Below are 57,671 nucleotides of genomic sequence, written 5' to 3' on the forward strand. Positions count from 1 at the left end.
ATTTTCAGGATCTCGCGGCCGAAGTTCACCGCCAGGCGATCCATGAACGCCTCGGTCCGCTTGCCGCCGGCCAGGCCCAGGCGATCCGCGTCGGCCAGCGCCGCTTCAACCAGCGGCCGATAGGCCGGTTGCTGCGCCGCCTTCAGCAGCAGCGACGGGTTGGTGGTGGCGTCCTGGGGGCGGAACTGCCGCATCGCTTCGATGTCGCCGGTGTCGGCGACGACGGTGGTCACGCGCTTGAGCGAGTCGAGCAAAGACATGCAGATAAGGATACCCGAGGAGTGGGGCTTGGTCCCAAGCCACGACCGGTGCATATATGCTGGAGCATTCATGCAGGTCTTGGTCATCGACGTCGGCGGCAGCCACGTCAAACTCATGCACACCGGCAGCACCGAGACGCGCAAGTTCGACTCGGGCGATGGGTTCACGCCGCGGCAGGTCGTGGACGGCGCGTTGCCGCTGATTGCCGACTGGGCGTTCGACGCCATCACCATCGGCGTCCCCAGCCCCGTCATCCGCGGCGCCGTCGTCGCAGAGCCCTGGAACCTCGGCCAGGGTTGGGTCGGATTCGACTGGGCGGCCGCGTTCGGCGTGCCGGTCAAGGTGATGAACGACGCCGCGATGCAGGCCCTGGGCAGCGACGAGGGCGGGCGCATGCTCTTCCTCGGGCTGGGCTCCGGGCTCGGTACCGCGCTGGTGGATGAAGGGACGGTCGTCGCGCTGGAACTGGCCCACCTGCCGTTCAAGGACCAGACGTTCGAGGACCTGCTCGGCAAGCGAGGGCTGGACGCGCTGGGTGAAGAGCGTTGGCGGGCCGCCGTGCTCGAGGGCGCGGAGCTGCTGCGCGCCGCCGTGGCCGCCGAGTACGTCGTGCTCGGGGGCGGCAACGCCCGGCTGTTCACCGAGCTGCCGCCGCGCATCCATCGCGGCCACAACGACAAGGCGTTCGAGGGCGGCTTCCGCGCGTGGGACCAGCCTGAGCCGGCGTCCGAGGCGCCGGCACCGGGCCTGCGCGCCCTCGCCGTGTTCGCGCCGCGCCAGCACCTGCGCGACCTGTTCGCGACCGACCCCGGCCGCGCCGAGCGCTTCTCCCTCCACGTCGGCGAGCACCTCCACGTCGACTTCTCGAAGAACCTCATCACCGACGACTCGATGGCGGCGCTGGTCGAACTGGCGCGCAAGACCGGCGTCGAGGCGCTGCGCGACCGGATGTTCGCCGGCGACGCCGTCAACACCACCGAGAACCGCGCGGTCCTGCACGTCGCGCTGCGCAACCGCTCCTCGCGCCCGATGTTCGTGGATGGCCACGACGTGATGCCGGACGTGCGCGCCGCACTGGAGCACATCCGCCGCTTCACCGAGGCCGTGCGCGGCGGCGCGTGGCTCGGCTACTCCGGCTTGCGCATCACCGACGTCGTCAACATCGGCATTGGCGGGTCGGACCTCGGGCCGGCGATGGTGACCCAGGCCCTGGCGCCCTACGCCCGCGAAGGCCCGCGGGTGCACTTCGTCTCGAACGTGGACGGCACGCACCTCTCGGAAACCCTGCGGCGCCTGCACCCGGCGACGACGCTCTTCACCGTGGCGTCGAAGACGTTCACCACGCAGGAGACCATGACCAACGCGCGATCGGCGCGCGCCTGGTGCCTGGCCCGCGCCCAGGACGAAGCCGCCATCGCCCGGCACTTCGTGGCCATCTCGACCAACGCGGCCGAAGTCGGCAAGTTCGGCATCGCCGCCGAGAACATGTTCGTGTTCTGGAACTGGGTGGGCGGCCGCTACTCGCTGTGGTCGTCGATCGGCCTCCCGATCGCGCTCGCGACCGGCTACGGCCACTTCGAGCAGGTGCTGGACGGCGCTCACGAGATGGACGAGCACTTCCGGACCACCCCGATCGAGCGCAACGTGCCGATGGTGCTCGGCCTGTTGGGCGTCTGGTACGCAAGCGTGCTCGGCGCCGAGAGCCACGCGGTGTTGCCGTACGAGCAGTACTTGAGCCGGCTCCCGGCATTCCTGCAGCAGCTCGACATGGAGAGCAACGGCAAGCGCGTCGACCGCGACGGCCACCCCGTCACCACCCCCACGGCGCCCATCGTCTGGGGCGAGCCGGGCACCAACGGGCAGCACGCGTTCTTCCAGTTGTTGCACCAGGGCACGCGCCTGGTGCCGTGCGACTTCCTCGCCGGCATCCAGTCGCATGACCAGACCGGCGATCATCACCGGCTGCTGCTCGCCAACTGCCTGGCCCAGACCGAGGCGTTGATGCGGGGCAAGACCGAAGGGGAAGTGCGCGACGAGCTCGTCGCGCAGGGGTTGTCGGGCGCGGCGCTCGAGCGGCTGCTGCCGCACAAGGTGTTCCCGGGCAACCGCCCGTCAACGACGATTCTCTATCGCAAGCTGGGCCCGCGCGCCATCGGCATGCTGCTGGCGATGTACGAACACAAGGTGTTCACGATGGGCGCGATCTGGAACATCAACTCGTTCGACCAGTGGGGCGTCGAGCTCGGGAAGCAGCTGGCCACCACGGTGGCCGCCGATCTCGTGTCGCCGGCCACCGCCGCCGGCCACGACAGCTCGACCAACCGGCTGATCAACCTGGCGAAGCAGTACCTCGCCTAGCCGAGCGGGGGCCGCCCGCCCGCCCTCGGCCAGGCCGGGTGCGCGGAACGCGCGGCGAAGCTGATATGATGCTGTGTCGCGCGCCCATAGCTCAACTGGATAGAGCGTTGGCCTCCGAAGCCAAAGGTTGCAGGTTCAAGTCCTACTGGGCGCACCAGCCTTCGCTCACCTCACGGAACTAGGTAGCACAGTGCCAAGTATTGGCATCGTGCTGCCTTGGCACTTGGTGCCTAGTCGTGAAGCACGATGCTCAACAGCGACCTGTTGACCTTGATGGTGCCGTTGTATTCGATGAACCCCAGCTTGCGGAACTTGTTCATGAAGAAGTTCACGCGCGACCGCGTCGTGCCCACCATTTCCGCGAGCGTCTCCTGCGACAGCCTCGGCAATACCCGAATCGGGGCGTCGTCGTTGCCGTAGCGCGCCAGCAACAGCAGTGTCCGGGCCAGGCGCTTCTCGCTCGAGTTGAACAGCTGATCGACCAGGTCTTCCTCGATGCGGATGTTGCGTCCCAGCATGTGCGCGATGAACCGATCCGAAAACGCCGCCTGCTCGTGCAGCGTCCGCATCATCTCGCGCTTCGGGATGCGAACCAGCGTCGTGGCCACGACCGCGGTGGCGCTGCCCATCCTCAAGGGCTGAGCCGCCAGGCAGCCCTCACCGAAGAAGTCTCCGGGGCCGAGCATGGCGACCACCGCTTCTTTGCCCACCGTTGACAGCACCGACAGCTTGACGCCGCCGTCCTGAATGTAGAAGACGTCGCTGGCACTGGCCCCCTGGGCAAACACCACCGAACCGCGCGCGGCCCGCATGACCCGCCGGGGGAGCCCGTTGGCCTCGAGATACTGCTCCAGTTTGAACGGCGCGGTCTTGGTCGCTGGGTGCTTCGGTGGCATAAAGCTGATCTCTGCACAATCGATGCCGCCGATCGTGCCCACACGGCTACGGCAGAGATGGCCGCGAGCCCGCGGCGGCAATCGCCGGAATGACCGACCGCTCCACGAGGTCGTAAATCGCGCCAAGGTGGTCGCGGCGCTCACGGCTCACATCCGACCGTGACGTCGTCACGACCACCAGCTGCATGTCGGGGATGATGAAGACGAACTGCCCGCCGTAGCCCCACGCGTAGTAGGCCTCGTGCCCGGCGAGCTCGCGAATCCAGAAGCCGTAGCCGTACTCGCGGTCGCTCCCCCAGCGTGAACGGCCACGCGGCACCCGCGTCTCCGCGATCCAGCTCTTCGGCAGAAGTTGTCGATCGCCGATCCGGCCGTCGTTCAGGTAAAGCTCCCCGAAGCGCACCATCTGCCGCGACGTCATCAGCATCTCGTTGCCGCCGAAGAACACGCCCTGCGGGTCCTGCGTCCAACGCGCCAGCGAAAACCCCAGCGGCCTGGCCAGCGCTTCCTGCGCGAACTGCCACGTGCTGGTCTTCGTGGCCTTGGTCAGGATCGCCGACAGCAAGTGCGAGCTGCCGGTGCTGTACTCCACGCGCGTGCCGGGTGGCTCCGCCAGCGGGCGCGACAGCACGTAGCGCACCCAGTTCGGGCTCTGCACCCACGCGCCGTAGTCGCGTCCGCTCGTGGACGGCAGGCCCGACCTCATCGTCAGCAGATCCTCGATGGTGATGGCGCGCTTCAGCGCGTCGCGATCTTTCGTCAGTTCCGGAAAGTAGTCGGCGATCGGCTGCCGGACGTTCTTGATCAGCCCGCGCGACACCGCCATGCCGACCAGCGCCGAGATCACGCTCTTGGACGCCGACTTGATGTTCACCGGCTGCGCCGCCCGCGCGCCGCCGAAGTAGCGCTCGAGCACGAGCTCGCCGCGATGACTGACCAGCAGGCTGCGCAACCGCGGCAGCCCGGCCGCCGCCTTGGCCGCCGGTTCAAGATCAATCCCGGCTGCCGGTCCGAGCGCAATGTAGTGTCCGCCTTCAGGCGGACCCAGGGCATTCGCCGGACGCCACAGCAACACGACAATCGCCACCAGCGACACTGCGCACCGGGTCATATAGGAGGCCGATTGAATATCACATTTCAGCTAAGATCCCGATGATTCGTGGAGCGTGGCTTATGGATGTATTGAAGAAGTTATCTGTGTTATCTGTGTCATCTGCGGCCCTGGTGATGATCTCTGCGTCATCTGCGGCAGCACAGGTCACGCGCACGGACTACGAGCGCGCGCAGGCGCTGCAGACCCAATACGAAGCACTGGCCGTCCACGTCCCCGAGCCGGCCACGTGGATTGGCACCACCCATCGTTTCTACTATCGACGTTCCCTCACCGACGGCTACGAGTTCGTCACCGTGGATGCCGACATCAGACAGAAGCAGCCGTCGTTCGACCACGCCCGCCTGGCGGAGTCGCTGTCGAAGGCGGCGTCGAAGGCCTACACCGCGCACAAGCTGCCCTTCCAGTCGTTCACCTTCAACGACGCGCTGAGCGCCATCGACATGACCATCGACGGCGCCCGCTGGACGTGCGTGCTCGCCGACTATGCCTGCCGCACGCCGGAGCTGCCGCCGCCCGGTGAGATTCGCCGCGGCATCAATGGTCCGGTGCGCGGCGACATTTCGGCGGCCACGCCGCGGCCGCGCCTGTCGCCCGATGGCAAGTGGATGGCGTTCATCGACAACTACAACCTCGCCATCCGCCCGTTCGGCGGCGACCCTTCGACAAGCTCAGGGTCGTCCCGAGCAAGGTCGAGGGGCGACAAGCGCACGGCGCTCAGCACCGACGGCTCGGAGGGCAACTATTACGACGGCGCCTCGATCGTGTGGTCGCCCGACTCCAGCAAGCTCGCCGCCTACCGCGTGCGGCCCGGCTATCGGCGCCTCGTCCATTACGTGTCGTCGTCTCCGGAAGACCAGTTGCAGCCGGAGCACTGGGCTGTCCAGTACGCCAAGCCCGGTGATCAGCTCGACCTCGAGCATCCAGTGCTGTTCGAGGTGCGGAGCCAGAAGCAGGTGATCGTCGATTCGCGGTTGTTCCCGAATCCGTTCGACATGTCGGACCTGGTGTGGCGCAAAGACAGCCGCGGGTTCACCTTCGAATACAACCAGCGCGGGCACCAGGTCTATCGCGTGATCGAGGTCGATGCGCAAACCGGCGCCGCCCGCGCCGTGATTGCCGAGGAGCCGAAGACCTTCTTCTACTACAACCGCTCCGCCGCGACGCTGCAGGCCGGCAAGCGCTTCCGCTACGATCTGAACGACGGCAAGGAAGTGGTGTGGATGTCGGAGCGCGACGGCTGGAACCATCTCTACCTGGTCGACGGCGCCACCGGCGCGGTGAACACCCAAATCACGAAGGGCGCGTGGCCGGTGCGGCACGTGCTAAAGGTGGATGAAGAGAAGCGCCAGCTCTGGTTCAGCGCCGGCGGCATGACGGCCGGCCAGGATCCCTACTTCCAGCACTACTACCGCATCAACCTCGATGGCACCGGCCTCACGCCCCTCACCGCCACCGACGCCAATCACGTCGTCGAGTTCTCGTCGGACATGACGATGTTCGTGGATCACTACTCGCGAGTGGACATGGCGAGCGTATTGGAACTGCGACGTTCGGAGGGAGGGGGCTTCAGCCCCCTCCCCATCGAAATCGAAAGGGGCGACATCAGCGGGTTGACCAAGGCCGGCTGGCGCGCGCCGGAGGTGTCCGTGGCCAAGGGCCGCGACGGCGCCACCGACATCTGGGGATTGGTGTGGAAGCCGACGCGGTTCGATCCGTCGAAGAAGTATCCGGTGATCGAGTACATCTACGCCGGCCCGCACGGCACGCACACGCCGAAGACGTTTTCGGCGTTCACGCCCATGCAGGCGCAGGCCGAGCTCGGCTTCATCGTCGTGCAGATGGACGGCATGGGCACGTCGAACCGGTCGAAGGCGTTCCAGGACGTGGCGTGGCAGAACATCAAGGACGCGGGGTTCCCCGATCGCATCCTCTGGCACCGGGCCTACGCGGCGAAGAATCCGTGGTACGACATCACGCGCGTCGGCATCTACGGCGGCTCCGCGGGCGGCCAGAACGCGATGGGCGCGTTGCTGTTCCATCCCGACTTCTACAAGGTGGCGGTGTCGTACGCGGGCTGCCATGACAACCGCATGGACAAGATCTGGTGGAACGAGCAGTGGATGGGATGGCCGATCGGCCCGCAGTACTCCGCCTCGTCAAACGTCGATCACGCGTGGCGGCTGCAGGGCAAGCTCCTGCTGATCGTCGGCGAGCTCGATACCAACGTCGATCCCTCGTCCACCCTGCAGGTGGTGAGCGCGCTGCTCAAGGCCAACAAGAATTTCGACTACCTGATGGTTCCGGGCGCCGAACACAACGCCGGCCGCGGTGGTGAGTACGCCGACTACGGCGAGCGCAAGCGCTTCGACTTCTTCGTCCGCCACCTGCTCGGCCAGAACCCACCCGAATGGAGCGCGGCGTCCTCAAAGTAGCATCCGGCATTAATGTGGCGTCCGGCTTTAGCCGGACCGCGCAATGTGGTGTCCGGCTTTAGCCGGACCATGGGCTCGGCGCTCGCGCGAAGCGGCATGTCCCGGCGTTCGCTCTCCTTCGCCGGTCAAATCTCCCTCCGGCGCATTAAGCGCAGAGCGAAGCATGTAGTGCCAGGCTGCGCCTGCGTAGCCTCCGGTCGATTTGTCTGCCAGTAACCCGCGTCGGCTCAGTCGAACGCTCACGCCGGGACATGCCACTCCGCACGAGCGCGCGGTCGCCCCTCCTCCCGCCGGGTTGCGCTTGCGTGGAAGCTGACGGCAAGCGGCCGCCGCGTTCAGCGGATCGGTTCGGCGGTGTAAATCAGTCCGGAGTGGTTGCTGATGTACGCAAACCCGCACGGGTCGGTCGTGTCCTTGATCGCGAACCAATAGCCGTCCGGCGTCACGTCAAGCGTCAGCTTCCACCCCGGCAGGATGTCGGCATCCGGGCTGAACGAGACGCGCTTCGAGAACTCGTTCGGATTCGCGCGCATGCTTGCGGCCCAGGGCGAGTCTGCGAGCTGCGCATGACTGAAGAAGACCCTCGCTCGAGAGTTCGGTTGGTTGAACTGGAGGTTATTGATGGTCCGCGTCGCCGTGAGCGCCTCACGCCGGCGCACCGTCTGCTCCGCGGCTTCGTTTGGGCCGTGAAGGCATTGTTGCGCATAGGCCGACGCCGAAATCGACAACGAGATGATCGTGAATGCAATTGCCAATCTTCGCATCGCTGCCCCCATTCCGCCCTATTCCGGTTCGTGTGCCGGCTCATGCTCCGCCCTGGTCCTCGAAGCTATCGAATCGCGTCGGCGTAACGTACCGCGCCTGAGCTGCGGCGGCAAGATGCCCCAACGGCGCCGGGTTGCTCAACGCCGCCAGCTCCAGGCGCCGGTTAGGCGCCAGCTACTTATTTAACTCGGCCTCGACACGCGCGACTATTGAAGCACAAGCATCGTCATCGCTTGGCGACTGCCAGTAGGCCGGTGGGCCCTTGCCCCCACCGAGAGTCCTTTGAATCTTCGTTTGAGTCCAGTCAGTCGGGATCGGGTAACGCCCAGCCGACGTCATGAACAGAGATAGCCGTTTGAGTACGTCCCTCTCCGCAGGAGTGCATTTGCACGCTAGTTTGTCAGCGAGTTGAACCAGATTGTGGCTGCCGACGCCAAGAATCTTTTGCAGGATGCCAGACAACGCGAGCCGGTTACCACGCTTCACCCAAAGACCCTTAAGCAGGCACTCGACGGCATAGCCTCTCAGCATTATCTCTGCAGGGTGAGTGAGTGCATCATCCGGAACGGGGTCGTCAATGTTGAGAGGCACGGCGCTAGCAATGTCGCGAGCGCGGCGAAGCACTCCGGCTGCGGCAAACAGTGAATGAGCAGATGCGGTCCAAGTTTCGACCGAATTGCCCGCCCAGTCATACATGGCGATCTGCTTCAATCGGCTGAGCATTTGGTTCGTCGCTGAACGCTCCGGTTCAGCGGCGGCGCTAGGCGCCGTCCGCTGCAACCGGTGGTCATGCGGTGCTCGCGTGAGCCTTCGCCATGAACGCCGCTAGGAAATCCCTGTGCTTCGTGGTGTCGCTTTTGGCCAGACGGATCCTATAGCGTCCCCATCGAGAATCGTAGTCCATGACGTCGAGACCAGAACCATCCAACTGCGCCTGCGTCTCATCCGAGCGGTCGAGCCGAACCTCGACAAGCAGCCAGTCCTTCTTAGGGCGAAAAATGACGAAGTTGTTCGGGTGACCGCCCTTGGCAAGACCTATGTAGAACTTGTTGTACTTGAGTTCCAGGTCGCGATCGAACGCCCGAACCACCTCGAGCAATTCGTCGGCCATCGCCAAAGTCTGCTTACTCGCCCGCGCTTCCCAGTAGGAACGGTCGGCCGTCGCCTGAACCTCTTCGTCCTCATCGACAAGTCCCAGGCGCATTTCGTCCAGCACCTTGGAGCAGACCAACGAGACGGAATCGCCAAGGCGAAACGCATTCAACTGAATCGCCACCAGTGGGATAGACCCATTGAAGAGACTGATGACATTCAAGAAGCGGCTCGTGATGTCCTCCGCGACGATTACAGCTGTATGGTCGTACTGTGGGTAGCGTTTGCGCTCGATATCCCAGTACTCAATCGTGCGAATGATGTGTGCCTCGTCGCTTTTGCCAAGCTGGATCTCTACCTCGTACCTCTTAGTCGTCTCAGAATCCTGAAACAGTAAATCGAGACGCCCGGCCCGCGGCTGAGGCCGCTCCTTGTCCTTGAGAACGATGTCCCCAAGGCCGAGAAGTGAGGGGTCCTCACCAATGCGGGCCTGAAGCCATCGCTCGTCGAGTTCCGGGTGGTCTTTCAGCCACAAGCGCTCGGGCTTTGCGTATTTCAGAGACGTCATTGATCTCCTTGACTCGCGTCCGCATAACGACTACGAATGAGTCGCGCGCACCTGGAGCCCGCGCGCGCCGGCTCCATTCGTTTGGTTAGGCTTCTGCAAGCCGGATCGGTGACTCATCCGACCTGCCTGAGCCAGTCGCGAACAATTGAGTCGATGCGCTCAATTTCGATCGACGGCAGAACGTTCGTGTGCATGATGATATTCCTCGACATCTCCAGGTCGGTGAAGCGGGCGTTGATCCACGCCTGGTCAGGAAACAGGTCAGAGAAGTCGTCCCAGTTCGCAATGATCATCTGCGACAGCTGCCCGAACGTGGTATACCCGATGTCCGCTTCCGATCTTTGGGCGTGGTACTTCGCCTTCGCTTCCTTGTCCCGCAATTTCGCGACGGCCTCGCGGATCTTTGCCGGAACTTTGAGATTCCACCAGTCCGCGCCGTGATGCTCAGCAAGGCGCTGAATGATCAGCTCGCGCACGGCGTTCTCAAGGCAAAAGAACGAGACGTACACATGCTGCATCTGAAGCGCCTTGTGCCGAATTGGCGGACTGAAGTCCGCGACCTTCACTTCGGCGAGTGCTTGACCGCTCGATGGGCCACGCACGGATATTCCCGACTGCTCCAAACGAGTCAATGAGTCATCGAGGAGCATCGTCTTAAATACACCGTTCTGCAGATCTGTGAGCCATGCCACGATCAGTCTCCCAAATGCTCTTTAAGGCTCTTGAAGATGGCGTTGTAAACGGCGATTTCGGTCGTGGCTGGCAGGTGAATCTGGATGTTGTAGCTGAAGGCGATGGGCCGCGCGGCTTTGTCGCCGGGTTCGTGGGAACTCTTCTCGGGCTTCTTTTCCTCGTGTTTCTTGTCGTCTCGCTTTTCGGTCTCAGGCTTATGCACCGATGCCTTCGCCTGCTCGGTCTCGGTCGTGAAGTCGGCGTTCTCGCAGAGCATCTCGAACGTCGTGGTAATCAAGTCAACGTATCGTTGCTCACGGCCCGTGACGCGGCTGACGAGCCCCTTGACAGCCTCGCGGTCCTGAGTGTGGGCGTCGGTGTGAAGTGCAAGCAGATCGGCATAGACTTCTCTGATCCCCTCTGCGAGCACCCGCTTGGCGTGGGTCTTCTGGCGGTATGCACGATAGCGGTCCGTGGGCTGCCCGTTCGGATCGAGGAACCCGAGGCGCTTCAGCAGCGTCGGAAAGGCACGGTCATTCGAACTCGTGAACCCGAGCTTCTTCAGGAACTCGAATGTCACCCTTTCGGGAACCGCAGCCGTCTGCAACTTTGAAAGAAGCTCTGGAAACCTTTTGGGCGACATCAAGTACGGCAGGTCTGTAGCCATATGCTCGAACTCTACTCCAGAAGCCAACCGTATCTATGCCGCGAGCCCGTCAGCCTAATATCGCCACTCCTTAGCCGCCAGACGCGCAGCTAAGGAGTCGGTCCGAAATCGGCCCAGACTCGCTCGTGAGTTGCAGATCGTGCGGGCGGTATCACTCGCCTGTAGCTCCGCGCTCGAACGCCCCTCGCTGCGCGCCCGGAAAGGTAACCGCTTCATCGGGTCCGGCCTTAGCGCCCCGTCAGACCCGCCTCCACGGCGCGACGACCGCCGCCGCTGCAGACCTGTCCGCCAGAGCCTTGGGGAGGTGGAAGCGCGTGCGCAACCGGGCAGGGAACTACCAAAGGCTTCTGTATTTAGTAGACGGGCATCCCCGGAAAATATTCTCAACTGCGATGGACTGCGCGTGAAGCGGCGCGACGGGCGCACATCCTCGGGCTAGATGCGCCTACCACATTGGCACCATCTCGCTGAAGCCGGACGCACCGCGACGCGCCGCTTGCCGTCAGCTGGAGCGCGAGCGCAACCCGGCGGGAGGAGGGGCGACCGCGATTTATGAGAACAGGGGCATCAACAGCGCCCCGACGGTCAGGTCTTTGGCAGACAACCTCGCAGCGAGCGTTGGGGCGTCAGGCAGACCGAGCTGCGAGTTGACAGCCGTGTGGAGCGAGCGCGGAAGCTGATGGCAAGCGGCGCGTGCGGCACATGGTCCGGCTGACCGCCTTCGCCAAGGCTTCCACCTTCGCCGAGGCTACGGTGGACACGTCGGCGCGTCGAGAAGCCGGACGCCACATTGACCCATCACCCGTCAGGCCGGCCGCCCATAAAGGGCGGCCCTACATTTAGGAAACCGAATGGGTTTGCCTCCACCGGTACGCGGCACCAACCCCTTTGGCACCCAAGGCACCTCAGGCACCCTAAGCACCCTCGACGAGGGCCAAGTAAAGTAGACCGGTGCCCCGTCGCTCCGCCGCCTTCATCTTGGCCCTGTGCCTCGCCTCCTGCTCGCCCAGGCCCACCACACCGCAAGACATCGTCTCGGTGACGCGGCAGGCCGGGTCGTGGCAGGGGCACGGCACCGCCACCGTCGGCGACATCCCGAGCGAGACCGGGCGCTTCCACATCCGCTGGGAAACCACCAACGAGGCCCCGGCCGGCACCGGCACCTTCAAGCTGACCATGCGCAGCGCCATTAGCGGCCGACCCCTGCAATTGGTCGCTGATCACAAGGGCGTGGGCACCGGTACCGCCGATTACGACGAAGGCCCCAGGACCTACGATTTCCTCGTCGAATCGGACAATGTGGACTGGAGTTTCCAGGTGGACGAGACGACCGGCGCCTATTCGTCCCCGATGCCGTCCCAATCGCCCGGGAGACGATAATTTTGAGTATTCTTGTCGGGTGTCTCACACCCCTTTTTCCCGTCTTGTCTTAGTCCTGTCTACCCTGGCCGCGGCAGCCGCCTGCCGTACGGCCTCTACCGGTTCCGCGCCCACCACCCAGATTCTGCAGCCCGGCGCGCCGGGGCAGGAAACGCGCACCATCAGCACCGCCCAGGCCACCGACCTGTCGAAGGTCCGGTTCACGCCCGCCGACAGCAGGTTCATGCAGGGCATGATCGGCCACCATGCGCAGGCGGTGGAGATGGTCGCGCTGATTCCGTCGCGCACCCAGAACCAGTACATGAAGATGCTCGGTCAGCGCATCGATATCTCGCAGGCTGACGAGATGAACATGATGCGCAAGTGGCTCGAGGTCCGCGGCCAGGCCATTCCCGGCCCGCACTCGCACCACGAACCCGGCGGCATGATGCCGGGCATGCTGACCCCGGAAGAAATGACCGCCCTGGGCAACGCCAAGGGCGTCGAGTTCGACCGCCTCTTCCTGCTCGGCATGATCAAGCACCACATGGGCGCCATCACCATGGTGGACGAGCTGTTCAAGACGCCGGGCGCCGGCCAGGACGGCGAGATCTTCGCGTTCGCCTCGGATGTGGATTCCGACCAGCGCATGGAAATTGACCGGATGGGCGCAATGCTCAAGGAGCTGCAGAAATGAAATCGGTTGCCACGCAAGTCCTCGCGCTCTCCGCGGTCGTCTGCTCACTCGTCGCCGCTGGAAACGCCCAGCAGAAGCCGATGGATCCGAACGATCCGCGCACCGGCTTGAAGCCCGGGCTCCGCGACGCCGGTGTCGCGGCCCGCGGCATGGAGCTGGTCGCGACGCGCCCGCGGCCCGACGGCTTCTACGACCCGAAGAACCCCGCGGGTGAAGCGATGCCGCCCGAGCGGCCAGCCGGCGCCCCGGCACCGGCGCCGCCGCCGGCCCCGCCGGCCGCCGCGCCCGGCGCCCCTGCCGCGCCGCGCCCGCCCCAGGGCCCCGGCGCGCTCGACTTCGCCAACTCCGACATCGCCTTCAGCGGCCAGCGCATGGTGATCGGCAACTTCCACGGCTTCAACGCCTACGACATCGAGAGCGTGAAGAGCCCGCGGCTGCTGGCCTCCGTGGTCTGCCCCGGCGGGCAGGGCGACGTCTCGATTTACGGCAACCTGCTGTTCATGTCGGTCGAGCAGACCCGCGGCCGCATCGACTGTGGCGTGCAGGGCGTGGCGGAGCCGGTGAGCAAGGAACGCTTCCGCGGCGTCCGCATCTTCGACATCACCGACATCAGCAAGCCGAGGCAGGTCGCCGCGGTGCAGACCTGCCGTGGCTCGCACACCCACACGCTGGTGCCGAAAGACAAGCAGACGCTGTATGTCTACGGCTCCGGCACCGGCGGCGTGCGCTCGGGTGAGGAGCTGCAGGACTGCTCCGGCGGCGATCCCAAGGACAACCCCAACACGGCGCTCTTCAGCATCGACGTGATCGAAGTGCCGCTCGGCGCCCCCGAGAAGTCGCGCGTCGTCAACCGCCCGCGCATTTTCGCGGACGAGAAGAGCGGCGCCATCGCCGGCTTGTTCGCGGGCGGCGACCACGGCCCCGGCACGCAGCGCACCAGCACCACCAACCAGTGCCACGACATCACGGTGTTCCCGGAAGTGGGCCTGGCCGCCGGCGCCTGCTCGGGCAACGGCATCCTGCTCGACATCTCGGATCCGGCCAACCCGAAGCGGCTCGATTCCGCCAGCGACAAGAACTTCGCCTACTGGCACTCGGCCACCTTCAACAACGACGGCACCAAGGTCATCTTCACCGATGAATGGGGCGGCGGCACGCGGCCCCGTTGCCGCGCCACCGACCTCCCCAACTGGGGCGCCAACGCCATTTTCGACATCGCCGACAGGAAGCTGAAGTTCGCCGGCTACTACAAGATGCCGGCGGCGCAGACCGAGACGGAAAACTGCGTCGCGCACAACGGCTCGCTGATCCCGGTGCCCGGCCGCGACATCATGGTGCAGGGCTGGTACCAGGGCGGCGTCTCGGTGTTCGACTTCACCGATTCGGCCAACCCGGTGGAGATTGCCTACTTCGACCGCGGCCCGCTCGACGCCAAGAACCTGATCGTCGGCGGTTACTGGTCCACCTACTGGTACAACGGCAGCCTCTACGGCTCCGAAATCGCGCGCGGCATGGACATCTTCAAGCTGCTGCCGACCCAGTCCCTCTCGCAGAACGAGATCGACGCCGCCGTGCAATGGCGCGCGACCGAGTTCAACGCGCAGAACCAGCCGCTGGTGAAGTTCGAACCCACCTCGGTGGTGGCCCGCGCGTATCTCGATCAACTGAACCGCTCGAAGAGCATCTCGGCGGAACGCGCCAAGGCCGTGAGTGATGGTCTCGCCAAGGTGGACGAACTGCGCACCGGCAAGGAACGCTCCGCCGCCGCCGCGCTCGACGGCCTGGATGCCGTGGCCGCCCAGGTCGCCGCGGATGCCAAGGCCGCCAAGGGCCGCGACGCCATTCGTTTGCAAGCCTTGTCCGACACGTTGAAGGGCCGCGCAGCGCGGCTTCGGTAATGTAGCCTCCGCCTTCAGGCGGAGCTTTCGAGGTTGATATGAGAACAGTGAAATTGGTTGTGGCCGGGGCAATCGTCATCTCGTCCATCGCCGCCGGGCAGGCGCAACAGCCGGCCGCACCAGCGCAGCCACCCGCCGCGGCACCCGCCCGGCCACCGCAGCAGCCGGAGCCGGTGCCGCCCGCCGACCTGCCGCGGCCGTCGACCACTGATCCGCGCGCCAACTTGAAGCCAGGCGCCGTCGGCTCAAAGGCCGCCGAGGCCGCGTGGAACATGGAGCTGACGGCGAACCTGCCGAAGCCCGAAGGCTTCTACGACGCGACGCAGCCGCTCGGCACGCCGCCGGCCGCGCCGCCGGCCGCCGGCGCACCGCGGACGCCGCCCAACCCCAACGCGCTCGGGTTCACCAACTCGGACCTCGCGTTCAGCGGCAACCACGTCGTGGTCGGCAACTACCACGGCTTCAACACCTACAACATCGAGCGCGCCAACAAGCCGCAACTGATCGCCTCGGTGGTCTGCCCAGGCGGCCAGGGCGACGTGTCGATCTGGGGCAACCTGCTGTTCATGTCGGTGGAACAGACGCGCGGCCGCCTCGACTGCGGCCTGCAGGGCGTGACCGAAACGGTGAGCAAGGAACGCTTCCGCGGCGTCCGCATCTTCGACATCACCGACCTGCAGAAGCCGAAGCAGGTCGCGGCCGTGCAGACGTGCCGCGGCTCGCACACGCACACGCTGGTTCCCGATCCGAAAGACAAGGGCCACATCTTCTTGTACGCGTCGGGCACGGGCGGCGTGCGCTCGGGTGAGGAACTCGAGGGCTGCTCCGGCAAGGATGCGAAAGAGGATCAGAACACGTCGCTGTTCAGCATCGACGTGATCGAAGTGCCGATCGCGACGCCCGAGAAGTCGCGCATCGTCAACCAGCCGCGCCTGTTCGCCAGCGACAACAACATCGCCGGCCTGTGGGCGGGTGGCGATCACGGCCCCAACACGCAGCGCACCAGCACCACCAACCAGTGCCACGACATCACCGTGTATTCGGAGATCGGCCTCGCGGCCGGCGCCTGCTCGGGCAACGGCATCCTGATGGACATCAAGGACCCGCGCAACCCGAAGCGACTCGACTTCGTCGCCGACAAGGGCTTCGCCTACTGGCACTCGGCGACGTTCAACAACGACGGCACCAAGGTGGTGTTCACCGACGAGTGGGGCGGCGGCGGCCGTCCGCGCTGCCGCGCGGTCGATCCCCTGACCTGGGGCGCCGACGCCATCTACGACATCGTCGACAACAAGCTGGTGTTCAAGGGCTACTACAAGATGCCGGCGGCGCAGACCGAACAGGAAAACTGCGTGGCCCACAACGGCTCGCTGATCCCCGTCCCCGGCCGCGACATCATGGTGCAGTCGTGGTACCAGGGCGGCGTCTCGGTGTTCGACTTCACCGACTCTGAGAAGGCCAAGGAGATTGCCTACTTCGACCGCGGTCCGATCAACGGCGCCGGCATGGTGTCGGGCGGCTACTGGTCGTCGTACTGGTACAACGGCAACATCTACGGCTCCGAGATCGCGCGCGGCATCGACGTGTTCCGCCTGAAGCCCAGCGAGCACCTGTCGCAGAACGAGATCGACGCGGCCATGCAGTTCCGTCTGCAGGAGTTCAACTCGCAGAACCAGCCCAAGGTGGCGTGGCCGGCCTCGTCTGCGGTCGCCAGGGCCTACCTGGATCAGTTGAACCGCAACAAGGGCATCTCGGCCGAGCGTTCGAGTGCCGTGCTGAGCGGCCTGTCGAAGGTTGACCAGTTGCGCACGGGTAAAGAGGGCAACGCCAAGGCGTCGCTCGAGGCGCTCGATGCGGTGGCGGCACAGGTCGAAGGGGACGCGAAGACGGCCACCGGCCGCGACGCAATGCGTCTGAAGGCCCTCGCCGAAACCCTCAAGGGCCGCGCCGCGGCTCTCCGCTAAGACCGGGCCTGGCACGGTTACATCGAACTCGAAGCAGTTCTTGCGATGTTCGCAGAAACTGCCACGAAATCGATGTAACCGTGCCAGGCCCCATTACCTAGCGCGGCGAAGCGACGAAGACGCGGTTGAGCACCGCCGCCAGCCGCACCCCTCCCAACGCCAGCCGTTCATCCACCACCGGAATCTGTTTCCGGTAGTACTCCTCGTCGATGTTGGTGTCGGGCTTGACCAGCGCCGCCTTGCCGAGCGCCCACGATTGCTCCGCCCACTGCGCCGGCGTGCCCGGCGCCTGCACCGCCCACCGGTTCTGCGCGATCAGCTTCTCGAGCACCGCCCCGTAGGCGCCGTCGTCCAGCGCGCGGCGGGCGATCAGGCGGCTGTCCCAGACCGAATGCAGGTTGCACGGGAGCGGCGGCCTCGCCGGGGCGGTGCCGAGCGGAGCCGCGGGACCGCAGTTGGACTCGCCGAACACGCGGACGTGCACGTCGTTGCCGCCGCGGCCGACCCCGAGCGCGTGAAACGGCTGGTGCAGGTCACCGATGAAGTGCACCAGGAACTTCAGCGCGGTGGCGCGGTCGGCGCGATCGAGCGACAGGTCAGCGGTGCGCTGTTCGAAATAGGCAATGCGATCGACGACGCAGTCGCGCCACTTGTCGGCACGGGCGCCCGCCGCCGTGCCGGGCTGCCGCGGGCAATCGCGATCGCGGTCGTAGCCGGCGGCGTCTGGCGGGATGTTCAGGTAGTGCCAGTACGACGTCTGCACGTGATCGGTCGTTTGGAAATCGGCCCAACTGGAGACGTCGGCCAGACTCTGGCCGTCGAGCAGCCACGCCACGTTCTGCTTCGCCACCGGCGTCAGGTGGTTGGCCGCCACGAGGCCAACGAGGCGGTGCCCCTGCCCGCCCCACCCGCTGACGATCGTGGCCGAGCCCGCCATTGCCGTCGCCACCAACACGCCGAGGATTCTGTTTCGCATGATGCGCTCTGATTATACGGGCGGCGGTTGTGACAAGAGTGTGGCGGGCGGCGCGACACTTTCGCGCCGCCTGTCCTGTAACAGCGACGCGCGCTGACCCCTTCGCGCGACGGTCGCATTACGCTCCTCTGGGCAGATGAGATGGCACCGGCCTTGCTTCACAAGGAGGTGCCTGCCTTCGGAGGAATCAAGTGTCCTGGACCAAACGACTCATTCAAGTGGCGTGCGTGATCGCGGTGGGCGTGTTGCTGCTGCCGTCGACCGCGCACGCCCAGCGTGGACGCGGTGGACGCGGCGGCGGTGACCGCGGCCAGGGGCCACGGACCGTGGTGGTGGCGCCATACTACGCGCCCTTCTATGCGCCCTACTACAACCCGTTCTTCTGGGACTCATACGGGTGGGGATACCCCGGCCAGTACCCTCCGGGCTTCTGGGGCCACGGGTTCAGGGGCGAGAGCGCGGCGCGCATCCAGGTGACGCCGCGGCACACCGAGGTCTACGTTGACGGCTACCGCGCCGGCATCGTCGACGACTTCGACGGGTTCGCGCAGCGGCTGCGCCTGATGCCCGGCGAGCACGTGATCGATCTCTATCTCGACGGTTACCGGCCGGTCACGCAGTCCATCCTGTTCCAGCCGGGCGACACTTATCGCCTTCGCCTCGAGATGGAACCGCTGCCGGCGGGCGAACTCGCGCCGCCACGCCCGGCGCCGCGGGCCACGCCGCCTGCGCCGCAGATCATGTACGACGCGTTCGGGCGGCCCGTATCCATGCCGGCACCGGCCCCGGCGGCCCAGGGCGCTGGCGTACTCGCCATCCGCGTGCAACCGTCGGATGCCATCGTTCTCGTGGACGGTGAACCGTGGCAAGGCTCGGGCGCCGATCGGCTGGAGATTCAGGTGACCGCAGGACCGCATCGCATCGAGATCCGCAAGGACGGCTACCTGCCTTTCTCGACCACCGTGCAGGCCATCGGCGGCCAGGCCACGCCGATCAACGTGAGCCTGACGAAGGGAGCGGACTAATGGTGCCGATCTTGCAATGTACCGCGCCATGACACGTTCTTGTTCAAAGGGGATTCTTGTGAAACATGTGATGCGGGTAGCGATCGCGCTGCTGATTCTGGGCGGCGCGGCGAAGCCGGCGTCGGCCGACTGGCTGCTGACGCCCTATGTCGGCGTGGTCTTCGGTGGTTCGGCCAACACCTTCAACGTCAACAACCTGGCCGACGAGTTCGAGCAGCGGATCAGCTTCGGCGCCAGCGCCACCTGGATGGGCGCCGGCAAGCTGGGCCTCGAGGTGGACTACCACCTCGCGCCGAACTTCTACCAGATCACCGGCGGCGCGGAGAACGTCGATCTGCTCAACCTCGACTCGAGCGTGCAGACATTGATGGGCAACGTCGTACTGGGCGCGCCAATCGGCGGCACGTCCGGTCCCGGCGTGCGCCCCTACGCGGTCGCAGGCATCGGACTGATGCGCGCGAGCCTCGGCGGAGCCAACAACCTGTTCGACAACCTGAGCAACAACGAATTGGGCGTCAACGTCGGCGGCGGCGTGCACATGTTCTTCAGCGACAACGTCGGCCTGCGCGCCGACGCCCGCTACTTCCGTGGTCTTCAGAAGGGGGACGACGGGGGGCAGGACCTCGACCTTGAAGACTTCGACTTCTGGCGCGCCACGCTGGGCATCACCTTCCGCTTCGGCCGGTAACACTCCTACCGATGACCCAGGGATTGGACGCCCCTGGGCCATCGCCTCGGTTTGCTGGTCGAGTCTGACGCTTGCCACTTCTGGGTAATCTTCCGCAGCGGCCGACGGGACGCTAAGGCGCAGATGGGCTTTCTGCGCCACATTCCCGCTCTAGAGCTGTCGCCCTCACGGCACCCTTATTGCTGCGATCGTTGCCATGAGGCGCCTCCTGCTTCTGCTGGTATGGACGAGCTTGTTTGCCGCCCCCGCGCCCAGCCTCGCCCAGACTCGAGCTCCCGACCTGGCCCAGCTGTCCATCGAAGACCTGATGCGGATCGAGGTCACGTCCGCGGGGCGCAAGAGACAACCCCTCACCGACGTCGCGGCGGCGGCCTTCGTCATCACCCACGACGACATCCGCCGCTCAGGGATGACCTCCATCCCCGACCTGCTCCGGATGGCTCCTGGCGTGGACGTGGCGCAGATCGACTCGAGCAAGTGGGCCGTGACGGTCCGCGGCTTCAACGGCCTGTACGCGAACAAGCTGCTCGTCCTCGTGGACGGCCGCAGCGTCTACAACCGCCTCTTCTCCGGCGCGATCTGGGACGCCAATGACCTCATGCTCGACGACGTCGATCGCATCGAGGTGATTCGCGGTCCCGGCGCCGCGATGTGGGGCGCCAACGCCATGAACGGCGTGATCAACATCGTCACCAAGTCCGCGGCCGACACGCAGGGCGGGCTCGTGCGCGTGGACGCCGGGCGCTCGGGACAACAGGGCGGGATCCGCTACGGCGGCACCCGTGGTGAGGCGCGTTACCGCGTTTACGCGCAGTGGACCGAACGCGAGCAATCGCTGATCGCCCCAGGCACGCGAGCCGACGATGCGTCCCGAAGCCTGACGACGGGATTTCGCACGGACTGGGGCCACAAGGCCGAGACGTTCTCCTTCGACGGCCGCTTTACGGCTGGCCGCGCGCGCGGGCTCTGGACCAACTTCGACTCGCTGACCGCTGCCAACCAGCCCTTTGCGGCCGATCCCTCAGACTCGCATGGCGGTCATCTGCTGGGCCGCTGGACGCACACGCGCGCCGGCGGACAGTCGCTGAAGGTGCAGTCGTTCGTCGATCTCTCGCATCGCCACGAGCCCGTCGGGGAACACGAACGGAGAGCCTTCGACATCGACACGCAGTACCGCGCGACCTATCGGGCACGCCACGACATCGTCGTCGGCGCCGGTTACCGGTTCGTTGACGAGAAGCTGACGGGACGGGTCGGCGTTTCGCTGGTTCCCCCGGAGAACCGTTCGTCTCTCGTGACCGGCTTCATCCAGGACGAGATCGCATTCTTCGGCAAGCGCCTCGCCATCACACTGGGCAGCCAGATCCAGTACGACTCCGACATCGGAACGGGCGTCCAGCCGACCGCTCGGGCCATGTGGAAGGGGCTTCCCAACCAGCGCCTCTGGGTCGCCACGTCGCGTTCGTTGCGAACGCCGGCGCTGACCAGCCGGGGCATCCGCCTGGAATATCCGCCGATCGCAGGCCCTGGCGGGCTGCCACTGTTCATCACCTTGCTGGGAGACCCGGCGGCCAAGACCGAACGGTTTGTCGATGCAGAAGCGGGATATCGCCTCGAGATCGGGACCACCGGGTCGATCGACGTGACGGGATTCGTGGGCCACTACAGCGACCTGGCGACGCGGGAAGTGCAGGCGTCCGTCGTCCAGTTCGTCCCGTCGCCGCGCATCCTGGTCACCACGCGGCTCGCCAACGAGCTCGCGGCGACGACGCGCGGGCTCGAGGTGGTGGGGGTCTGGGCACCGGTGCCGTCGTGGCGCCTCGACGGTAGCTACACCCTGTTCGACCTCACTCCACACCTGAGCGCCACGAGCCGCGACCCCGTCGCGAAGTTTGAAGACGGAAGGGCGCCTCGGCAGCAGTGGCGGGTGCGATCGTCGTTCTCGCCGGCCGCGCACGCGACGGTCAACATCGCCGTCTCCCACGTGGGTCCGCTCGAGCTGCTCCTCGTCGAGGCCTACACGCGGGCCGACATCAACATGGAGGTGCGGTTCACCGACCGCCTGTCGGTCATGGCGATCGGCCAGAACCTGTTCAAGGCGGCGCACTTCGAGTTTGGCGGCGCCGACGCGTTGGTGAAGGCCACGCAGGTTCCGCGCAGCGCCGGCGTTCGGCTGCGATGGACATTCTGATGATGCCGTCCCGTGCGCCGCATGGTCGCTGGTGGCTCCGCGCGGCGGGCCTCGCGATGGCGTGCGCGCTCATGGTGTGGCCGGGCAGCCTGGCGGCCGCCCCGCAAGGCGTGGCGCCGGATGTCCTCGTGAAGGCGGCGTTCATCTTCAACTTCGCGAAGTTCACCGAGTGGCCGACGCTGCCACCCACGGCGTCCATCATCACCTGCGTGGTAGGTGACGACGAGATGGCCGCCGCGCTGGTCGCGACGATTCGGGGGCAGCAGATCAGCGGGCGCGCCGTCGAAGTGTTGCAGCCGGCTGACCCGGCGACGTGGCCGGCCTGTAACCTGCTGTTCGTCGCCGACCGGGAAACCCGCCAGGCCGCTGGCGGACTCACCACGGTCAAGACCCGGCCGGTCCTGACCGTCAGCGACAGCAAAGACTTCGCCCGGTCAAGCGGCATCATCGAGCTCTACCTCGAGCAGGGGCGGATGCGCTTCGCCATCAACACTGACGCGGCCGAACGCGCCGGCCTGCACATCAGCTCCCGGCTGCTTGGGCTCGCCAGGGTCATCCGAGACCGCGATGCCCAATAGCGTCGGCGCCTGGTTCCGCCGTCAGTCGCTCGGCCGCAAGCTGACGACGGCCGCGGTCATGACCACTGGGGTCACGCTGGTCGCGGCCTGCGCGATCTTCGTGACCTACGACTACCTGAACCAGCGGGCCATCCTGGTGCGCGATGTCACGATGCTGGCCGACATCCTCGGCACCAATAGCACGGCCGCCCTGACCTTTGCCGACGCCGACGCCGCGACCGGCACCTTGCGGGCCACGGCCGTCAATAATCACATCCTTGATGCCCGGCTGTACACCCTCGACGGCACGTTGCTGGCGACCTACCAGCGCCCGGACCTCCCACCGGGTCGAACCGGGCCCGAGCAATTGGGGTCAGGCCTGGACGCCGGCGCGCGATTCGAAGAAGACCACCTGCACGTCACCCGGCCAATCTCCCTGAACGGCGAGGTCATCGGCACCATCGTCGTGGAGTCGGACATCACCGAAGTCTGGAGCCGGATCACGCGCTTCCTGACCATCGTGGCGGCGACGCTGTTCCTGGCGTTCTGGCTCGTGATCGGACTGTCGAAGGCGACGGTGCGGGTGATTTTCGGCCCGATCGCGCGACTCATCGAGGTCATGCGACTCGTGCGCGATCACGCCGATTACGACGTGCGCGCCGAGGCCGGCGATGACGACGAGATCGGCGAGCTGATCGGCCAGTTCAACGCGATGATCGCCGACATTCAGCGACGCGACCAGCAGCTGCTCCTGCAGCAGAACGACCTCGAACAGACTGTGGACACGCGCACGGCCGAGCTCCAGACCAGCAACCAGGAACTGGTCAAGACCCGGGACCTGGCGATGGAGGCCAACCGGGCGAAGAGCGAGTTCCTCGCCAACATGAGCCACGAAATCCGGACGCCGATGAACGGCATCATCGGCATGACCGACCTCGTCCTCGACAGCGAGTTGACCGCGGACCAGCGGGACAGCCTGGCCACGGTCCGGACCTCCGCCGACACGCTGCTGTCGATCCTGAACGACATTCTCGACCTCTCGAAGATCGAGTCGCGCAAGCTCACGCTCGAAGTGGTGCCGCTGTCCGTGCGCGCGGTGGTGGCCGACACCGTCAAGCCGCTCGCCGTGCGCGCGCACCAGAAGGGCCTCGAGCTGATCTGCGACATCGAACCCGACGTACCGGCCACGGTGATGGGCGACCCGACTCGGCTCCAGCAGATCCTGACCAACCTGATCGGCAACGCGCTCAAGTTCACTGAGCACGGTCACGTCCTCGTCACGGCTCGGGAAGAGGGCCGCAGCGAGGGTCGCAGCACGCTGCACTTCAGCGTCAGCGACACGGGGATCGGCATTCCGCCGGAGAAGCAAGACATCATCTTCGAAGCCTTCAACCAGGCGGACGGCTCGACCACCCGCCGCTTCGGCGGCACCGGCCTGGGCCTGACCATCTCGACGACGCTCGTGCAGCTGATGGGGGGACGGATTTGGGTCGAGAGCGCACCCGCCGAAGGCAGCACCTTTCACTTCACGGTCACCCTCGCCGTGACGGACGCGCCTGAAGCCCAGCCGGCCACACCGCTCCCGGCCAACCTCGCGGTGCTGATCGTGGATGACAACGAGGTCAACCGTCGTCTGCTCGCCGAGCAGGTCAAGCGCTGGGGGTTGCCGGCGACCGTGGCCTCGAGTGGCGCCGCCGCGATCGAAGCCCTGGCCGCGGCCGCGCTCACCGCGCGACCGTTCCGGCTGGTCCTGCTCGACGCGCAAATGCCCGACATGGACGGCCTCCAGGTCGCGGCCACGATCACACGGCGTCCTGAGTTGGCCGGCGCCAGCGTGATCATGCTGAGCTCGTCCGGCGAATATCTCGATCAGGGGCGCCGCGCCGAGCTGGGCATTGCCGCGTACCTCACCAAGCCGGTCAGTGCCGGCGATCTGCTGGCGGCCGTGCAACGCGTGGTCGGCGGGGCGGCGCCTGCCCTGCCCGGTGATCCGCCGCCAACGGCGGGCGCGTTTGCGATGGGCGCCCAGGCGCGACGCGCCCGCGTCCTCCTCGTCGAAGACAACGTGGTCAACCAGCGGGTCGCCTCCGGCCTGCTGACCCGTCGCGGTCATCAGGTCACGGTCACGCCAAACGGCCGCGAAGCCCTGGACCGGCTCGAGCGCGAGCAGTTCGATGTGGTGCTGATGGATCTGCAGATGCCGGTCATGGGCGGGCTCGACGCCACCGTCGAGATCCGCCGCCGCGAGCAGGCCAGCGGCCAGCATGTCCGCGTGGTCGCCATGACGGCCCACGCGATGGAGAGTGACCGCGACCGGTGCCTGGCCGCCGGCATGGATGGGTACCTGTCGAAGCCGATCGATCCGCACCTGCTGTTTGCCGCCATCGAAGACATGGGCGCCGGCGCCGGCGCGCCGGCGGAGGCCGTTGGCCCGGCCGCGTTTGACGTGGATGCCTTCCGGCGGAGGCTCTCAGGTGACGAAGAGCTGATGACCGAGGTCATTCACCTGTTTCTCGACGACCTGCCGGGACGGCTGGAGACGGTCCACAGCGCGGTCACCAACCGGGACGCGGAGGGATTGCATTCAGCCGCCCATGCCATCAAGGGAGCCGCGGCCAACATGTCGGCCGACCGGCTGGTGCGGGCGGCCCGCGCGATGGAGCACCTCGGCACCGAATCGAAGTGGGACGCCGCCGACGCCGCGTGGCAGCAGTTGTCGGATGAAGCCGGCGCCGTCACCGCGATGTTACGCCGCCGCTATCCCCTGGCGGCGTTGTAGGTCTGTGCGCCCGGCGGGAGGCTCTACCCCTTCCCTGTCTCCGTTTCGGAGAGTCCCAGAAACACGAAGAGGGCGCGGTTGAGCGCCTTCATTTCGTCGGCGGACAGTGATCCAACCAGCGTTCCAAGCCGTTTCCGCGGCACGGCGGTAAGCTTGTCCACCATCATGCGGCATGGCGACCGCAGGCCACTTCGGGTGCTCGGCTGGATCGGAAGCCTGAAGATTGGTGCCGAGGTCGGATCGGTCGTCAAGGGGCACACGACGATCGAGTCGTTGGCGTCGAACCGGTTGTCCTGAACGATGACCGCAGGTCGCGGTTTACCCGCATAGGCGGCGCCGCCGGCGACGGTCCAGACCTCACCGCGTTTCATTCCGCATCCCAGGCCGAGATCGCATCGACGAACTCCTGGTCCCGGTCGGCGTGGAGACTCTTCGCCACCGCCAGCGACTGACGGTGCGCGGCGAGAGAGAACGCCCTCGTTCGAACGTCCGGAACCCACACTTGAACGGGGCGAAGGCCCAGCTTGCGCAATCGAGTGCGATGGGCGCGCACCTTGTCGCGGGATGCCGATCGAGCAACGGTCGCCATGGCGTTCCTCCGGTTACATGTAACGTAACACGTCGCGGCGCCGAGCCGCAAGCCCACGTGACGTCTCGGGCCCATCTACTGGACTCGGTACGGCGCGGTTCGATTCCTGCGTGCCGCCGACGAAATCCAAGGCCGTAAGTCGTTGATTGTGTGGGAGGCGAGAATTGGTGAGCCCGCTCGGAATCGACCAGGTTCAGGCGAGGCCGAAGGCCGATGCCGCTTGGCTGATGACTAGCGGAATCGCCAATTCGAGCCGTGGCGAGAATTGGTGAGCCCGCTCGGAATCGAACCGAGAACCAACAGATTAAGAGTCTGCTGCTCTGCCAGTTGAGCTACGGGCCCACTTTGGGGTGGGTCGCACGGCGCCGACGCCGCGCGACTGGCTTGCCCGCCGAAGCCTCCCACTGGAAGCGGTCCGCGACGCCGGGCAAACATTGACTATAGCAAAGACGGGGGCACTGATGCCAGCGTCAACGCTCGATGGCCCGCGGCCCTTCGTATCGAACCGGCCGGTACGTCGGCTGCCACATCGCGCGGCGGACCGTCGCATCCAGGTCGGGCAGGATCTCCGCTGACGCGTGGCCCTCGGCCACGGCGCGGCGGATCACGGCGCAGGCGACGGCGTGCGAGCAGTCGCGGATGCGCGTGAGGTGCGGGTAAACCGCACCCTCGTCCAGGTCCGCCTGGCCCACCAGGCCCGCCAGCGTCCGCGCCGCGTCCAGGAACATGGCGTCGGTGACGCGCCGGACGCGTCCCACCCACAACCCCAGTCCGACGCCCGGAAAGATGAACGCGTTGTTCCCCTGCCCGATGCGATACCGGCGGCCCTCGTGGACGACCGGCCCGAACGGGCTGCCGGTGGCGACAATGGCGCGGCCGTCGGACCACTGGATCGCCTGCGCCGCCGTGCACTCGGCCTTGCTGGTGGGGTTCGACAACGGAAACACCACCGGACGGTCGTTGACCGCGGCCATCGCGCGCACGACGACTTCCGTGAACAGGCCGGCCGCGCCCGACGTGCCGATCAGCACGGTTGGCTTGACGTTGCGAATGGTCTCTTCCAGCGTGATGCGCCCGCGATCCTGGCACACGTAAGCGGCCACTTCTTCAACCGGCCTCGCATACGCCGCCTTGAAATCCTCCAGGCCCTCGCGTGCCGTGGTCACGAGCCCGCGGCTGTCGACGGTGGAAATGCGCCGCCGTGCTTCGTCGGCGGACAGCCCCGCCTCCCGCAGCGCCGAGACAAACAGACCGGCAATCCCCTGCGCCGACGCGCCCGCGCCGCCGAGCACGATGCGCTGGTCGCGCATCGCCTGGCCGTTCATCCGCAGCGCCGCGTAGACGCCGGCGACGACGACGGACGCCGTGCCCTGGATGTCGTCGTTGAAGGTGCACAAGCGATCGCGGAAGCGCGAGAGCTGGTGAATCGCGTTGGCCTTGAGGAAGTCTTCCCACTGGAGCACGGCGTCGGGGTAGACGCGCATCACGCCGTCCACGAACCGGTCGATGAAGTCCTGGTACTCCGCGCCGCGGATGCGCTTGTGCCGCAGGCCGAGATACAGCGGGTCGTTGAGCCGCGTCTCGTTGTCGGTGCCGACGTCGAGCATGATGGGCAGCGTCAAGGACGGAGGAATCCCGGCGCACGCGGTGTAGAGCGACAGCTTCCCGGCGGGAATGCCCATGCCGCCAATCCCCTGGTCGCCGAGGCCGAGAATCCGCTCCCCGTCGGTGACCACAATCACGGCCGGCGGACGCCCGTGATTGCGGAGGATGGCGTCGATGCGATCGCGCTGCTCGTAGGCAATGTAGAGGCCCCGCGCGCGGCGATAGATGTGTGAGTACTGCTGGCACGCCTCGCCGACCACCGGCGTATAGACGATCGGCATCATCTCGTCGATATGGTCGTGCAACAGCCGGAAGAACAGCGTCTCGTTGCGGTCCTGCAGGCTGGTCAGGTGGATGTAGCGTTCGAGGGGCGTGCCCTTGGCGCGATGGTTCTCGTAGACCCGCGCCAGTTGCTGGTCCATGGTGCTGATGGCCGGCGGCACCAGTCCGTCAAGGCCCAGGGCTTCACGTTCGGCGGCGGAAAATGCGGTGCTCTTGTTCGTCAGGGGATCCCGAAGCAGCGCCTCGCCACGCTCGGACACCGCGATGTACTCCTCGCCCGTGACGCTGTCGTGCCCGATCGACCACTCCATGCCTCCAGTTTAAGGCTTGAGCGACCGCAAGTAGTGGACGAGATTCCAAATCTCCGGCGCGGGGATGCGCTGGGGTACAGTGTCAGGCCGACGGCAAGATCGTCGCCGCTGGGTTCAGCCGCAACGGCAGCCACCTCGAACTGGCCGTGGTTCGCGTGCTCGGCAATTAGGTTGGAGGAATTCATGAAGAAGGTCTTCTCGGTCACGCTCATCGTCGCGTTCCTGCTCGCCCTCGCCACCCTGGCGTCCGCCCAGGACCTGCCGGCCGACTACCAGGCAGTGATGACGACGCTGGGCAGGACCGGCGACTTCAAGGACGCCGTGCTCAAGGTCAACGTCCCGCGCGGAGACTTGCGGGTCACCATCGGCAAGCGGCCGGCGCCGACGCCCTTCGGGTTTGGCGGCTGGGTGGCGTTCACCAAGGCCACCGGCGGCGCCGACGTGATGATGGGCGACCTCGTGCTGACCGAAGACGAAGTGAACCCGGTGATGTCGGCCCTGCTCGACAACGGCCTCGACGTCACCGCGCTGCACAACCACTTCTTCTGGGAGCAGCCGCGCATCTTCTACATGCACGTGCACGGTCACGGGCAGGCCGCCGATTTGGCGAAGCGCCTGAAGCCGGCCATCTCGCTGATCGACGCCGCCATCAAGGCGGCGCCCGCCGCCGCCCCCTCGACGCCCGCGGCCACCGCCGCGACGCTCGACACCAAGGCGCTGGCCGCGATCGTCGGCCACGACGGCGAGCAGAACGGTCCCGTGTTCAAGAACACCATCGGCCGGCCGGAGATCGATGTTCGCGAGCACGGCGCCCGCATCAACGCCCGCATGGGCCTCAACACGTGGGCCGCATTCACCGGCGCCGACGCCGACGCAATGGTGGCCGGCGACGTCGCCATGCGCGACGCCGAGGTCACGCCGGTGCTGAAGGCGCTGCGGGCCGGCGGCCTCGACGTGGTCGCCATCCACCACCACATGACCGGCGTGCAGCCGGGCGTGATCTTCCTGCACTACTTCGGGCAGGGCCCCGCCGCAAAGCTGGCGCAGGCGGTCCGCGCCGCGGTCGACCTCACGAAGTAACCGGCACCGCCATTCGCCCGGGGAACTCCCCGCCTCGGGCGCTCGTATGGTATACATGTCGAGAGACGACATGTCGATGGATAGAACAGACAGGAAAGAGCTCCTCAACGGCACCCTGGATCTGCTGATCCTCAAGACCCTGGACACCATGGGCGCCCTGCACGGCTACGGCATTGCCCGCCGCATCGAGCAGATGTCGGCCAGCGTGATGCGGCTCAGCCAGGGCTCGATCTACCCCGCCCTCATGCGGCTCGAGCAGCAAGGCTGGATCGCCACGAAGTGGGGCGTGTCGGAGACCAATCGCAAGGTGAAGTTCTACGCGCTCACCAGGGCCGGCGCGAAGCAGTTGCGGGTCGAGGTGGCCAACTGGGAACAGGCCACCGCGCTGGTGGCGCGCATCCTCGGGGCCAAGGCGTGAGCCTCCGCCGCCTCGCCCACCGCTGGCTGGCGCTGATCCGCCAGGGCCGGCTCGATCGCGAACTGGACGATGAGGTGCTGGCGCACCTGGAGATGGCGGAACAGGACGGCCTCGCCCGCGGGCTGACGCCGGACGAGGCGCGCCGCGAAGCCCGGCTCGCCTTCGGCGGCATCCCGCAGATGAAAGAAGTCCATCGCGACGACCGCAGCGCGCGGTGGGTCGAGAACTTCATCAACGACACGCGCCATGGCATCGCCGCGCTCAGGCGCGACCCCGCCTTCACCCTGGTCGCGGTCGGCGTGCTGGCGCTCGGCATCGGCGCCAACACCGCGATGTTCAGCCTGGTGGATGGCGTGCTGTTCAAGCCGCTCCCCTTCCCCAACCCCGAACGCATCGTCCGCTTGTGGGAAGCGCCCTCGGCGACCACGCGCAACTCCACGACCACGCGCAACTTCGTCGAGTTCAAGCGGCAGAACCGGTCGTTCGCGGCGCTGTCGGCCGAGTCGTTGTCCACCGCCACGGTGTCGATCAACGGCGAGCCCACGCGCCTGAACGGGCGAGACGTGTCGGCGGATCATTTCACGGTGTTCGGCGTGCAGCCGATCCTGGGCCGCGCCTTCAGGGCGGATGAAGATCAGCCCGGCGCCGACCGGGTGATCATGCTGAGCCACGCCGCGTGGCAACAGCACTTCGGCGGCGACCGCGGCATTCTCGGCCGCACCGTGCTGCTCGACAACGAGCCCTACCAGGTGATCGGCGTCTTGCCCCCGGGCGCCTTCGACCGCGACCGGGCGCGGCCGCTGGAAGCGCCCGCGAGCTTCTGGCGATTGAACGCGTTCACGGCGGAGGAACTGGCGGCGAGCAGCCATTGGCTGAACCCGGTGGGGCGCCTCAAGCCGGGCGTCACGATCGCGCAGGCGCAGGAAGACATGCTCGCCGTTCGCGCGCGCATCGCGGACGTGATTCCGCAGTGGAAGCAGGACTGGAGCGTGACGGTCGAGCCGTTCGACCAGCTGCTGGTCGGGGATCGCCTGCGCCAGTCGATCTACGTGGCGCTGGGCGCCGTCGTGCTCGTGCTGCTGATCGCGTGCGCGAACATCACCAACCTGCTGCTGGCGCAGGGCGCCGCGCGCCAGAAGGAAATGGCCGTTCGCGCCGCGCTTGGCGCCAGCCGCGGCCGCATTGCCGCCCAGTTGCTGGCGGAAAGTTTGGTGCTCGGCCTCCTCGGTGGTGCCGCCGGCGTGGGCCTGGCCGCCGTCCTGATCCAGGCGGCGGTGCCGTTGTTGCCGGCCATGCCCTTCACGGCCGACGTCACCCTCAACCTGCGCGTGCTCGCCTTTGCCACCGCCACCGCGCTGGCGGTGTCGGTGCTGGTGGGGTTGTGGCCGGCCATCAGGGTCTCCACCGGTCCGGCGGCGGCCGCGCTCAACAACGCCGCCCGCGGCTCGTCCGGGGCGCACGATGGCGCCCGGCGACTGATCGTCGCGGCCGAAGTCGCGGTTTCGGTGGTTCTGATCTGCGGCGCCTTCCTGCTGTTCAAGAGCCTGGTGCGCCTGCAGCAGGTGGACATCGGGGCTCGCCTCGATCACGTGATCACGATGTCGATCGACCTGCCGCGTGACCGCTACCCGAGCGGCAATCACCTGGCGGCGTTCTATCCAACGCTGGTCGAGCGCCTCAACGCCGTACCTGGTGTTGACTCCGCTTCCGTCTCCGGCGACGTGCCGCTCGAAGGCACGGGCGGCGAGAACCTGCGGATGCCGGGGCGCGACGATCGCCTGCTGGTGCGATTCAAGCGGGCCGACGCGGCGTATTTCTCCACCCTCGGCATCCCGGTCGTCGCCGGCCGCGGCTTCACGCCGGAGGATCGCGTGGGCGCGCCTTACGTCGTGGTGATCAACGAGGCGCTGGCCCGCCGGCTCCAGGATCGGTTCGGGGTTAACAACCCGGTGGGACAGGCCGTGGACCTGCCCGCGCTGGGATTCGGCCGCGACCGCCGCGCCGTGATGACCGTGGTCGGCGTGATTGGCAACGAGCGCGTGCAGAGCGACTTGCGCGCGCCGGTCGACGAGATCGCCTACGTGCCGATTGCACAAGCGCCCCGCATGCAGATCAAGCTGGCCGTGCGCACGCACGGCGACGCCGCCGCGGCCGTGCCGGCCATTCGCGAGGCGGTGCGGCAGCTCGACGCGCGGCTGGCGCTCGCGGACGTGCGCACCATGGAGCAGATTTGGGAGCGCAGCCTCTCCGGGTTGAAAGAGCCGGTCTGGCTGATTGGGATCTTCGCGGCGATCTCGGCGCTGCTGGCCGCGCTCGGCCTCTACGGCGTGCTCGCCCACTCGGTCGCGCGGCAGCGGCGCGAGATCGGAATTCGCATGGCCCTCGGCGCGCGCGCGAATGACGTGCTGGCCTTCGTGGCGCGCGGCACGCTGACCATGGTCGGGCTGGGATTGGTGACGGGGCTCGCGGGAGCAATGGCGCTCACGCGCGTCACCACCAGCCTGTTGTTCGAAGTCTCCGCGCTCGACCCCTGGGCCTTCATCGCCGGCGGCGCGGCGATGGCCACGGTCGCGCTGGCCGCGGCGCTGGTCCCCGCCCGCCGCGCCACGCGGATCGATCCGGCCACGGCCTTGCACAGAGAAGCGTAGCCCGGCCGCGGAACCGGCGGCCCGGCAGGGCATCCTATGGGGCATGGCGTTCAACGAACTGCTCGTCAGCCCGGTCTCGTATGCGCCGCCCGCCCACGTGCTCGAGGGCCTGTCGGATGTGGAGGCCGTTCGCCGGATCGACGGCATCCCGCACGCAGTGGCCGAGCTGGTCGCGCACCTGTCGTTCTGGCAGGAATGGTTCCTGGATCGTTGCCGGGGAACGGCAACGCCGATGGCGAAGCACGCGACCGACGGCTGGCCGCCGGCGCCGCCGGGATGCTGGGACGAAACGCGGAGGCGCTTTCTCGAGGGATTGCGGCAAGCCGCGGCGGTGGGCTCAAAGGCGGATCGCCTGGCCCGGCCGCTCTCACCCGCCATTGAATCGCCGCGCCTGTCTCATTACACCGTGCGCGATGCGCTGACGCACGTCGCCGTGCACAACGCGCATCACCTCGGACAGGTCGTGGTGTTGAGGCAATTGCTCGGCCGTTGGCCCCCGCCGTCCGGCAGCTGGACCTGGTAAAGCCAACCCGAGATCGGGAGATCAGAAGACTTTTCTCCTGATCTCCTGGCCTCCTGTTAGTACCCGCGCGGGTTGCCGCCGCGGCCTCTCGGTTGCGGCGGGTTCTTCAGAAGCTTGTACTGCGCAATGGCCGCGTTCACCTTGAACTCGATGCCCATGCGGCCGATTTCAGCGGTGGCCTTCATCGGATCACCGGACACGCCCGAGTCTTTCGGTCCGCCCCACGCCATCAGCATGTTCTTGCGGACGCCCGCCGGGTTCACGTGCAGCATCTGCGCGGTGTCGCTGATGCCGGCGTGCGAACCGATCATCTCGTCGTCGTAACCGAACGCCGCCTGCATCCAGGCGCGGTAGTGGACGCGGCCGTCTTCGTAATAGGCGGTCAGCGCGTAGACCTTGGTGGTGCCGCCCTTCCATTCCTCGTTCAGCTTGTTGGCCACCGCGGTCATGCCGGCCTGGTTGCCGCCGCTGTCGCCGATGAACAGGATGTCGGTGGCGCCGTGGGCCTTGAGGCTGCGGGCGGCGGCATCGAGCAGCAGGTCGTAGGCCGGCGACGGCAGCGAGATGGCGCCGGCGTTCTGCCGGTCGGGATCGCCTTCCGGCACGTACTGGATGACCGGGGCGACGAGCGCGTTCTTCAGCCGGCGCGCCATCACGTTCGCGGCATGGGTCACGGTGTAGTTATGCTTGCCCATCACCATGTGGTAGCCGTTCTTCTCGGTGCCGCCGGTCGGGACGATGAACACCGTCTTGCCGGCCTTCATCGCGTCGCGGTTCTCTTCCCATGTCAGCTCGTCGATGAACACGGTGTCGGGCGCCTTGGTCGGCGTCAGGCCCGCGGGCGCGGTCACCATGGTCGGCTGCGGCGGGCCCGCCGGCGCGTTCTGGGGACCGCCGCGACCGCCGCCGCCCCTGGGCGCCTGCGGCGCGGCCACCGGCGGCTCGCTGCCGTCCAACATCCGCTTGACCTGTGCCAGTGCCAGGTCGACCTTGATCTGCAGCAGGGCCTTGCCCACTTCTGGTGTCGACTTCGACTGGTTGTTGCCGCTCACGCCGTTGTTCGGGTAGTCGTTGCCGGTCAGGCGATCGCGGCGAATGTGCTTCGGCGCGACGAACAACAGTTCCGAGGTGTCGAGAATGTTCGCGTGGTTGCCGACCTGGTCGTCGGCCACCTTCAGGTACTTCGCCGCCCACGTGTTCTGCTGCGCGTGCGCCTTGGTGTAGTAGTCGTCCACCCAGTAGGCGGTCGCGGCGCCCTGCCACAAGGCGTTGAGCTTCTCGGCCGCGGCGCGCATGCCGGTGCGGTTGCCGCCCGACTCACCGAGGAACAGGATCTTCTTGAAGCCGCCGGCCTTCAGGCTGCGGCCCGTCATGACCAGCAGCTCGACGAAGCGATCTTCGGGCAGCGTGATGGTGCCCGGCTTGCCCATGTGGCCGCCGGGGTTTTCCCAGCTGCCCTCGGGCACGTAGGTGACGATCGGCGCCACCAGCGTCTTGCCGAGCGCGCGGGCGACCTTGTCGGCCGACCAGGTCATGACGAACTTGTGCTCGCCGTCCACCATGTGCGGCCCCTTCTGCTCGGTACCAGCGGTGCCGACGATCACGCTCGTGGTGCCGGCGGCGACGAGGTCCCGAACCTCGGCCCACGTCAATTCTTCGATGAATACCGTATCGGGCGGCTTGCCCGAAGACATGGTCGCCGGCGCGGTGTCGGGACGCTGCGCGGAGACCGTCAGGACGAACAACACCGGGAGCGCGAAGAGACTGAAAAGCACGCGATTCTTCATGGCGGTAAGCCTACACCGGTTGCGATTGCTTTTGTCACATCGCCCGCGCCACCATGCCAGCAGGAGTTGCCGCAATGCGCCGTTTGTTCGCCGCCCTGTTTGTCTTTGTCCTTCTCCCCGGCTGCGCCGGCGGGCGTGGCGCCGCCTCAGCCCCTGGGTCGCGGCCGGCGCGGCCGCAGCCGACGCCGGCACCGCCGGAAGCCCCGGCGGCCTCGCCGTTGCGCCAGCGCTGGCTCGAGATGTTCGCGCGCGGCTACTTCCCCGGACGCAGCGGCCAGGTGTTCATGGTGCCGCGCGAGGGCGACGTCATCACCGATCACGACCCGCTCTACGTCTTCATGCACGGCTCGCCGTGGGACTACGACACGCGCATCCCGATCCTGTTCCACGGTGCCCCGTTCGTGAAGGCCGGGCAGTGGCCCGACGCCGCGGCGCAGCAGGACATCGCCCCCACCGTTGGCACGCTGATGGGCGCGCCGGCCGCGGCCACCTACACCGGCAGGGTGCTCGCCAATGCCCTTGCGCCCGGGACCGCGCGGCCGCGCGTGGTATCGATCATGGTGCTCGACGCCATGCGCGCCGACTACTTCGACACCTATGCGGCGGTGATGCCGACCCTGTCGCGCCTGCGCCGCGAGGGCGCGTGGTTCGCCGAGGCGCGCGCGACCGTGCTGCCCACCGTGACCGGCGTGGGGCATGCCACCATCGGCACCGGCACCGATCCTCGCGTGCACGGCATCACCGTCAACAACCTGTTCAACCGCGCCACGGGCCGGCCGCAGCCCGCCTACGAAGGGCTCGACCCGCGGGAGTTGATGGCGCTGACGCTGGCCGACACGTGGAACCTCGTCACCGACGGGCAGGCCGTGATCATCGGCCAGGGCGGGGCCATTCGGGCCACCGCCGGCCTGGTCGGCCACGGCTCCTGCCTGGTGGGCGCGAAGAAGGTGCTGGCGGCCAGTTACGGCGGCGCCGATGGCGGATGGGAAACCAACCCGCAGTGCTACACCATGCCGGCGGCACTGAAGCCGCTCGTGGGGCGGCGCGTGTGGGAAGACGCCGGCGGCACCTGGATGGGCCACGACATTGCCAGCGCCTCGAAATTCCGCGCCTCGAGCCTGTTCCAGAAGTTCGAGGGCGAGGCGCTGCGCGCCGTGGTCGGCGCCTCTGGCGCCGGCGCGGACGAGGTCACCGATCTGGTTGTCGTCAACATGAAGGGACCCGACTACGTCGGCCACCAGTACGGACCCGACTCGGCCGAGCTGAAAGAGACGCTGGCCGAGCTCGATCGGCAGGTGACGGCGTACCTGGCGCTCATCGACGGCAAGGCCGGGCCCGGCCGCAGCCTGACGGTGATTACCGCGGACCACGGCACACCGGGCGAGCCGGCGCCGGGGCGCCGGCACTACATCGAGGACATCACGCCGATGATCCACGCGCGCTTCGATCCGGAGGGCAAGATCGTCCAGTACTACGGTGACGCGGCGAACAACCAGATCTACGTCGACACCGCGCGCCTGCGGTCGCTCGGCTTCACGCTGAAGGATGTGACCACCATGCTCGAAGGCCTGGGCTACTTCGCCGCGGCGTTCACCGAGGACGAGGTCAGGGCCGCGCAGGCACGGCTGCCGAAGTAATCCGGCTGAAGCCGGATGCCACATGGATGTAGCGTCCGCCTTTAGGCGGACCTTGTCACGTGGCGTCCGCCTTCAGGCGGACCTATCGCGGCCCGGGCGGCAGGTGCTGGAGAAAGTACCTGGCAATCAGCTTGTAGACGTGGGGCGTGGTGCCGGGGCCTTCGGAGATGCCGTGCGTCCGGTTGGGATAGATCATCGAGTCGAACGGCTTGCCGAGTTCGATCAGGCGGTTCACCAGCTTCTCGGTGCCCTGCGCGTGCACGTTGTCGTCCCCGGAGCCGTGGACGATCAGCAGCTTCCCTTGCAGCCCTGCCGCGAAATTGATCGGCGATCCGATGCGGTAGCCTTCCACGTTCTGCTGCGGCAGGCCCATGTAACGCTCCTGGTAGATGGTGTCGTACAGCTTCTGGTCCGGCACCGGCGCCACCGACACGCCGACCTTGTAGACATCGGGGAACCGGAACATCGCGTTGAGCGTGCCGGAGCCGCCACCGCTCCATCCCCACACGCCAAGGCGACTGCCGTCGAGATAGGGATACTTCGCGACCAGGGCACGCATGGCGGCGGCCTGCTCCTTCGATGACAGGTCCCCCACCGTGCCGTACACGACCTTCCGCCACGCCGCGCCTCTCGGCGCCGGGGTGCCGCGGTTGTCCACGCTCAACACGATGTAACCCGCTTCGGCAAGAGCACGGTGGAACAACATCCGCCCGCCACCCCACGAGTCGTTGACCGTCTGTCCGGCCGGCTCGCCATAGACATGCGAGATCACCGGGTAACGCTTCGCCGGATCGAACGTGGACGGCTTGAGCATCCAGCCGTCGAGCGTGATGCCGCCGCCGATGTCGAGGGTGAAGAACTCCACCGGCGGCCTGAGGACCGGGGCGAGCTTGGTCACCACCGCCGCCGGATCGGTGAGGGCCCGCAGGGACTTGTGTCCCGGCAGGTCAATCACGTCGGTCACCGGCGGGCTGTCGAACCGCGAGTAGGTGTGGAATGCCAAGCGGCCGCCGGGCGCGATGTCGTAGCGATGCGTGCCCGGCTGAATGGCGGGCGTGACCCGTTCGGGCGTGCCGCTGCCGTCCAGCCTCGATCGGTACAGGTAGCGCTGGCCGGCGTTGTGCGGCGAGGCGACAAAGTACAGCCAGCCGCCCTTCTCGTCGAACCCCGCCATCTCGGTGACGTCACCGTCGAACTTCGTGAGCAACCGGCCGGCGCCGCCCTCGCGCGGCACGCGATACACGTGCTGCCAGCCGTCGCGCTCGCTCATCCAGAGGAAGGTGCGACCGCCCTCGATCCACGGCACCTCCTCGACGACATCCACCCAGGTGGTCGACTCATCGCGGAACACGCGTTTCACCTCGCCGTTCCTGATGTCGGACGCCAGGAAGTCGTTGCGGTTCTGCAGGCGGTTCAGCTGCTGGATGGACACGGTGCTGGCGTCGATCCAGTTGAGCCGCGCCAGGTAGCTGTCGCGCGGGTCGCCCTCCGTCTTCACCCACGTGGTGTCGCCGCCGTCGGCGCTCACCACGCCGATGCGCACCGCGGAATTGGTGGTGCCGGCCTTCGGATACGGAATCCGCGTGATGGTCGGATACAGGCTGTCGGTGTTGTTGATCAGCGAGAAGATGCCGACGCCGGTGCTGTCGAACTGCCAGTAGGCAATCGAGCGGCCGTCGGGGCTCCAGCGAAAGCCGTCGCGCACGCCCAGCTCTTCTTCGTAGACCCAGTCGGACGTGCCGTTGATCGTGGTCTCGGATCCATCACGCGTCAGCTGCGTCACCCGGCCGTCGTCGATGCGCTCGACGTAGATGTTGTTGCCGCGCACGTAGCCCACGCGAGTGCCGTCCGGCGAGAACTTGGCGAACATCAGCGACGAAGCCGGCGCGCCGGCGCCCAACTGCTTCAGGCCGCTGCTCTCCCGCCTTCGCCCGGGTACGACGGCATCACGAGCTTCGGCGGGGGAACTCAGGTCGAGCACCCAGTAGTCGCCGCGCGTGTTCTGGCGCCACACCCGCTGCGTGTTGGTAAACACCAGCAGCTTCGCCCCATCGTCCGACCAGGCGTAGTCGTCAATCGACAGGGAAGGATTTGGTGATTGGGTGGTTTGGCGATCTGGAGATTTGGCGTCAGCCGCGGCCTCCGGCATGAGCCGGGAGGCCGGAACCAAGATCGATCGGGCGCCGGTGGCGGCGTCGTAGCGGGCGATGTCCCAGCCCTTGGCGGGCTCGACGGCGCGCTCGACCGTGGTGTAGGCGGTGCCATCGGCCAGCCAGCGGGCCGGACCGAAGCGCGGGAGCGCGAACTCGTTGGCGGAGAAGATGCGGTCGATCTGCTGATCGACCGCCCGCGCGCGCGCATCCTGGCGCGCCGAGATCGGTACCGCCAGCGTCGCCACCGCCATGGCGGCCACCAAGAGTCGGGATGGGCTCAGGGTCATCGTGCAGACATTATCGACGGTGCCGGGGCCGCGCGCGCAGGCGCGGCCCGGCGGCTGGCCAAGTAGTGCCTCGGCGCGGGCCTACATCCTCGCGCGGAGCTCGGTGTCAATCGCGCCCAGGAACTCCTCGGTCGTCAGGTAGGGGTGGTCCGGCCTGATCAGAATCGCGAGGTCCTTGGTCATGCGGCCAGACTCGACGACGTCGACGCACACCTTCTCGACCTTCTCGGCGAACGCCACCACGTCGGGCGTGCCGTCGAAGCGGCCGCGATACTGGAGGCCGCGGGTCCACGCGTAGATCGACGCGATCGGGTTGGTGGACGTCGGCTTGCCCTGCTGGTGCATGCGGTAGTGACGGGTCACGGTGCCGTGCGCGGCCTCGGCCTCCACGGCCTTGCCGTCCGGCGACATCAGCACCGAGGTCATCAGGCCGAGCGAGCCGTAGCCCTGCGCCACGGTGTCGGACTGGACGTCGCCGTCGTAGTTCTTGCAGGCCCACAGGTAGCCGCCGCTCCACTTCAGGTTCGATGCCACCATGTCGTCGATCAGGCGGTGCTCGTAGGTCAGGCCCTGGGCCTCGAACCGCGGCTTGAACTCGGCGTCGTAGACGCGCTGGAAGGTGTTTTTGAACGCGCCGTCATACACCTTGAGGATGGTGTTCTTGGTGGACAGGTAGACCGGATAGTTCCGGCCCAGCGCGTAGGTGAAGCAGGCGCGCGCGAAGCCCTCGATCGAGGCATCGAGGTTGAACATGCCCAGGGCAACGCCGCTGCCCTTGGTCTTGATAATCTCGCGCGAGATGGGCTCGCCGCCGCCGTCGGGCGTCCAACTCAGGGTCAGGGTGCCGGCGCCAGGGAACGTGAAGTCGGTCGCGCGGTAGACGTCGCCGAAGCCGTGGCGGGCGACGACGACCGGCTTGTCCCAGTGTGGCACCAGGCGCGGCACGTTCTTGCAGATGATCGGCTCGCGGAAGATCGTGCCATCGAGGATGTTGCGGATGGTCCCGTTCGGGGACTTCCACATCTGCTTGAGGCCGAACTCCTTGACGCGCGCTTCATCCGGCGTGATGGTCGCGCACTTCACCGCGACCCCGTACTGGCGCGTGGCGTTGGCCGAATCGATCGTGATCTGATCGCCGGTCTTGTCGCGCGCCTCGATGCCGAGGTCGAAGTACTTCAGGTCGATATCGAGATACGGAAGAATGAGCTGCTCGCGAATCTTCTGCCAGATGATGCGCGTCATCTCGTCGCCGTCCATTTCGACGACGGGGTTCTTGACCTTGATCTTGGCCACCGGGGACTCCTTCAATGAGGGCGTAACAGCGGTATTAGTAAACGATAAATGATAGCGCAGGTTGCGGTGCGGGCCCGGTCACAGCGTCTTGAGGAAGGCGATCAGCGCGGCGCGGTCGGCGGCCGAGAGTGACAGCCCGAATCGGTGCCCCTTGACGGCGCGGGTCTTCAGGCCGGTCCCCGTGAAGCCGGTCGGCACGTAGTCGTCGCGGATCCGGCGCGGGTCGAACCAGTCTTCCAGGGTGGCCACCGACCCGTTGTGCTCGAAGGGACCGCGGTACCACACCCCCTTGAGCGAGGGGATCTTGTAGTAACCCGTGCCCCGGCGCGTGGTCATGGTGAGGGCGGGATCGGTGCCCACCCGCGCGTCGAGGATGTCGTACTTCGCCAGGTGCTCGGCGGGCGGCGTGAAGCCGTCGGCGGGCACGAGCTTGTTGGCGGTGTAGAGCGGCGGCGTGTGGCAGCGGGCGCAGCCCGCCGCGGCGAACACCGCCTCGCCGCGGCGCGCGCGGTCATCGCGCGGATTCGGATTGGGCGGCGGCGTCAGGGAATAGATGAACTGCGCCAGCGCGAAGAGCTGCGCGTCCGAGTAGCGATCGCCCGCGCCGTTGAACTCGCCCTTGCCCGGCGGCGCCAGCGTGCGGCCATCGGCCGCGGCCGGGACAAAGCCGCCGTAGTTGCCGAGCACGTCCAGCGTCTGGTTCATCGCCGCATAACGCATCACGTCGGCGACGCCGCGGTGCCGCCCCAGGCCGGTCTTGTCGAGGTAGCGGCGATCGCGCAGGCCAATCAGGTCAGGAATGGCCGGCGGCGCGAACAGGCTCGTCCCCTGACGCACCAGGACGCCTGGCGGCACGGCCGCCAGCGCCGCCTGGAAGGCAGCGGCTGACATCGACTCCAGGCGCGCCGTGCCGGCGGTGTCCCACGGCGTCCCGACCAGGGTGCGAAACACCAGTGGCACCACCGGGGGCGGGAGCGACGGGAGCGCGGCGGCAAAGACCGCATCGAACGGGAAGTTGCCCTGCGCGCCCACAATCGCCGCGCCGTCCGGCATCACCCGCGTGTGGCACATCGCGCACGCCAGGTTGCCGACTTCGACCTTGCCCTTCTCGCGAACCACGTAGCGCGCGAACGGCACCACGCCGTCCTTCGTGATCGGCATCCGGTGACGCGCATACCACTGCGGATCGCGCACCATGTCCACGGTCACGATCGGCCCGCCGTAATCGATGGGCATCTCGAACACCAGCCGTCCGGCCGCGATCCAGTCGGCCTCGCTCCGCAAGGCGGCGGCATCGAACACCCGCGCGGGTGCCGTCGATCGCAACGTCTCGAGGTAGCCGGCCGGTTCCCGGCCCGGGTGGTAGATTGGATAGCTCTTGTAGAGGGTGCGTTCCGGCAGCGCGTAGTAGTAGTCACGCGACACGTGCGTTGGCGAATTCGCCGGCGAGGCCAGCGGCAGCTCGTAGTCGTGCAACATGTCGCCGTCCCAGAACGCCGGGATTGCGGCACCGGACTGCGCGGAGAGAACGGTGACCACGCCCGCCGATAGCACGGCGGCAGTAATCCAGGCGCGAGCTTTCACAGCGGCGATGCTAGCACGCGGTCAGGCGCGCTTGGCGGCGGCATGAAGAAGAGAAGGCGGAAAAACAGGAGAACAGAAGATTCTTCTGAGCTCCTGTTGAGCTTCAGTTCCGGGCTACGCTCAGACATGGGACTCACGCTCGCCAGGGTCGTCGCGCTGGGGCTGGTGCTCGCCGCCTCCACGGTCACGGGCCAGTCGCCGGCCACTCCGCGGATCGTGACGCCGTTTCCCACGGGGCTGTCCGGAACGCTGGCCTTCCAGTCCGACCTGGCGGGACCGGACAACCCGCAGGGCCGCACGCGCCTCTACACCCTGGACCTGGCGACCGGATCGATCGCGGCGATCACGCGCGGCCGCGATCATCGCGACGAAAACCCGCGCTGGTCGCCGGACGGCACGCGCCTCGCTTTCAAATCCAACCGCGGCACCAACAACTACGACCTCTACGTGATGGACGCGAACGGCGGCAACGTGGTCCGCCTGACGGACCATCCCGCCAACGACCAGGACCCGGCGTGGATGCCGGACGGGCAGAGCCTGATCTTCACTTCGGAACGGGACAGCCGCGGCGACCTGTATCGCGTGTGGCTCAGCGATCGCCGGGTGGAGCGCCTCACCCGCAGCTTCGTCGGCCGCGCGATCATGCCCAACGTGTCGCCAGACGGCCGCTCGATTGCGTTTGCGGCGCAGACGCTCGAGCGCCTGAATTTCTGGGATTTCCAGATCCACGTGCTCGACCTCGTCACCGGCCGGAGCCGTGCCCTCGACAACAGCGGCGGCGCCTGCTGGCCCACGTGGTCGCCGGACGGCCAATCGATCGCCAGCGTGTTGCTCGCCACCGAGCCCTCCACCATCCAGGTGCGCCGCGCCGACGGCGGCGGGGCGCGGACCGTGCGCGGCGACGTGTCACGCTGGCACTACTACCCCGAATGGTCGCGCGACGGCCGCCTGCTGGTCATCTCGGTCAGCCCCGCCCACCACGACGGCGAAGACTGGGACCTCGCGGTGGTGGCGCCTGACGACTCGCGTCCCTACCAGCGCCTGACCACCGGCCCCGGCAACGACCGGTTACCGGACTGGAAACCGTAAAACGGAACCTGCTTCTTTTTTTCGGTTTTCGTAAATCTGAAGCAGGTTCATTTACAATCCGAGCCGTGACTCGCCTCACCGTTGTGTGGGCCCTCGTTGGCGGCCTCGTGCTGGCCGGCTGCTCCCCAACCCAGACAGCCCAAGCCACCGATCGCCTGACGCCGTGCACCGGCGACGACACGCCGGTGGACGCCTACTGCGGCGCCCTCAAGGTCTTCGAGAACCGCGCCACAGGCAGGGCCGCCAGATCGACCTGAACATCGTCGTGCTGCCGGCCCTGAGGGCCGATGCCAAGGCCGACCCGCTGTTCTTCCTCGCCGGCGGTCCCGGACAGGGCGCCGCGAAGATGGCCAAGATCGTGCGCGAGCTGTACCGGCGCGTGCAGACCGACCGCGACATCGTGCTCGTCGATCAGCGCGGCACCGGCCGGTCGAATCCGCTCAATTGCGAGTCCAAGGACGATTCGCTCGCGGCCGTCACTGAATCACAGGACTCGATCATGGCCCGTCTCAAGGCGTGCCTGGCCGGCTACGACGCCGACCTCACGCAGTACACGACGGACATCGCCATGGACGACCTCGACGACGTCCGCGCGTTTCTCGGCTACGACCAGATCAACATCTACGGCGGCTCGTACGGCACGCGCGCCGGCCTCGTCTACCTGCGCCGGCACGGCGGCCACGTCCGGGCCGCGGTGCTCGACGGCGTCGCGCCGACCAACATGCGCCTCCCCCTGTTTTTCCCGCGCGACTCGGAGCGCGCCTTCGGCCTGCTGGTGAAAGACTGCGAGGCCGACGCCGGCTGCCGGGCGGCCTACCCCAACCTCGGCGACCGCTTCCGCGCGCTGATGGCGCGCCTGCAGAAGGATCCGCCGCTGGTGAACGTCACGCACCCGCGCACCGGGGATCGCGGCAGCATCCGGATCGAGGCGCGGCTGCTCGCCAACGTCGTCGTGTCGACGCTGTATTCGCCGATCGCCTCGGCCCTCGTGCCGGCCATCATCACGCGCGCCGAACAGGGCGACTTCCAAGGCATGCTCGCGCTCGCCGCCCTGGGCGATTCCGGCGGCGACACCAACATGAGCGTGGGCATGCAACTGTCGGTGATTTGCGCGGAAGACGCGCCGCGGATTTCGGCCGACGACGCGGCGACAGAAACCGCCGGCACCCTGTTCGGGGAATACGTGATGCGCACGCAGCAGGACGCCTGCACCTTCTGGCCGCGCGGCGCGGTGGACGCGTCGTACTACGAGCCGGTCACATCCGCCATCCCCACCCTGGTCCTGTCGGGCGAGATCGATCCGGTGACGCCGCCGGTGTGGGGCGCCGAGACCGCCAGCCACCTCTCGGCGTCGAAGCACGTCATCATGCCGGGCACCGGCCACACCGCCGGCGGCACCGGCTGCGGCCTCCGCATCATTAAGAACTTCATCGACGCCGGCACCACGGACGGCCTCGACACCGCGTGCGCCGAGGCAGTGCGCCGGCCGCCGTTCTTTTTGACACCGGCGGGTCCCGACCCCGGCGCCGGCGCCAACTTGTCGCGCCGAAGCCCGACCGCGGCTACCCAGAAGGGCGAAGGCGGACACCTGTCTCGCCGAAGCCCAATCGGAGCGCAGAAGGGCGAAGGCGGATGATTCGCGTCGAGAACCTGTACAAGCGCTTCGGCGAGGTCGCCGCGGTCGATGGCGTGACGTTCACCGCCGACGACGGCGCGGTGACCGGCCTGCTCGGGCCCAACGGCGCCGGCAAGACGACGACGCTGCGGATGCTGTATACCCTGATGCGGCCCGACGCCGGCCGCATCCTGGTGGACGATGTCGATGCGCTGGCGGATCCGCAGGGGGCGCGGCTGCGGCTCGGCGTGCTGCCCGATTCGTCGGGGCTGTATCCGCGGCTGACGGCGCGCGAGCACAGCCACTACTTCGGCGAGTTGCAGGGCATCACTGGCGCCGACTTGCGGAACCGCACCGAGCACCTGCTGAAGATGCTCGACATGACGTCCATCGCCGATCGCCGCGCGGCCGGCTATTCCCACGGCGAGCGGACCAAGACGGCGCTGGCCCGCGCCATTGTCCACGACCCGAAGAACGTGCTGCTCGACGAGCCCACCAACGGCCTCGACGTGATGAGCACGCGCGCGGTGCGCGACATCATCAGGCGGCTCAAGGGCGAGGGGCATACGGTGCTGTTCTCGAGCCACGTGATGCAGGAAGTGTCGGCGCTCTGCGACACGATTGTGGTGATCGCGCGCGGCAGGATCGTGGCGTCTGGAACCCCCGACGAGTTGCGGGCGCAGACCGGGCACCTCAACCTGGAAGACGCGTTCGTCGCCCTGAGCGGCATCGACCTGGGGTCGCCGTCATGACGGCGTCGGCGATGACCCAGGCGCTGGTCGTGTTCCGCAAGGAACTGAAGGACTGGTCGCGCGACCGCCGCTCCATCCTGACGGCCGTGATCGGCACGCTGATGGGCCCGCTCATTGTCGCCTTCATGTTCAACACGCTCGCCAGCCGCCAGCGGCAGGTCGAGGACGTGTCCATCCCGGTGGTGGGCGCCGAGCACGCGCCCGCCCTGGTGGATTGGCTGAAGCAGCAGCCCGGCATCACGATTACCAGAGGCCCCGCCGATCCCCAAGAAGCGGTGCGCGAGCGGCGCGAAGACGTCGTGGTGGTGATCCCGAAAGACTTCGCGGAGAAGTTCAAGGCGTCGAAGCCGGCGGTGATTCGCCTGGTCGCCGACACCTCGAGCCAGACCACGCGGCCCAAGCTGCAGCGGGTGCGGAGCCTGTTCCAGCGCTACGGCGGGGAAATCGGCAGCCTGCGCCTGGTCGCGCGCGGGGTCAGCCCGGTGGTGGGGACACCGCTGCAGCTCGAAGAGGTCGAGGTGTCGAGCGCCCAGCAACGGGCGGCGCAGATCCTGAGCTTCATTCCGCTGTTCATCATGATGGCGGCGTTCATGGGCGCCATGCAGATCTCCACGGACTCGACCGCCGGCGAGCGCGAGCGCGGATCGCTCGAGGCCCTGCTGGTGAACCCGGCGCCGCGCGGAGCGCTGGCGGCGGGCAAATGGCTGGCCGGCACCGCCACCGCCATGGCCAGCGTGATTCTGTCGGGCGCGCTGCTGCTCGCCATCTTCCAGTCCATCCCGCTGCAGGACCTCGGGCTGCGGTTCCGTCTCGGGCCGCAGGAGCTGATCGGCACGCTCGTCACGGTGTTGCCGCTGTGCCCGTTCATCGTCGCGCTGCAGATGTACCTCGCCACCTTCGCCAAGTCGTTCAAGGAAGCGCAGAGCTACTTGAGCCTGCTGATGATGGTGCAGATGGTGCCGGGCTTCGTGGCGACGATGTACCCGGTCTCGAGCAAGACGTGGATGTACTTCGTGCCATGGGTCGGCCAGCAGGCGCTGCTTACCGACGTGCTCGGCGGCAAGTCGCCGTCGCTGCTGTTCTTCGCGACCGCCGCCCTGCTCAACGTGGCGTTGGCAATGGTGGCGGTGAAGGCGACGACCGGCCTCCTCCACCGCGAGAAGATTATCTTTGGGAGATAGCGGGAGAACGTAAGGCACCCCGCGCAGGGGTGCCTTACCTGAGTGCCCTACCGGGTTCTACTTCACGTTGACGACGACGTGGATGGTGGTCCAGCAGCATTGATCGCCGCCGCCGCCGTCGCCGGAGCTGTCGTTGACCTGCGCCCGCAGCCAGTAGGTGCCCGGCGCGCTGAAGGTCGCGGTGGTCCTGGCCTCGACGAACTTCCTGGCGTCGCCGCCGTTTTCGAGGGCGAGGGTCTGGTCGGCAATCTTGACCGTGCCGGGACCGCGGTACTTCTTCCACAACACGCGGAAGTCACCGCGGCGTTCGCGCGCGGCGGCGCCACCACCACCGCCGGGGGCGGCACCGCCGCTAATCACCCGTCCGCCGATGATGGCGGGCGGCGGCTCGGTGGCGCCACTGGGACGCGCCGCGGGCTCTCGCCCGGCCGCGGCGCCGCCGGGCGGCGTCGACTCGAACACGGTGGTCGGCGGCTGATCGGCGGCCCACGCGGTCAGCGTCACCGGCTGGCCGACCGCGCCCGACAGCGTCTGCACGAAGCGTTCACGGGGCGGCCCCATGTATTCAGGTCCGGCCTCAGCCACCTTGATCCGCGGCGGCTCGTTGCCGTTCGCCGTGTTCTTGAAGAAGTCGATCCAGTACGGCGGGTTGGTCCAGAACGAGACCGTGGAGGTGTGGCCGTTCGCGGTCAGCGTCCAGGTGAGGCGCTTGGTGCCGAGGTCCTTGGGCACCGGGATGGCGAACACGCCGTATTGCCGGCCGGGGTGGAAGTGCGTCGGCTGGCCGAAGTCGGGGCCGCCCGGTTCGATCCGGTTGTCGGGACCGATCGGAATGTCGAGCGACTGATCCTTGTTGCGATTGAAGTAGCCGAGCAGAAGCACGGACGAGCCGTCCTTGATCGGGCCCCAGCCTTCGAAGGCGGGATAGAGGGCTTCGCCCGAGCCACCGAGCGGTTCGGCCAGCACACCCTGCGGCGGGGTGCGAACCTGCGCCACCTCCGCCAAGGCCACGGTGCCCAAGCCTGCGCCACTGATCACGAAGCTGGCCGCGGCCACGGCGGTTGCCATGGCCACCTTTCGACTCGCGCGCGCAAGCGCGCGCGCTCGCTCAAGGTGGCCCTGAGCTTGTCGAAGGGCCACGGTCGAGAAACGGTTCATGCGCATCAACTTACTGCTGCCGCTGGGCGGCGGTGGTCAGCCCGAGCTGCTGCCGGCGCGTGGCGATTTCGGCGCGGTAGTCCGCGTCCGCCATGTAGGTGACGTTGACCCAGGCGTGGGCCATTTCGTCCACTGTGCGATCGCCGTAACCCACCCAGACGTTCGCATCGGGGTTCGACTTGTTGCCGGCCGTGTTGTCGTGCCAGGCGGTGATCTTGAGGATCGTCCCCTTGGGCAGCAGCGGCGCGGCGGTGTCGGCATACACGTAGGTGTTGTGCCAGTTGAAGTTGAAGTCGGCGACGTGGCTGAGAACCTGGATCTGCCCATTCGGCAGAATCGCTTCCATCGACATCGCCTTGCCGCGCAGGTGCATGTGCGGTTGGAAGCTTTCGACGCGGCCGTTCTCGCGCATCAGGAAGTAGCCCTCAGTGGCCTTGACCGTATTGGGCGGAATATCGACTGCCGAACCAAGCGCGGACCCGCCGCCACCATTGGTGGCGCCCATGAGGTGCAGCACCTGGCGGAACTTGGGCTCCTGGCCCTTCGGGTAGAAGTAGATGCCGAGTTCGACCTGATCGGTGATGTCTTCGCCACCGTTCGAGTAGTGGATGTCCCACACGATCTTCGAGCCGGGCAGCATCAGCTTGCCGCTGCCGGGGCGCATCATCTCGCCCTGCTTGCCGACCGCCCACTCCATGAACGTGCCCGGAAGCGGGTTGCCGGAGGCGTCGAGCGGATTGGCGGCGAGCTCGTCGGTCTCCTTCTGCTGGAGGCGCGCGATGGCGTGATGGGTGATCTTGCGGCCCTTTACGGTGCCGGGACGAATCTCGATGGCGCGCACCCAGCGCGGCTCGGTGACGCCGGTCTCGACCACCGGCTTCCACCACGCGTCGTTCTGCCCCGCCTTCTGCGTCCAGGGCAGCGACCTGATGACCATGTCCGGTTCGGTCTGGCCGAACTGCTTGGCGAAGTTCCAGCCCTGCTCGGTCGGCCACTTGACGGCAGGCGGCATGTCCTTCGGGTCGCCCTTCGGCGCGCCGGCGTCGACCCACTTCGCGATGGTGTCGATTTCCTTGTCGCTGAGCGAGCGGTCGTTCTGGAATTCCTGGATGCCGATGGTCTTGTCGATGTGCCAGGGCGGCATCTGCTGGGACTGCACGCGATTCTTGATCGAGCGCGCCCACGGCCGTGACTCTTCGAACGTGACGAGCGACATCGGCGCGATCGAGTCGGGCCGGTGGCAGGCCTCGCACTTGTTCTGGAAGATCGGTGCGATGTCTTTCGTGAAGGTGAGCCCGGTGGCCGTTTGCGCACCGGCCGCAGCGGGCGCAACCACGCCAATGACGGCGACCGCCGCCAGAATTCCGAGTGGCTTCAACATCGTGCTCATCTCAGCTCCTTTTCGTTCACCGAAAGGCTCAGCTAGAGAGTCCGGCCGGCGACCGCCGGGAAATATAGCAGAAACCGGGATGATTGGGTGATTGTGGGGTGATTGGGGTCAGGTCAAGAAAATCACAGTTTGGGATGATTGGGGACAGGTGCGCCAGCTGAACACCGGCAGCGAGACCTGCCCCCAATCATCCCAAACTGTGATTTTCTTGACCTGACCCCTGTACACACTCGCCACGCGGGTCTCGTATGCTGTGGGTAGTTATGGCCTACACACTGACCGTCAACGGCAAGTCCTCGAGCGTGGATGCCCCGGCCGACATGCCGCTGCTCTGGGCGCTGCGCGACATCCTCAACCTCAAGGGCACCAAGTACGGTTGCGGCATCGGCGCCTGCGGCGCCTGCACGGTGCACATCGACGGCAAGCCCGTCCGTTCGTGCCAGACGCGGGTATCCGCGGTGGCGGAACGCCCGATTACGACCATTGAAGGCCTGTCGGCCGACGGCACCCATCCGGTCCAGGTGGCCTGGCAGGAAGTCGACGTGCCGCAGTGCGGCTACTGCCAATCCGGACAAATCATGGCGGCCGCGGCGCTGCTCAGCCAGAAACCCAAGCCGACCGACGCCGACATCGACCAGGCGATGAACGGCAACCTCTGCCGCTGCGCGACCTACGTCCGCATCCGGCAGGCCATCCACAAGGCGGCGGCGATGTCCGTCACCACCACCGCCGCCCAGGGCGGGTCCTTCGACTCCGCTCAGGACAGGGAGGAATAGCCCATGGCGCCGATGACACTCGACCGCCGCTCGTTCCTCCGCGTCAGCGCCCTCGCCGGCGGCGGCTTCATGATCGCCACCTCGCTCGACGGCGTGGCCGGCGCCTTCGCTCAGGCCCCCTCGGCTGCGCTCGGGGCAAGCGGCAGCGACTTCACGCCCAACGCCTTCATCCGGATCACGCCGGACAACATCGTCACCATCATCGCCAAGAACCCCGAGGTCGGGCAGGGCGTCAAGACGTCGATGCCCATGCTGATCGCGGAAGAACTTGGCGCCGACTGGAAGAGCGTGCGGCTGCAGCAGGCCGACCTCGACCCGGTGAAGTACGGGCCGCAGAATGCGGGCGGCAGCACCGGCACGCCGACCAACTGGGAACCGCTGCGCCGCGCCGGCGCCGCGGGACGGATGATGCTGACCACCGCCGCCGCGCAAACCTGGGGCGTGCCGGAAGCTGAATGCACGGCAGCCGCGGGACGCGTGACGCACCGCGCGTCGAACCGGTCGCTCACCTACGGCGCGCTCGCCGCGAAGGCCGCGACACTGACGCCGCCGGATCTCCGCACCGTCACGTTGAAGGACAAGAAGGACTACACCATCATCGGCAAGCCCACGGCCGGCGTGGACAACAAGGCCATTGTCACCGGCCAGCCGATCTTCTCGATCGACTTTACCGTGCCCGGCATGCTGTGGGCGGTGTTCGAGAAGTGCCCCGTGTTCGGCGGCACGGTGGCCAGCGCGAACCTCGACGTGATCAAGACCCAGCCCGGCGTGCGCCATGCCTTCGTCGTTGAAGGCGGCGCGGATCTGACCAGCCTGCTGGGCGGCGTCGCGATCGTGGCCGACAGCTGGTGGCAGGCCCAAAGCGCCCGCACGAAGCTGCAGGTCAAGTGGAACGAGGGGCCGACCGCCTCGCAAAGCAGCGCCGGCTTCGCCGCCAAGGCCGCGGAGCTCTCGACACTGCCGCCCGGGTTCACCGTCGGCAAGGACGGCGATCCGGATCAGGCCCTGGCCACGGCGGCGACGGTGGTGGAGGGCGCGTACTCGTATCCCTTCATCTCGCACGCGCCGCTCGAACCGCAGAACTGCGTCGCCCGGTGGCAAGACGGCAGGCTCGAGATCTGGTCGCCGAGCCAGACGCCGCAGCGCGGGCGCGACATGCTGAAGTCGCTTTTCAGCCTGCGCGACGAAGACATCACGCAGCACATGGTGCGGGCGGGCGGCGGCTTCGGGCGGCGCCTGTCGAACGACTATGCCGTCGAAGTGGCCTACATCTCGAAGCAGATCGGCGGCACGCCGGTGAAGCTGTTGTGGACGCGCGAGGACGACATGCGCCACGACTTCTACCGGCCCGGCGGCTTCCACTACCTGAAGGGCGGCCTCGACGCCAGCGGCAAGCTTACGGCGTGGAGTGGGCATTTCGTCAGCTACGGGCCCATGAATCCGCCGGCCGGCGCGCCCAACACGTTCGCGCAATCGGCGAACATCCCGAACACCGAGTTTCCGAGCGGCTACGTGCCCAACTTCGCGATTCATGCGTCGTTGATTCCGCTCGGCGTCCCGACCGGCGCGCTGCGCGCGCCGCGCAGCAACGCGGTGGCCTGGGTCTACCAGTCGTTCATCGACGAACTCGCCCATGCCGCCGGCAAGGACCCGCTGCAGTTCCGGCTGGATCTGATGGCCACGCCGCGCACCAAGCCGGCCGGCGACGGCTTCAGCGGCGAGCGCATGAGCGGCGTACTGCGCGAGGTGGCCGAGCGCTCGGGCTGGGCCGCCCGCAAAGCCAGCAAGACCACCGCCATGGGCATCGCCTGCCACTACAGCCACCGCGGCTACTTCGCGGAAGTGGCCGAGGTCACGATCGGCGACAACAACACGCTCCGGGTCAACAAGGTATGGGTGGTCGGCGATGTCGGCCACCAGATCGTGAACCCGAGCGCGGCCATCAACCAGGTGCAGGGCGCCGTGATCGACGGCCTGGCCGAGTTGATGGCGCAGGAGATCACGATCGAGAACGGCCGCACGGTGCAGAGCAACTTCACCCAGTTCCCACTGGTGCGGATCCGCCAGGCGCCGCCGGTCATCAACGTGCACTTCCGGCTGACCGACAACAGCCCGACGGGGCTGGGCGAACCGTCGCTGCCGCCGATCCTGCCGGCGGTGTGCAACGCGATCTTCTCGATCACCGGCACGCGCGTGCGGTCGCTGCCGCTGTCGAAGCACGGCTTCCGCTGGGCCTGATCACGGACGTTAACCACGGAGGAGCCAGGCGTTCAGCTGGCCCATGAACGGGGCCGCCAGGACAAGGGCCGCCGAAGCGATTGCGGCGAACCCGAACCTCAGGCCACGCGCTTGAGCCGGACGCGCAGGTAGGCCACGCCCATCATCAGCACCATCAGCATGCCGCCGCCGGTCAGGCCGTTCTCGCACCGGAAGCGGATGGTCTCCCCCGGCGCGGCGTCGAAGCTCACGGTGTGGCCGAACAGCGTGTTGTGGGCCTTGACGACGTGCGGGCCCGGCGCCAGCTCGCGCGTGAACGTCTTGCCGTAGCGCAACACGCGGTCCCACTTCTCGCCGTCCACCCACAGGTAGACGGGCCGATCCTGGATGTCTTCGGGATGATCGCGCGCGATCACCAACTGCGCCGGTAACGATGAGGGCATGGTACTGTTTTCAGCATACCGCTGATGCGTCGCCTCCTCGCCATTCTCGCTCTCGCCTGCGCCGCGTGCGCCACGCCTTCTGCGCCTGCCGCCGAGCTGGTCGAGCGATCCCGGATTGCGATGGGCTCGCAGCTGCGCCTGGCCGCCTGGACGACCGACGAGAGCGCCGCCGCGGCGGCGTTCGAGCAGGTGTTTCGCGAGTTCGATCGCCTCGAGGCGCTGATGAGCGTGTGGCGGCCCGGCAGCGACGTGGTCCGCATGAATGAGGCCGCCGGCCAGGCGCCGGTCCCGGTCAGCGCGGAGACCCTCGATGTGCTGGCCGCGGCTCGCCAGGCCAGCGAGTGGACCGGCGGTAAGTTCGACATCACCTTCGGCGCGCTCGCCGACATCTGGAAGTTCGATCACGACCAGGACAACGTGGTCCCCGACCGGCGCGCGATCGAGGCGCGCCTGCCGCTGGTGGACTACCGGGCAGTCGAGATCGACCGCGCCGCCGGCACGGCCTACATCCGCACGCCCGGCGCCCGCGTCCATCTCGGCGGCATCGGCAAGGGCTACGCCGTCGATCGGGCCGCGGCGCTGCTGCGCGCCCGCGGCTTCGCCAACTTCCTGATCCAGAGCGGCGGCGACCTGTACGTCGCCGGCCGCAACGGCGAGGTGCCGTGGAAGCTCGGGATCAACGATCCGCGCGGACCGGCGGGACACAGCTTCGCGACCCTCGAGCTGGGCGACGGCACGTTCAGCACGTCAGGGGACTACGAGCGCTTCTTCATCAAGGACGGCACGCGCTACCACCACCTGATCGATCCGGATCGCGGCGCGCCGGCCACCGGCACCCGCAGCGTCACCATCGTCGCCGACAGCGCCATGCTGGCCGACGTGTTGTCCACCGGCGTGTTCATCATGGGGCCGGCCGGCGGCATGGCCCTGATCGAGCAGCTGCCCCAGGTGGAGGGCGTGATCGTGACCGCGGCCAACGAGGTGCTGGTGTCGAGCGGCCTCAAGGGCCGGCTCACCCTGCTCGCGCCGCCGACCCGCTAGAATACGGGCGGAGGCCTGTTGATGATTCGTCAGACTGTGTTCGTCGCCGCCCTGGCCATGATGGCCGGCGGTTCGCTCCTGGCTCAAGCTCCCGCGCCGGCGCCGGGCGCCCAGCCCGTCGCCCGCCCGGCACCGGGTCCGGGACTCACGCTCACCACGACCGCGTTCGAGGATGGCGGCGTCATCCCGAACAAGTTCACGTCGGCCGACCCCAAGGGTGTGTCGCCGCACCTGACCTGGACCAACGTGCCGGCCAACACCGTCAGCTTCGCCCTGATCTTCCACGACCCGGACGTGGCGATTCAGCGCAAGGTGGACGATGTGCTGCACGGCATGTGGTTCAACATTCCCGGCACGGCGCGGGAACTGGCGGAGGGGCTGCCGGCGGGCCCGGCGCTGCCGGATGGGACCATCCAGGCGAAGAACCTGCGCGGCCAGAATGCCTACATGGGACCGGGCGCGGGCGCCGCGGGTCCGATGCATCACTACACGTGGGAACTGTTCGCGCTCGACATCAAGCTCGAGCTGACGGCTGATGCGACGCGCGCGGATGTGCTGAAGGCGATCGACGGCCACATCCTCGGCAAGGCCGTGCTGATGGGCCGCTTCAAGCGTCCGGCGCAGTAGAGGTTGTAGGGCACTGCAGGTAGGGCACCCCTTTAAGGGGTGCCCTACGTCAATGGTGCCGCTAGCTGTTGACCGGCTGCGGCTTGAACTCGCCTTCCCACTTCGCTACCACCACCGACGCGAGGCAGTTGCCGACCACGTTGGTCATCGTGCGGCCCATGTCCATCAGGGCATCCACGCCGAGGATCAAGGTGACCCCTTCAAGCGGCAGGTTGTAGCTGGCGAGCGTCGCGGCAAGAATCACCAGCGATGCTCGCGGCACGCCGGCCACCCCCTTGCTCGTGAGCATCAGCGTCAACAGCATCGTCACCTGCTGGCCAATGGTCAGCTCGACGCCCGCGGCCTGCGCGACGAACACGGCGGCCAGGGACAGGTAGAGCGTGCTGCCGTCCAGGTTGAAGCTGTAGCCGAGCGGCAAGATGAACGAGACGATGCGGCGCGGCACGCCGAAGGCCTCGACGCATTCCATCGCGCGCGGCAGCGCGGCTTCGCTCGAGGTCGTGGAGAACGCGATCAGGGCCGGCTCCTTGATCGCCTTGAGGAACCCACCGATCGGGATGCGGAACATCAGCATCACCGGCACCAACACCAGCGTGAAGAAGATCACGAGCGCCACGTAGAGGGTGAACACCAGGTAGGCGAGGTTCTGCAGCACGACCAGCCCGCTGGTGCCGATGGTGTAGGCAATGGCGGCGCCGACGCCGAACGGCGCATACAGCATGACGATGTTAGTGACCTTGAACATCGTCTCGGTGAGCGACTCGCACCATTCGATCATGGGCTTGCCCTTCTCGCCCACCATGCCGAGGCCAATCGCAAAGACGATGCTGAAGACCACGATTTGCAGCACGTCGCCAGTCGCCATCGCCTCAATGACCGAGGTCGGGACCATATGCAGGAGGATCTGATCCCACGTCTGCGCGACGGCGCTGATCGGCGGCGCCCCAGCCGGCGCTGGCAGCACCATGCCCACGCCCGGCTGCATGATGTTGACGGCCAGCAGGCCAATCAGCAGCGCCACCGTGGTCACCACCTCGAAGTAAATCATCGCGCGCAGGCCCATGCGGCCGACGTCCTTGAAGTGGCCGGCGCCGGCGATGCCCGCCACCAGCGTGCCGAACAGCAGCGGCGCGATGATCATCCGGATCATGCGGATGAAGATCAGGCTGAACGGCCGGATGTACTCGGCCACGCTCTTGTCGGTGATGCTGATGACGTAGCCGACGATCAGGCCGACGATCAGGCCGATCATGATCTGGGTGGTCGCGGAAATCCGGGGTTTCGAGGGGGCGGCTGTGATCGACATTCGGTTTGGATTCTAGCGTGAAACGCCCGGAGGGCGGCACATTAGTGCCGCCGGGTCACCGGACCGGCTGGAGCGGCAGGATCGTGATCTTCTTCGAGTTGTATTCGATGATGCGCCAGTGTGGGCACTTCGTGGTGTCGGCGTAGAGCCGCTCGCAGTCGTCGCAGCGGACGCACTCGGTCACCAGGATCTTCGGCCCCTCGATGGCCCCCCACTGGCAGGTCTTCTGGCACATCTTGCAGGTGTTGCATTCCGACCAGCGCTTGATGCGGAACACCGTGAGGTACGACATCAGGCCGAGGGTCGCGCCGACCGGGCACAGGAAGCGGCAGTAGACGTTGCGGACGAACACCGTCGCCAGCAGCAACGCCCCGACGCCAACCCACATCGCCGTGGTCCCGAACAGCCCGAACAGCCAGAACGGCTCAACGTACTGGTAGATCCGCAGGTCGTGGGTGAGGACGTAGTAACCGAGCACGGCGAACAGGATGCCGAACTTGATCAGGCTGGCGCGCTTCTCGATCGACCGCGGCACGTCGAAGCGCCACGTCGCCGGCAGGATGACGTCAAGCGTCTGCGTGAGCGCGCCGTAGGCGCAGATGCGCCCGCAATACAACCGTCCCCACAGCACCGTGGACACCACGGTGAAGCCGAAGAACAGGTACCAGGCGATGTTGTACTTGGGAACCGGCCAGTTCCAGTCGATGGCGCTGAAGATGTTGGTGATCGAGATGAGGTAGCTCTTCGCGAACCCCATGTAGCCGATGGCGAGCGCGAAGGTGACCAGCTTCAGCGGCACGCTCTTGCGCGTGAAGCTGACCAGCGCGAGCGCGAGAAACGCGGCCAGCAGGGCGATGTCGAGATATTGCGGACCGAGGATGTCGGCCCACGTCTCGACCGCCACTTCCTCGAACCCCCAGGGGTCGGCCGCGGGCTGCCCTTCGACTACGCTCAGGCCAAGCCCTGCGACTGCGCTCAGGGCCAGCATCACGGCTTGATCTGATCCGGCGTGAGCACGGCCCTGGCCATGGTGCGCGAGGCGTCACGCAACACGCGGGCGGCGCCGTTGATGGTGATCGAGGCGCGGGACACCGCGGCGATGTCGGTGCCGACGCGGAACGGATCGCGAATGCTCTTGTTCTTGAACTGCGCCACGAACGCCGGCGGGTCGACCGAGAAATAGCCGTAGGGCTCGGAGTTGTAGTCCACCACCACGCCCTGGATGATGCCCCGCGTGTCCATGCCGACCAGGAAGTGGATGGGGCCATGGTAGGCGCGCTCGTCGGGCGCCAGGTCGGTGGTCCAGAAGATGTAGCCGATCGGCGGCGCCGCCGGACTGGTCTTCGGGTCGACGCCGTAAACCTTGTAGTGCAGGGGTGCGCCGCCGAAGGTCGAAAAGCCGCCGGCGTCCGGAAACAGCGTCTTGAAGTGCGGCTCGGGGCGGGGATTCGTGAAGATCCGCTTGGCTTGCGCCGCGATCGTGACCAGGCCGGCCGTGCTGAGCAGCAGAATGAGGACGCCGAATCGTTTCAAACACACCCTCCGTGAAAACCTCGCCAAGCATACGCGGTTCACGCTGAAACTGGTATCGTATGCGCGCCATGACCCTAATCCGCATCTCGTTCCTGACTGGCGCCCTCCTGATGTCGATCAGTGCCGGAGCCGGCGCCCAGACGCCGACCCTCCCGTACGATCACATCCACCTGAACGTGCCCGACGCCGCCGCGGCGTCCGCATGGTACGAGAAGAACTTCGGCGGCACGCGCATCACCGAGGCGCCGAACCGGATCATGTACGGCAGCACGCGCCTGATGTTCCTGCGCAGCACCACGGCCCAGCCGAGCGCCGGCAGCGCCATCGATCACCTCGGCTTCTCGGTCGCCGACCTCGACGCCAAGATGAAGGAACTGGAGGCCGCCGGGGTCAAGATCACGACGCCGGCGCGCGACGTGCCCGGCCTGTTCAAGCTGGCCTTCGTCGAAGACCCGTGGGGCACGCGCATTGAGGTGGTGCAGGACCCCGAGCTGCTCGGCCTGCACCACATCCACATGCGCGGGCCCGACCCCGAGGCCGTGATCACCTGGCTGCTCGACAAGTTCGGCGGCAAGCGCCAGCAGCTCAAGGGCCGCATCGACGCCGTGCGCTACGACGCCGGGGGCTTCAGCAGCATGTGGATCCTGGTGCAGAAGGGCGAGGCGGAGCCGAGCATCGGCCGCGCCATCGATCACATTGGCTGGCGCTCGACCGGGCCGCTCGCCGACACCATGAACGCGCTCACCGCCAAGGGCGTGGTGGCCACCAGCCAGCCGCGGCCGCTCAACCTGCCGAACGGGCCGTCGATCAATTTCGCGTATGTGGCGGGCCCGGCGGGCGCGCGCATCGAGCTGGTGGAGCGTCCCGGGCTCAAGCCCGGCCAATAGCGCTAGGGTTCGCGCTCGAGGCGGACCTTGAGCGCGGTGACGTGCAGGAAGATCATCATCAGCCACCCGGCGGTGGGCATGGCGTTGGCGCACCGCAGCCGGACGTGCTCGCCGGGAACGGCGTCAATCTCGATCGTATGTGAGAACAGCGTGTTGAAGGCCCGGATGCGATGGCGTCCGGGCTCGATCTCCCTCGTCACCGGCCGGCCGTACTTCACCTTCCCCCACGGCTCGTCGTCCACGAACAGGTAGACCTGGCGGTCCTGGAAGTCGCCGCTGGTGTTGCGCGTGATGGTGAGTTGCGCGCGGCTGAGCCGCGCGCCGGAATCGTGAACGGGCGCGGCGCCGTGCCAGGCGCGCTCCAGCGCCGCGACGTCGAGGACCTCGTCGGCGACGGCGGTGATCAGGACCGGTGGCATGCGGCAGGATACGATCGAAGACATCACCTCTACGCATGTTTCTTGCGGCCCAGCTGGCCGGCATGAAACGAATGCCGGGTT

Annotated in this window: 49 protein-coding genes and 2 tRNA genes (1 of these 51 only partly in view); 27 read left to right on the forward strand and 24 right to left on the reverse strand. The window is 67.1% G+C overall.

What is annotated here, in order from left to right:
- Positions 1–260: the start of a transaldolase gene (tal, locus tag WC815_12880; GenBank protein ID MFA5909666.1), read on the reverse strand. 703 nt of this gene lie to the left of the window's left edge; 260 of the gene's 963 nt are visible here — the first part of the coding sequence; its start codon is at positions 258–260; its stop codon lies off the left edge, out of view.
- Positions 261–330: 70 nt separating this feature from the next.
- On the opposite strand from tal, the gene pgi reads away from it, so the two are divergent.
- A complete protein-coding gene (pgi, locus tag WC815_12885; protein ID MFA5909667.1) occupies positions 331–2,619 on the forward strand; it encodes a glucose-6-phosphate isomerase in 2,289 nt (762 codons plus the stop codon).
- 80 nt (positions 2,620–2,699) lie between these two features.
- Positions 2,700–2,776: transfer RNA gene (locus tag WC815_12890), tRNA-Arg, on the forward strand.
- Positions 2,777–2,849: 73 nt separating this feature from the next.
- Here the strand turns inward: WC815_12890 and WC815_12895 are convergent.
- On the reverse strand, positions 2,850–3,515 hold the full coding sequence (locus WC815_12895; protein MFA5909668.1) for a Crp/Fnr family transcriptional regulator: 666 nt from the start codon (positions 3,513–3,515) through the stop codon (positions 2,850–2,852).
- A gap of 46 nt (positions 3,516–3,561) precedes the next feature.
- Positions 3,562–4,626 carry a serine hydrolase gene (locus WC815_12900; protein ID MFA5909669.1) on the reverse strand — a complete coding sequence of 355 codons (1,065 nt, stop codon included), beginning with the start codon at positions 4,624–4,626 and terminating at the stop codon, positions 3,562–3,564.
- An 86-nt stretch (positions 4,627–4,712) separates the two neighbouring features.
- Here WC815_12900 and WC815_12905 point away from each other — a divergent pair, with 86 nt between their 5' ends.
- A complete protein-coding gene (locus tag WC815_12905; GenBank protein MFA5909670.1) occupies positions 4,713–7,061 on the forward strand; it encodes a DPP IV N-terminal domain-containing protein in 2,349 nt (782 codons plus the stop codon).
- A gap of 335 nt (positions 7,062–7,396) precedes the next feature.
- On the opposite strand, the gene WC815_12910 is transcribed toward WC815_12905, so the two are convergent.
- The 5 genes from WC815_12910 to WC815_12930 all read right to left on the reverse strand — a co-directional run bounded on the left by WC815_12910 (position 7,397) and on the right by WC815_12930 (position 10,825).
- Positions 7,397–7,816 carry a hypothetical protein gene (locus WC815_12910; GenBank protein ID MFA5909671.1) on the reverse strand — a complete coding sequence of 140 codons (420 nt, stop codon included), beginning with the start codon at positions 7,814–7,816 and terminating at the stop codon, positions 7,397–7,399.
- 184 nt (positions 7,817–8,000) lie between these two features.
- Positions 8,001–8,537, reverse strand: a complete 537-nt coding sequence (locus WC815_12915; GenBank protein MFA5909672.1) for a hypothetical protein — start codon at positions 8,535–8,537, stop codon at positions 8,001–8,003.
- A gap of 76 nt (positions 8,538–8,613) precedes the next feature.
- Positions 8,614–9,486 (reverse strand): hypothetical protein, encoded by an 873-nt coding sequence (locus WC815_12920; GenBank protein ID MFA5909673.1) that lies wholly within the window; start codon positions 9,484–9,486, stop codon positions 8,614–8,616.
- Between the two features lie 113 nt (positions 9,487–9,599).
- On the reverse strand, positions 9,600–10,178 hold the full coding sequence (locus WC815_12925; protein ID MFA5909674.1) for a Swt1 family HEPN domain-containing protein: 579 nt from the start codon (positions 10,176–10,178) through the stop codon (positions 9,600–9,602).
- Between the two features lie 2 nt (positions 10,179–10,180).
- Positions 10,181–10,825, reverse strand: a complete 645-nt coding sequence (locus tag WC815_12930) for a DUF5343 domain-containing protein (protein MFA5909675.1) — start codon at positions 10,823–10,825, stop codon at positions 10,181–10,183.
- A 951-nt stretch (positions 10,826–11,776) separates the two neighbouring features.
- Here WC815_12930 and WC815_12935 point away from each other — a divergent pair.
- From WC815_12935 to WC815_12950, 4 genes are read left to right on the forward strand one after another with little or no spacing between them, the layout of a single operon-like run.
- Positions 11,777–12,205: a hypothetical protein gene (locus tag WC815_12935; GenBank protein MFA5909676.1), complete on the forward strand. Its 429-nt coding sequence runs from the start codon at positions 11,777–11,779 to the stop codon at positions 12,203–12,205.
- Between the two features lie 19 nt (positions 12,206–12,224).
- On the forward strand, positions 12,225–12,881 hold the full coding sequence (locus WC815_12940; protein ID MFA5909677.1) for a DUF305 domain-containing protein: 657 nt from the start codon (positions 12,225–12,227) through the stop codon (positions 12,879–12,881).
- Positions 12,878–14,779 (forward strand): hypothetical protein, encoded by a 1,902-nt coding sequence (locus tag WC815_12945; protein MFA5909678.1) that lies wholly within the window; start codon positions 12,878–12,880, stop codon positions 14,777–14,779. Before WC815_12940 ends, WC815_12945 begins: the two co-directional genes overlap by 4 nt.
- Before the next feature lie 38 nt (positions 14,780–14,817).
- The gene (locus WC815_12950; GenBank protein MFA5909679.1) at positions 14,818–16,743 is read left to right on the forward strand and encodes a hypothetical protein; all 1,926 of its coding nucleotides are present in this window, start codon (positions 14,818–14,820) and stop codon (positions 16,741–16,743) included.
- A 97-nt stretch (positions 16,744–16,840) separates the two neighbouring features.
- Here the strand turns inward: WC815_12950 and WC815_12955 are convergent, their stop codons facing one another.
- Positions 16,841–17,719 (reverse strand): S1/P1 nuclease, encoded by an 879-nt coding sequence (locus WC815_12955; protein MFA5909680.1) that lies wholly within the window; start codon positions 17,717–17,719, stop codon positions 16,841–16,843.
- Positions 17,720–17,910: 191 nt separating this feature from the next.
- Between WC815_12955 and WC815_12960 the strand changes: the two genes are divergently transcribed.
- From WC815_12960 to WC815_12980, 5 genes are all read left to right on the forward strand, one after another.
- Positions 17,911–18,744: a PEGA domain-containing protein gene (locus WC815_12960; GenBank protein MFA5909681.1), complete on the forward strand. Its 834-nt coding sequence runs from the start codon at positions 17,911–17,913 to the stop codon at positions 18,742–18,744.
- Between the two features lie 70 nt (positions 18,745–18,814).
- A complete protein-coding gene (locus WC815_12965) occupies positions 18,815–19,432 on the forward strand; it encodes an outer membrane beta-barrel protein (protein ID MFA5909682.1) in 618 nt (205 codons plus the stop codon).
- 196 nt (positions 19,433–19,628) lie between these two features.
- Positions 19,629–21,623 (forward strand): TonB-dependent receptor, encoded by a 1,995-nt coding sequence (locus WC815_12970; protein ID MFA5909683.1) that lies wholly within the window; start codon positions 19,629–19,631, stop codon positions 21,621–21,623.
- Positions 21,623–22,201: a YfiR family protein gene (locus tag WC815_12975; GenBank protein ID MFA5909684.1), complete on the forward strand. Its 579-nt coding sequence runs from the start codon at positions 21,623–21,625 to the stop codon at positions 22,199–22,201. Before WC815_12970 ends, WC815_12975 begins: the two co-directional genes overlap by 1 nt.
- Complete coding sequence (locus WC815_12980) at positions 22,191–24,959, forward strand: response regulator (GenBank protein ID MFA5909685.1); 2,769 nt, start codon at positions 22,191–22,193, stop codon at positions 24,957–24,959. Before WC815_12975 ends, WC815_12980 begins: the two co-directional genes overlap by 11 nt.
- Positions 24,960–24,982: 23 nt before the next feature.
- Here the strand turns inward: WC815_12980 and WC815_12985 are convergent, their stop codons facing one another.
- From WC815_12985 to WC815_13000, 4 genes are all read right to left on the reverse strand, one after another.
- On the reverse strand, positions 24,983–25,330 hold the full coding sequence (locus WC815_12985; protein ID MFA5909686.1) for a type II toxin-antitoxin system PemK/MazF family toxin: 348 nt from the start codon (positions 25,328–25,330) through the stop codon (positions 24,983–24,985).
- Entirely contained in the window at positions 25,327–25,548 is a 222-nt protein-coding gene (locus WC815_12990) for an antitoxin MazE family protein (GenBank protein ID MFA5909687.1), read from the reverse strand. The genes WC815_12985 and WC815_12990 overlap by 4 nt, the downstream gene beginning before the upstream one ends.
- A 266-nt stretch (positions 25,549–25,814) precedes the next feature.
- Positions 25,815–25,890 (reverse strand) — tRNA-Lys (locus tag WC815_12995).
- Between the two features lie 128 nt (positions 25,891–26,018).
- A complete protein-coding gene (locus WC815_13000) occupies positions 26,019–27,746 on the reverse strand; it encodes an NAD-dependent malic enzyme (protein MFA5909688.1) in 1,728 nt (575 codons plus the stop codon).
- Positions 27,747–27,929: 183 nt separating this feature from the next.
- Between WC815_13000 and WC815_13005 the strand changes: the two genes are divergently transcribed.
- The 4 genes from WC815_13005 to WC815_13020 all read left to right on the forward strand — a co-directional run bounded on the left by WC815_13005 (position 27,930) and on the right by WC815_13020 (position 32,415).
- Positions 27,930–28,826, forward strand: a complete 897-nt coding sequence (locus tag WC815_13005) for a DUF1259 domain-containing protein (protein MFA5909689.1) — start codon at positions 27,930–27,932, stop codon at positions 28,824–28,826.
- Positions 28,827–28,902: 76 nt separating this feature from the next.
- A complete protein-coding gene (locus tag WC815_13010) occupies positions 28,903–29,244 on the forward strand; it encodes a PadR family transcriptional regulator (protein MFA5909690.1) in 342 nt (113 codons plus the stop codon).
- On the forward strand, positions 29,241–31,892 hold the full coding sequence (locus tag WC815_13015) for an ABC transporter permease (GenBank protein ID MFA5909691.1): 2,652 nt from the start codon (positions 29,241–29,243) through the stop codon (positions 31,890–31,892). Before WC815_13010 ends, WC815_13015 begins: the two co-directional genes overlap by 4 nt.
- Before the next feature lie 43 nt (positions 31,893–31,935).
- Positions 31,936–32,415 carry a DinB family protein gene (locus tag WC815_13020; protein ID MFA5909692.1) on the forward strand — a complete coding sequence of 160 codons (480 nt, stop codon included), beginning with the start codon at positions 31,936–31,938 and terminating at the stop codon, positions 32,413–32,415.
- A 56-nt stretch (positions 32,416–32,471) separates the two neighbouring features.
- On the opposite strand, the gene WC815_13025 is transcribed toward WC815_13020, so the two are convergent.
- A complete protein-coding gene (locus tag WC815_13025; protein ID MFA5909693.1) occupies positions 32,472–34,202 on the reverse strand; it encodes a creatininase family protein in 1,731 nt (576 codons plus the stop codon).
- A 74-nt stretch (positions 34,203–34,276) separates the two neighbouring features.
- Here WC815_13025 and WC815_13030 point away from each other — a divergent pair, with 74 nt between their 5' ends.
- Complete coding sequence (locus WC815_13030; GenBank protein MFA5909694.1) at positions 34,277–35,839, forward strand: alkaline phosphatase family protein; 1,563 nt, start codon at positions 34,277–34,279, stop codon at positions 35,837–35,839.
- An 82-nt stretch (positions 35,840–35,921) separates the two neighbouring features.
- Here WC815_13030 and WC815_13035 read toward each other — a convergent pair whose 3' ends face one another.
- The 3 genes from WC815_13035 to WC815_13045 form a co-directional block, all read right to left on the reverse strand.
- Positions 35,922–38,279, reverse strand: a complete 2,358-nt coding sequence (locus tag WC815_13035; protein ID MFA5909695.1) for a S9 family peptidase — start codon at positions 38,277–38,279, stop codon at positions 35,922–35,924.
- A gap of 81 nt (positions 38,280–38,360) precedes the next feature.
- Positions 38,361–39,572, reverse strand: a complete 1,212-nt coding sequence (locus WC815_13040) for an NADP-dependent isocitrate dehydrogenase (protein MFA5909696.1) — start codon at positions 39,570–39,572, stop codon at positions 38,361–38,363.
- Positions 39,573–39,650: 78 nt separating this feature from the next.
- Positions 39,651–41,156 carry a hypothetical protein gene (locus tag WC815_13045; GenBank protein ID MFA5909697.1) on the reverse strand — a complete coding sequence of 502 codons (1,506 nt, stop codon included), beginning with the start codon at positions 41,154–41,156 and terminating at the stop codon, positions 39,651–39,653.
- Between the two features lie 126 nt (positions 41,157–41,282).
- Here WC815_13045 and WC815_13050 point away from each other — a divergent pair, with 126 nt between their 5' ends.
- The 5 genes from WC815_13050 (at position 41,283) to WC815_13070 (ending at position 45,793) form a co-directional block, all read left to right on the forward strand.
- A complete protein-coding gene (locus tag WC815_13050) occupies positions 41,283–42,245 on the forward strand; it encodes a DPP IV N-terminal domain-containing protein (protein ID MFA5909698.1) in 963 nt (320 codons plus the stop codon).
- A 65-nt stretch (positions 42,246–42,310) separates the two neighbouring features.
- Positions 42,311–42,502 carry a hypothetical protein gene (locus tag WC815_13055; GenBank protein MFA5909699.1) on the forward strand — a complete coding sequence of 64 codons (192 nt, stop codon included), beginning with the start codon at positions 42,311–42,313 and terminating at the stop codon, positions 42,500–42,502.
- A gap of 8 nt (positions 42,503–42,510) precedes the next feature.
- A complete protein-coding gene (locus WC815_13060; protein ID MFA5909700.1) occupies positions 42,511–43,881 on the forward strand; it encodes an alpha/beta fold hydrolase in 1,371 nt (456 codons plus the stop codon).
- A complete protein-coding gene (locus WC815_13065) occupies positions 43,878–44,612 on the forward strand; it encodes an ATP-binding cassette domain-containing protein (GenBank protein ID MFA5909701.1) in 735 nt (244 codons plus the stop codon). The genes WC815_13060 and WC815_13065 overlap by 4 nt, the downstream gene beginning before the upstream one ends.
- Positions 44,609–45,793: an ABC transporter permease gene (locus WC815_13070; GenBank protein MFA5909702.1), complete on the forward strand. Its 1,185-nt coding sequence runs from the start codon at positions 44,609–44,611 to the stop codon at positions 45,791–45,793. The genes WC815_13065 and WC815_13070 overlap by 4 nt, the downstream gene beginning before the upstream one ends.
- Before the next feature lie 57 nt (positions 45,794–45,850).
- Here WC815_13070 and WC815_13075 read toward each other — a convergent pair whose 3' ends face one another.
- Together WC815_13075 and WC815_13080 are read right to left on the reverse strand one after the other, a co-directional pair.
- A complete protein-coding gene (locus WC815_13075) occupies positions 45,851–46,861 on the reverse strand; it encodes a hypothetical protein (protein MFA5909703.1) in 1,011 nt (336 codons plus the stop codon).
- Between the two features lie 100 nt (positions 46,862–46,961).
- Positions 46,962–48,332 (reverse strand): hypothetical protein, encoded by a 1,371-nt coding sequence (locus WC815_13080; GenBank protein MFA5909704.1) that lies wholly within the window; start codon positions 48,330–48,332, stop codon positions 46,962–46,964.
- A 272-nt stretch (positions 48,333–48,604) separates the two neighbouring features.
- On the opposite strand from WC815_13080, the gene WC815_13085 reads away from it, so the two are divergent.
- A complete protein-coding gene (locus WC815_13085; protein MFA5909705.1) occupies positions 48,605–49,117 on the forward strand; it encodes a (2Fe-2S)-binding protein in 513 nt (170 codons plus the stop codon).
- A gap of 3 nt (positions 49,118–49,120) precedes the next feature.
- Positions 49,121–51,355 carry a molybdopterin cofactor-binding domain-containing protein gene (locus WC815_13090; GenBank protein MFA5909706.1) on the forward strand — a complete coding sequence of 745 codons (2,235 nt, stop codon included), beginning with the start codon at positions 49,121–49,123 and terminating at the stop codon, positions 51,353–51,355.
- Positions 51,356–51,453: 98 nt separating this feature from the next.
- On the opposite strand, the gene WC815_13095 is transcribed toward WC815_13090, so the two are convergent.
- Positions 51,454–51,777, reverse strand: coding sequence for a hypothetical protein (locus WC815_13095; protein ID MFA5909707.1), 324 nt, complete (start codon positions 51,775–51,777; stop codon positions 51,454–51,456).
- A gap of 24 nt (positions 51,778–51,801) precedes the next feature.
- On the opposite strand from WC815_13095, the gene WC815_13100 reads away from it, so the two are divergent.
- Entirely contained in the window at positions 51,802–52,818 is a 1,017-nt protein-coding gene (locus WC815_13100) for an FAD:protein FMN transferase (protein MFA5909708.1), read from the forward strand.
- Between the two features lie 21 nt (positions 52,819–52,839).
- Positions 52,840–53,445 (forward strand): YbhB/YbcL family Raf kinase inhibitor-like protein, encoded by a 606-nt coding sequence (locus WC815_13105; GenBank protein MFA5909709.1) that lies wholly within the window; start codon positions 52,840–52,842, stop codon positions 53,443–53,445.
- 61 nt (positions 53,446–53,506) lie between these two features.
- Here the strand turns inward: WC815_13105 and WC815_13110 are convergent, their stop codons facing one another.
- From WC815_13110 to WC815_13120, 3 genes are read right to left on the reverse strand one after another with little or no spacing between them, the layout of a single operon-like run.
- Positions 53,507–54,751: a cation:dicarboxylase symporter family transporter gene (locus tag WC815_13110; GenBank protein MFA5909710.1), complete on the reverse strand. Its 1,245-nt coding sequence runs from the start codon at positions 54,749–54,751 to the stop codon at positions 53,507–53,509.
- 55 nt (positions 54,752–54,806) lie between these two features.
- Positions 54,807–55,739: a 4Fe-4S binding protein gene (locus WC815_13115; GenBank protein ID MFA5909711.1), complete on the reverse strand. Its 933-nt coding sequence runs from the start codon at positions 55,737–55,739 to the stop codon at positions 54,807–54,809.
- Entirely contained in the window at positions 55,739–56,284 is a 546-nt protein-coding gene (locus WC815_13120) for an FMN-binding protein (protein ID MFA5909712.1), read from the reverse strand. Before WC815_13120 ends, WC815_13115 begins: the two co-directional genes overlap by 1 nt.
- Before the next feature lie 68 nt (positions 56,285–56,352).
- Here WC815_13120 and WC815_13125 point away from each other — a divergent pair, with 68 nt between their 5' ends.
- The gene (locus WC815_13125) at positions 56,353–57,171 is read left to right on the forward strand and encodes a VOC family protein (GenBank protein MFA5909713.1); all 819 of its coding nucleotides are present in this window, start codon (positions 56,353–56,355) and stop codon (positions 57,169–57,171) included.
- A 2-nt stretch (positions 57,172–57,173) separates the two neighbouring features.
- Here WC815_13125 and WC815_13130 read toward each other — a convergent pair whose 3' ends face one another.
- On the reverse strand, positions 57,174–57,590 hold the full coding sequence (locus WC815_13130) for a hypothetical protein (protein MFA5909714.1): 417 nt from the start codon (positions 57,588–57,590) through the stop codon (positions 57,174–57,176).
- Positions 57,591–57,671 lie beyond the last annotated feature (81 nt).

The organism is Vicinamibacterales bacterium (assembly GCA_041659285.1).
Lineage (GTDB): Bacteria > Acidobacteriota > Vicinamibacteria > Vicinamibacterales > UBA2999 > 12-FULL-67-14b.

Bases quoted from the DNA above. Each gene is read 5' to 3' on its own strand.
- WC815_13130 (MFA5909714.1), bottom strand. From the start codon at position 57,590: ATGCCACCGGTCCTGATCACCGCCGTCGCCGACGAGGTCCTCGACGTC.
- WC815_13005 (MFA5909689.1), top strand. From the start codon at position 27,930: ATGAAGAAGGTCTTCTCGGTCACGCTCATCGTCGCGTTCCTGCTCGCC.
- WC815_12985 (MFA5909686.1), bottom strand. From the start codon at position 25,330: ATGAAACGCGGTGAGGTCTGGACCGTCGCCGGCGGCGCCGCCTATGCG.
- WC815_13080 (MFA5909704.1), bottom strand. From the start codon at position 48,332: ATGTTGAAGCCACTCGGAATTCTGGCGGCGGTCGCCGTCATTGGCGTG.
- WC815_12990 (MFA5909687.1), bottom strand. From the start codon at position 25,548: ATGGCGACCGTTGCTCGATCGGCATCCCGCGACAAGGTGCGCGCCCAT.
- WC815_13050 (MFA5909698.1), top strand. From the start codon at position 41,283: ATGGGACTCACGCTCGCCAGGGTCGTCGCGCTGGGGCTGGTGCTCGCC.
- WC815_12900 (MFA5909669.1), bottom strand. From the start codon at position 4,626: ATGACCCGGTGCGCAGTGTCGCTGGTGGCGATTGTCGTGTTGCTGTGG.
- WC815_13025 (MFA5909693.1), bottom strand. From the start codon at position 34,202: ATGAAGAATCGCGTGCTTTTCAGTCTCTTCGCGCTCCCGGTGTTGTTC.
- WC815_13105 (MFA5909709.1), top strand. From the start codon at position 52,840: ATGATTCGTCAGACTGTGTTCGTCGCCGCCCTGGCCATGATGGCCGGC.
- WC815_13070 (MFA5909702.1), top strand. From the start codon at position 44,609: ATGACGGCGTCGGCGATGACCCAGGCGCTGGTCGTGTTCCGCAAGGAA.
- WC815_13065 (MFA5909701.1), top strand. From the start codon at position 43,878: ATGATTCGCGTCGAGAACCTGTACAAGCGCTTCGGCGAGGTCGCCGCG.
- WC815_13010 (MFA5909690.1), top strand. From the start codon at position 28,903: ATGGATAGAACAGACAGGAAAGAGCTCCTCAACGGCACCCTGGATCTG.
- WC815_13095 (MFA5909707.1), bottom strand. From the start codon at position 51,777: ATGCCCTCATCGTTACCGGCGCAGTTGGTGATCGCGCGCGATCATCCC.
- WC815_13125 (MFA5909713.1), top strand. From the start codon at position 56,353: ATGACCCTAATCCGCATCTCGTTCCTGACTGGCGCCCTCCTGATGTCG.
- WC815_12965 (MFA5909682.1), top strand. From the start codon at position 18,815: ATGCGGGTAGCGATCGCGCTGCTGATTCTGGGCGGCGCGGCGAAGCCG.
- WC815_12980 (MFA5909685.1), top strand. From the start codon at position 22,191: ATGCCCAATAGCGTCGGCGCCTGGTTCCGCCGTCAGTCGCTCGGCCGC.
- WC815_12975 (MFA5909684.1), top strand. From the start codon at position 21,623: ATGATGCCGTCCCGTGCGCCGCATGGTCGCTGGTGGCTCCGCGCGGCG.
- WC815_13100 (MFA5909708.1), top strand. From the start codon at position 51,802: ATGCGTCGCCTCCTCGCCATTCTCGCTCTCGCCTGCGCCGCGTGCGCC.
- WC815_12895 (MFA5909668.1), bottom strand. From the start codon at position 3,515: ATGCCACCGAAGCACCCAGCGACCAAGACCGCGCCGTTCAAACTGGAG.
- WC815_12920 (MFA5909673.1), bottom strand. From the start codon at position 9,486: ATGACGTCTCTGAAATACGCAAAGCCCGAGCGCTTGTGGCTGAAAGAC.
- WC815_13035 (MFA5909695.1), bottom strand. From the start codon at position 38,279: ATGACCCTGAGCCCATCCCGACTCTTGGTGGCCGCCATGGCGGTGGCG.
- WC815_13115 (MFA5909711.1), bottom strand. From the start codon at position 55,739: ATGCTGGCCCTGAGCGCAGTCGCAGGGCTTGGCCTGAGCGTAGTCGAA.
- WC815_13085 (MFA5909705.1), top strand. From the start codon at position 48,605: ATGGCCTACACACTGACCGTCAACGGCAAGTCCTCGAGCGTGGATGCC.
- pgi (MFA5909667.1), top strand. From the start codon at position 331: ATGCAGGTCTTGGTCATCGACGTCGGCGGCAGCCACGTCAAACTCATG.
- WC815_13000 (MFA5909688.1), bottom strand. From the start codon at position 27,746: ATGGAGTGGTCGATCGGGCACGACAGCGTCACGGGCGAGGAGTACATC.
- WC815_12930 (MFA5909675.1), bottom strand. From the start codon at position 10,825: ATGGCTACAGACCTGCCGTACTTGATGTCGCCCAAAAGGTTTCCAGAG.
- WC815_12970 (MFA5909683.1), top strand. From the start codon at position 19,629: ATGAGGCGCCTCCTGCTTCTGCTGGTATGGACGAGCTTGTTTGCCGCC.
- WC815_13020 (MFA5909692.1), top strand. From the start codon at position 31,936: ATGGCGTTCAACGAACTGCTCGTCAGCCCGGTCTCGTATGCGCCGCCC.
- WC815_13030 (MFA5909694.1), top strand. From the start codon at position 34,277: ATGCGCCGTTTGTTCGCCGCCCTGTTTGTCTTTGTCCTTCTCCCCGGC.
- WC815_13090 (MFA5909706.1), top strand. From the start codon at position 49,121: ATGGCGCCGATGACACTCGACCGCCGCTCGTTCCTCCGCGTCAGCGCC.
- WC815_12955 (MFA5909680.1), bottom strand. From the start codon at position 17,719: ATGCGAAACAGAATCCTCGGCGTGTTGGTGGCGACGGCAATGGCGGGC.
- WC815_13075 (MFA5909703.1), bottom strand. From the start codon at position 46,861: ATGGCAACCGCCGTGGCCGCGGCCAGCTTCGTGATCAGTGGCGCAGGC.
- WC815_13110 (MFA5909710.1), bottom strand. From the start codon at position 54,751: ATGTCGATCACAGCCGCCCCCTCGAAACCCCGGATTTCCGCGACCACC.
- WC815_12950 (MFA5909679.1), top strand. From the start codon at position 14,818: ATGAGAACAGTGAAATTGGTTGTGGCCGGGGCAATCGTCATCTCGTCC.
- WC815_12945 (MFA5909678.1), top strand. From the start codon at position 12,878: ATGAAATCGGTTGCCACGCAAGTCCTCGCGCTCTCCGCGGTCGTCTGC.